Below are 42583 nucleotides of genomic sequence, written 5' to 3'. Positions count from 1 at the left end.
AAACCTCCTATGTTGACCCGACGTCGATGCGCATCGCGCCGGTGGCAAGTTCCGTCCCTCCGGACGGCTGGTTGAGGCCCCGCACGCCCAAGCCGCCGTCGCTGTTGATGACGACGCCGGTCACCGCTCGCGAGTTGTCTGCAGACGCGAGTAGCAGATACAGGCCGGCGTGATCGGCGGGCTGCTGCGCGTACTGCAATGGGTTTGTAGTACTCATAATGTCGGCGATGCCGGGCACCGATGACAACACGTCCTGACCCTGGCCGAGGTCCTCGATTCCACGCAGGCCCGTTACCGTGCCGCCTGGAGCGACGCCATTCACCCTGATCTTCGGCGCCAACTCGTAGGCCAGTTCACGCACTACGCCAACGACTGCGTGCTTGGAAGCGGTGTACAGCGGGCCGCCACCGGAGGCATAGAAGCCAGAGTTGGAGACGGTGAAGATCATGCTCGGGCCATCGCTTTTGAGGAGTTCAGGAACGGCGGCCCTGGCACCAAGGAGGTAGCCCTTTACATTGACCGCGAAGATCTCATCGAAGGCGCTGCTGAGGTCGGCTCCGTCGAAACCCACCAAAGGGGCAAAGTAATCGAAGATCCCAGCGTTGCCGACGAAGACGTCGAGCTTTCCGAACGCATCGACCGTTTCGCGCACCGCCATGACGTTGTCTGCATACGACGTCACGTCACCTGTTACCGCGATGAGCCTGCCGTCGGCGTTGCCGATGGTAGCCAGGTCGCCTTCCGAGCGATCCAGGACGCCCACGCATGCGCCCTCGGCCAAGAAACGCTCGACCACGGCCAAACCGATTCCGGCTGCCCCGCCGGTCACCAGGGCGACTTGCCCGGTCAACCAACTCAAACTATTGCCCTCCGGTGATGTCGCCGTTGCAGCAGCGCTTCATTTGCTGATTAGCTTCCTCGTCGCGGAATGGGGGGTCTATCCGCGCAGCGCTGTCGAAGCTCCGATTCACGCGGGTCTCGATGCTCGGGCGAGGAGAGTGCGGGGGATGTCTACGCCAGCGATTCGACGGGATTGGAAGCGGCGTCCCAGACCGCCCGCGGCGACGGCCGTGAGCTCGTGGCCGCATGGCCGCCAGTGGCCTATGAGGATCGTTTTTTGGAAGTGTGACGCGACGAACGATGGGTTTGGAGGCGTGCCAACTCGTGACGCCACGCGATGGTCTCGTTAAACGCATTCCCTAGGTCAGGCAGCTCTGCTGCATCATCGTCGGGCAAATCAGCCAGAGTGCCACCAGCAGAAGCGATCTGAAGCGACAAACGCGATATCGTGTCGACGCTGATGGCCTGTAGTACGGCCCGCTCAACGGATTCCGCAGCACTAGTGAGGCCGTGGGCCCGCAGAACGACCACCGGCCGGTCCGCCATAGCTGCAACCATTTCCTGGGCGAGTTGCCGATTGCGCACCAAGACCCCTCGCCGATAGACCGGCACGCCATCCGCGGCGAGCCTAAAACCGGGTATGTCAAACGCTCCGACGATCGGCCGGACGCCTAGACCGGCGAGATCGGCGGCAACTACCGCCTCGGGGTGCGCATGGACCACGGCATTGACATCGCGGCGGGTGCGGAGCACTTCGCTGTGCAGTGGCAACTCGTTCGGCGGCTGGTGACCGTCGTCGAGTTCTCCTGGGGCGCCCTCTTCACCGTCCAACGTGACCACCCGGATGTCTTTTGCACGGGTGAACGCGAGTCCTCGCTCGTGCGGACCACGACATCGGATCAGCAGTCGATCTTTGTCGACGCGCAGGCTGATGTGGCCGAGGATGCCTGGCGCCAAACCGCGCGCCGCCAGGACGCGACAGGCCAGCGCGATGGCGTGTCGTTCAGTGTCTAGCCCTTTTGCCGAAGGGGTGGAGCTCATCGCGAGCCTCGGCTGTCGGTGTCGGCGCCGCCCTTGGCGGCGATGCTCAAGTTCGCGGGCGCCTGGTACGAACTGCGATGGGCGCTGCTGGCAGTGCAAATGGCCATCCGTATCGCCTCCTTCCTATCGGTCTCTGTGTGATTGGCCTCTGGAGGCCCCAGGCTGAAGCTGCACCTCCGCCACGGGCCAGTTACTTCCGTTCCGTGACTAGATTCGATTCATCGACCGATAGATCCACTGGAGGATAGAAATCTTTTCTGTAAAACAGAGAGTATGGTGGCGACGCAGTCGGGTCAACCGGCAAAACCGTGCGCCCGCGTGCCTCACGCGATGCCCTAATTAGGGATCTCGGGGTTCGTCCAGGCGACGGCCATTCCCATCAGGGCGCGGGGAATGGGCTCATAGACGCTGGCCCATGGCGTGTTGCCGCCGACTGCGCCGACAGCACATATCCACGATCTCAGCTCGATGTTGCCAGAGTTGAGCAGGTCTTCGCTGGTCAGTTTGCTCAGCTCGTAGCCGTTTCCGGTAGCGAGGCACTTCAGGGTGCGGCGATCGAATTCGTCGTCGATTGAGCCGTGAACGCGCGGCCCATCGTAGGCAGCCCACGGATAGCCGGCAGTGAAGTGTGAAAGTCCACCGGACGCGTAGACACCTATCCTCTCGTCTGCAGGGCGGCGTGACCGCACGGCGTCGGCAATCGCGCGGCCGAGCGCGAAGCACCGTTTAGGCGACAACGACGGCACGTGAACGGCATTGAGGAATACCAACACCACTGGGATTTGGTGGTCTCGGAGGATGTTGGCCACAATCTCGCCGTGTGCGTGTGAGTGCAAGGTGCTGTCACGAAAATCGGTGACTGCGGTGACGTCGAATCCGGCCTCGACGGTGTGCTCACTCAAGTCCTTACTGAGCTCGGGCGAACTTTTCCAAAACCGCGCGTCTGGCAAGAAGCGGTCAGACACTGTGAACCCATCTCCTGTGTGGATGGCTATCTGGGGCAGTGCCGAACCGTCGAAGTTTTCGTTCTGGTCATCGCCGATGATGATCAGGCAATCCAGTCGGTCTTGTCTGATGCTGTCACGCAGCCTTTGAAGCCCGTTCTCGATGTGCGCGTAACGCGCCGCAGCGTCGTCGAATGGTTCTTCGTCTTTCCTCAGGCGAGGTGGGGTCTTACCGCGTCGCACTGTGTAGTTCTTCCTGTTCTTTATGCGGAAGCCTTCCCACCTGGGAGGCGGGATGAAAGTGAAGGCATGGGACGACGCGTAACCGGCTACAATCTCACCCACGATTTCTCCTCATCTGAAGTCACAGCGATACCTGGTGGGAGAGAACGACTTCGCGATCTTCGTAGGCCGACTGCAGGATGGCGAAACATACTTCTAGCGTCGCGCGCCCCCAGCGGCCGTCGTGCTGAACAGGGCGGTCCTCAGTGATCGCCCGATGTAGTTCAGCCAACTCTGCGGCCCTGCCCCGCATGGTGCGCGCGACCGGTATTTCCTGTAATCCGTTTTGCCCGTACACCACCAGCCCGTCGGGCGACTGCCTGATCGCGCCGTGTTGGCAGCTGACCACGGTCAGGCCGAAGTAGGGGTGGTGGATGATCTCTCCGGGGGCGGAGTACCCCCACAGCTCCTGTGACTCTTCGGTCGTCGTCGCAGCACCGTAGCGGCCCTGCTCCTTCTGGGCTTCCAGTGCGACTTCAAGGTGGTCAGGGTTCTGACTGAGCGCAGCGAAGTTGCTGGCTACTCGCTGGTTGGCTTGGGGACTGCGGCGGCCGCCGTCCTCTGCCACCCACGAGTGCAACTCCGCGACGTCGAAGAAAGCTCGCGCGTCATAGACGAGCGTGGCGGAAGCTCCTGATTCGAATCCGAGATGACAGGTGTATCCCCCGACGCATTCCCGGACGTCGTCCCATATTGTCGACGCACGCACTGTTCTGGCCAAACCGCCGGCTATTTGCCGCACGATATCGACCTGGTGGGGCCCCTGGTTGAGCACTGGCCCGCTGGTCGAGCGCAATTCCGAAGTCGGCCACGGTCGCCGGTTGAAGTCGTTGAAATTCCAGGTGTTGACCATGAGCAACTCGCCGAGTTCGCCACTGGCTACAAGTTCGGCCATCGCTCGCACCGGCGCATCAAAGCTGTGTGTGTGGCCGGCCATCAGCTGCACGCCCGCTGCCTGGGCCGCCTCGACCATTGCAGTGCAATCGTCGATCGACATGGCCAACGGCTTTTCGACGATCATGTGTTTTCCGTGACGTGCGGCCATTAGCGCATGCTCCCGATGCAGCTCGGGAGGGGTGGCGATGTAGACGACGTCCACGCTTGGATCGGCACACAGTTGCTCTGCGTTCGTGTAGGTCTGGCCGGAGAACTCGGTGGCGAAGCGGGCGAGCGAGTGTGATCGGGTATCGGCTGCCGCCACAACCCGATACGGCAGCGTCGACATGTCTGGGTACTGCTGGAAGATTCGGGCGACAGCCTGACCGATTCCGAGAAATCCTAGGCCGAGCTCGCGTGACGCGACATCTGTCATGTGCGACCTATCTGAGAGCTAGTGAACGACTGGGCATTAGAAGAAGATCGAAATCGCTCGTGGAAGAACGCTATGAGCCAGGGTGATGACCCGGGCGGCCAGCAGCAGGCCCGAGTCTTCGTCTCGGCGTAGAACGTCTTGTCGTTTGCCGATGAAGAAGCTCTCGTGGCGTTCATGGCGTACGAGAAACACCATGACGCTGGATCGGACGCTCAGCTCCTGATCGGATACATCGGTGACCAGGATGTCGCTGACTAAGCGCTGAGTGATCGTGCGTGGAGTTTCCCCGGGGGCGAGCCCAGTAGCCAGCCGGGCAATTCTCAGCTTCAGCGATTCGTAGTCGTCGTTGAACAACAGAAACGGCGGTAGGCCGTCATCATCGTCGACCGGATGCGTGCTGGACTCTGGGAATGGCATCGTGTATCTGACATCCGGCGCCAATAAGCCCAGCCACTCGTCCAGCCGCCCATCATCGAGAAGCATGGTCTCCCGCGCATAGAATTCGTTTATTCGCAGCCGCAGTTCCACGTCCAACTGGCTGGTCTCCATGGCTAGGCCGGCTCCGTCATAGTTCGGTGCCAGTGCCGATAGAACTCGCGCTGGTAGGCTTCGCTGATCTGCGGCCTGACATTGCCGGGTAACTCCGCAACCAGCGACTCCATTGGTTCGACGTCCTCGCCGAGTGAGTAGTTGAACGGCACATCCCGGGCGACTCCGGTGTCAAGGGCGTCAGACAATTGTTCGAAGTTTTCGTGATCATCGGGCGTCACGAGACCGGCCGCCGATTGCCGCTGACTCAAGACGAAGACCATGCGTTCCTTGACAGCACGGGGCGCGGAGCTTTCCACCAAACACCACTCCCAAACCTCGGTCAACCGCGGTCCCCGAGGCTGCCACATGATGAATCCCCGACCGTAAAAAGCCGTGCCCATGCCAATCATGCTGAAGTTTGGGAAGATATTGGCTACGTGAAAGCTGTAGGGCTGCACGGGGGATGTCGCCAACCGCTCGTCTTGCAGGCGCTGCCGCTCGGTTAGCCAGTCGACTGCTTCGGTACCCAGCGTTTCGGCTTGGGCGAGATCGTCCTGATAAAAATTCTTACCGACTGCCAGTTGCAGCAACCCATGGGGCGCGCAGCCGTCGAGAACCACGCTGTAGTGCTGCCCCTCGTCTATCGAAAAGTTGATGCGGGCAGTCTGCCCAGCTTTCGACAGTGCGGAAACCGATCCGTGAGTGGCAGCGAAGTGATACTGGTCGCCGCCGAAGTTCTCGGCCAACAACTTCCAGTTGACGGGCATGAGGTAGCGGTGCAGGCCGGGAACGACCTGCAGGCCGTTGGGGTCACAGTCGAGTAGAAAGTTGTCGAGGTACCACAGCAGGCCCTCCCCCAGATATTCTTCCAGCGGCGGCGCCGACTGATCCCAGCACGCAAAGATAAGTCCTTTGTAGGTAGCTACCCGGGGGGAGACGAGGCCCATGCTGGCCTTATCGAACTGCGGCCCGTAGGCGCTCCCGGCTAGCGGAACACTGCGCAGCCGTCCGGCAGTGTCGTAACTCCAGCCGTGATAGCTGCAGTGAAAGATGTTCGCGTTGCCCTTGTCGAACTGACAGACTTTATTGCCCCGGTGCCGACATTTGTTCAGCAGCACACGAACACGAGATTCCTTGTCCCGGCACACGATCACGGCGTCGTCGGCCATATAGGTTGTGCGGAAGTCACCGGGCTTGGGGATCATGGACTCGTGGCCGACGAAGAGCCACGACCGCTTGAAGATGGAGTCGAGTTCCCGCTGGTACACCGCCTCGTCGTAGAAGGCCGAGGAGTCTATCGGCAGCGCCGAGCCGGTTTTGGAACCGATTGTCTCCATCAACGTTGCCCTCGGGACTCGCGATCACCTTGAAGATAATTGGTGAGGATTTGGTTGAACTCTTCCGGCCGTTCCCACTGCGGCCAATGGCCACAATCCTCCATCAATGCGAATTCAGCGCCGGGAATTAGCTCGGCTGCCCGCCGTCCGAATTCCACCGTCGCCGAGGGATTGTGACTCGTCCACAGCACGAGCGTGGGCCTGGTCAAGCTGGTCAATCGCTCAGCCGTGAGATTGTCCTGCGCAGTGGCCGCTGAGGGCGGCGCCGTCGCGTTCGTCAGTGCCGACCGCGATTCTTCGCTCTGGTAAAGTGCCCACCGCAGCGCCACCAGTTCATCGGTCAGGTCGCGGTCAGGGTGGTGGAAAAGCCAGGCCATCCTCTCCCGCACATTCGCCGGACTCGGGTCAGCCAGGAATTGCCGGGTGACCCGGGCAAGCTCTGCGCGCCCGGCAGCGGTGCGAGCCTCGGCATCGGCGCCGACCTCTAGCGTCAACCGCGCGCCGCACACGTAGATCAATCGGTCGACACGGTCGGGATGTTCCAACGCAGTCCACGCCGCGATCCAACCTCCTAACGACTCGCCCACCAGGTGGGCTCGGTCGATGCCTTCCTGGTCCATGTATCCGAGAAGGTGACTGACATAGTCCTTACGCTTCGGGGCGACCTCACAACCACTGGTGAGACCGTGACCCAACAGGTCCAGCGCATGCACTCGGAAATGACGCGACAGCGCCGTCACGTTGCGGGCGAAGGCTTCGGCGTGACCGCCTCCCCCGTGCATGAGAATGAGGTCCGGACCTTCCCCTGCCTGAATTGTCCTGGTTCGGACGCCGTCGACATCTACGAAGCGTGTTTCCGTTCCAAGCAAGCTCACACAAATTGAAGCGTCTTTGAGCAACCTTCGACGTCCCCTCAGCCAGTACAGTACCCAGTTTTTATCATACTTCCCGAATATCTGCAAGGTAGAAATTTAGGCTTCTGTGTAAATGGGACTCTCGAAGGGGAGACGATGCCCACGTCAAGCGGGCGCAGCGGTGCGGCTGCCGACGCAAGCTGTCGACCATCACATCGACACAGTTCTTCATTGCGGTCGTGCAGCGTCGTATCAATAATTCTTCTGTGCCGCAATGTCATTCGCACCTCGCGACAAACCCTGAGCGCCACGCGGACTGCCGCGTTTCACCAAGGTCGGACGCAACCTAGCCGACGAGCGAACGTTCTTCTCGGGAGTACTCACTACCTGAGTGCACCCGATAGACCCCTCAGTTGGAGCCGTGGATGCCAAGCGAGGACCGGTGAGTGGACGTCAGCACCGTAGCGGCGTCGACCGTCCTATACCCGGGGACCGATCAGGAGGTGCGCTGGCCGCTCGGGTAGTTCTCCAAGCAATCTATTAGTTCGTTCAGTCGTGCAAGCAGCTGCTGCCTGTGTCGCGGGTTGATACCGGCAAAGAGTCTCTGCAGAAAGTCGTAATGACCGGGCAGAAACTCGGTCATGAACTGATCGCCCTTCTTCGATATCGCGACCACAACCGAGCGCCGATCGCGGGGATTCACCTTGCGTGTGACAAAACCTGCCTTGGTCAGCGTGTCCACCACGCTCGTCAGGCTGGCTTGGCGTACGGAAATAGAATCGGCCAGTGCGCCCATCGTCATCGGCCCGTCGGCGCGCTTCAGGACGGTCAGAACGTTGAACTGGCTCATCGAGAGGTCTACCGGCGTCAACTCATCGACGGCTACCCGACCGAAGGCGGTCACAGCACGGTAGAGCGCAAGCGGGAGCGCCAACGAAGAGGGGTCATGATCGGGTCCGGCTTCGCGGGTCTTGGCCGCGACCTGTTCGGCCATCGTCAACTTCTCGGTACTCATGAAGTCCCTTGCAACGTTGATCAGCGGTTCGGCAGACATCTCCACCGGGTGGTGATCATACCGGCAAATGGTCGGTGGTCTTTCTTTCCGCTCACCGATATTCGGCCCCGTTTACAATTCAGTTAGCTACACAGCGTGACGCGGGTCGCACTCAAGACGTAGGGGTTCACTTCGGAGGCATCGACCGGATTCGTTGAAGAAGTTCTGTGCTTTCGGGGTAGGCACGGTCGCGAAACTCCGAGGCCGCAACACTTTGGAAGAAGTCCACGACGGGCTCAAGCGTCCTGCTGCGGATACCGGCGTTCGTCGCCATTCGTTCCGCGAGCGCGGAGTCTTTCGTAATGGTGCTAGCGGGGGCGCGGTTTCTAACTGACTCGGTGTCGTGGCGGAAGTACGCCGCCGCCGTGGTGAGACCCGAGTCCCCCCCGCTGCACTCCGCGATCGCGTCGGCTACGTCGCCGGCATTCAATCCCATCGCCTCAGCGATTAAGAGGGCTTCCGCCGAAGCGAGGTACCAGCTGTACTTGATGTGCTGGTTGAGAAGCTTGGTGGCATATCCCGCACCTCGATGGCCGCAGTACACCAAGGTGCGTGAGACGGCGGCGAGGACATCGGCATCAGGGCCGAGCACCCCGCTTGGGCCTCCGACCAGAACGGTCATGTTCGGCGCCTTTCGGCTGACGGGGCAATCGACAAAACGCCTCCCAGCCGCGTCGTAGGCCTGACCGATGATTGCTGCGACCTCGGGATTACAGGTCGACATATCCAGCAGGGCGGCCCCGTCGGCAAGGCCGGCCAGGACACCTCGCTCCGACCCGAGCGCCACCTCCAGCACCTGACTCGGCCCCGGGAGAAACGTCAAAACGACATCACATGCGCCGGCCAACTCACGCGCGTCCGCAGCAGCCTCGGCGCCTAGCTCGACAATTGGGCGTAATACGTCGGGCCGAATGTCGAAACAGACTACGTAATGGTCCGTCGCAAGAAGTGACGCCGCCAGCGCGGAACCCATGCCGCCCAAGCCGATCACGCCGACCCGCCTCATGACACCGACCACCGAATGTCAGGCCGTAAACCGACTACCGACACAGTCGGCGAATGCCGGCATCTGCGGCATGGTGGCTCAACAGACGGCTATCCCAGCGCCGGATCGGCGAATCGGACACTGTTTCGCTTGGCCGCCTCAATGAGGGCCTTCACGTCACCCGGACCGTTCGACGTTTCGTCCACGTCTGAAAAGAAATCCAGCGCGCCGCCCGGGCAAGACGAAGTCGTGATCCACCGGGCGCCGTCAGAGAGAACGCGATAGGCGTGCACGACGCCAGCCGGCACTCGAATCGCCTCACCCACCTGCAGGGTCGCTTCTTCGCCGCCGCGGCTTACCCACAGTTCGCCCTCCAGCACGACATAGCTTTCATCCCAGGGATGTTGGTGCGGCGGTGGGCCCGATGATTGCGGAGCGCGCACATCGAACATCTGGTACCCGTCGCCGACGAGAAGCGGGCGCATTTCCTCTGTCATCACACGCAGGGCGGTCACGTCATCGGCACGCCGCTTCGGTTGGAGCGAAGTAGACAATCCAGCTGCCCCCTCATCGGTCGCGGCCCATCAAATGGGTTTAGAGAAGAATATATTTTGCCGTGCTGAAGGTCAAGGGTTCAAGGACATGGTCCGGCTTCATAGAATGATCGACAGGTTCTTAGCGAGTAAGACCGTTTGGTCGAGGAGTAGCCGGCGACGGCACAGTTGCCAGTCACCGGCGACGCGGCGCAACCGGTCCTTGCGCCGGCCGACCAGAAAATCAGTCTCATCGGCGACCCGGTTTCGATACACCAGGAACCGGCAACTCACCTCGACTTCCGCGCCGTCTACTCCTTCAATACGCACGTTGGTGACTAGGTGTGACACTCGCGAGACGGGTTCTTCGGCCCAGTGCAGGCCAGTCATCAGCTGCTCCACCCGCAAAGCGACGGTCTCCTTTTTCTCGTCGAACCAGCAGATGTCGTGACCTTCCTGAGTCTGCTCCAGCTGCGCGAGGTCGTCGTAGGCGACGTTCGCCCGCAGTGGAACGGAGTACTCGTAGTCGTCGGTGAGCAGACCGAGCCATTCGGAGTAACGTCGTTCGTCGAGCAGGTCGGCTTCCCGATAGAGGAAATCGGCGATTTCGGCCTGAAGCAGCAACTTCTCTACCGCATCCTGCCTCGTGGAAATTTCACCGCCCGTTGCACTCACGACCGTGCGGCTCTCTCGTCGGATTTGGCAAGTTCGATGAGTTGAGGCCACGAGAGGTTGTCGGTGAACTCGGCCCATCGCCGGTAAAAGGCGCGTGCATTCACCTCGCCTGCGATGGGGTGGTGAGAATGCACCGCCTGGTCGAGCGCACTGGGAGTTTCCATATCGAGACCCTGCTGATAGTTGTAGGGATAGCGCCGGGCTATCACGCCCTGGCTGGCCTGCGTCGCGTAATTCCAGTTCTCCATATCGTCTTGCTCCGTCATCCCTCCAGGACCCGAGTAGCGCATGTAATAGCGGCGCAGCCAGTCACGTACATCATCGGGAGCGTTCTTGTCGATGAGGTACCACCGCCACACTTCGGTTTCGGTGGGGCTGATCGGGTGTGACACCAGGATCGTCCGCGGAAAACCGGCGGAGAACGACATATTGGGGAACATCGTCGCTGGGCCACGACCACCGAGCTGTCTGCCCTGCGCCTCTAACCGCTCTTTACGGAGTGCCCAGGCCTGGGAGAAGTACTCACTCAAGGCCGGTTCTTCGGCGAACTCAGGATAGGCGATCTCATACGCCAGGTTGTCCGATGCACCGTGGCCCGTACGAAACGACGTCTTCACTCGGCCCTTCGAAAAACCACCCTGATCCTGTCGTTCACCGTGACGCCGGGAGTTTCTGCCGCCCGGGCCGATACCCACCTGTTCAACTGAGGCGTGAGTCGTCGCCCCGTGATAGGTATCGCCCAGAAAGTTTTCTGAAACGAACTTCCAATTCGATCTGATGCGCCACTTCTGCACTCCACGGAACACCTCGGTCGCGCCCTCGGTGCCATCGAAAGCATCAGCCAGGTTGTCCAGCCAATAGTGAAAGTCGCCGACATACTCGTCGAAATCCGGGGCGGCGGGGTCCCAGCACGCGAAGATCAGGCCTTTGAAGTTGTGCACCTTGGCAGCCCTGACAAGTCCCCAACTCGCTTTGTCAAGGCCATTGCCGTAGGCCATGCCCTGCTGCGGCACACCGTGCAAATCCCCTGGAGTGGACACCAGCGAACCGTCCATCGAGTACGACCAGCCATGGTAGGGGCAGGTGAACTGCAGCGTACGGCCCTCGTCATAGCGACACACCGCCATACCCCGATGTCGGCACGAATTGAGCAGGACATTCACATCGCCTTGAGCGTCACGGGTCAACAGCACCGGATCCGAACCCATCCTCGACGAGAAGAACTGGCCCGGCGCAGACACCTGCGTGGCATGGCCCACAAACAACCAGGCTCGCGGAAACAAATACTCCAACTCACGGTTGAAAATCGAAGCATCGGTGAAGATTTCGCGACTGATCTCCCCGCGATCGACATCGACGAGACTACGAGCGGTCGTGTCCGAACCGCCTGAAGTACTCATTTTTAACGTCATCGGTACCTTTCCTTTGCTGTAATGCCCGAACCACCCCCGAGACAGCCGTAACTCAGATCACCACAAACCGTCACCGCGTCTGCCAGGCGTCGATCTCACGTCGTACCTCGTCGAGTGGAGCCAGATCCTGATTGAGGATGCAATACACGAGAACTCATGCCGGTTGAAACGCAAGTACATTCGGGAACCAACTCGTCTCAACCATGGTCGACGCACTCACCCGCTGGTACTTGCACGTTCACGGCCGTCTCACTCAAATCGTTGCGAGACGTAGAGCCGAGACGGGACAACTGCGAATTGCCGTGACGATCCTTGCCTCATCGCTCTCGGTTACCGTGTCATCAAGAATGACAACGGTTCCCGTATCACCGATGTCGAAGACGTCGGCCGCTGCAACGACACAGTTCGCGTAGCCTTGGCAGACCTCCACGTCCGCCTTGATAACACTCATTTGACCCCTTCTTGTCCTACGAACTTCTGATCAGCTTTGCTCTTTGCCATCGAGGGCGATGGTGGCAATCCCTTGCACCGCTTGCCGATCCCCGGCGAAGACACCGAAATCGAGATCTACGGTTTCTGCGCCAGCCTCGGCATGCTTGCCAGTCACCGTCCATCGCGCCTGCACGACGTCGCCCGGGTGAACTGAGGCACTCATCTTGAACGGACCCAGATGCACCAACCTGCCGCGAAGGCCCATCCAGCGACGAAGCCCGGTCTCGAAAAGAGTTTCCAGGCCACGAGTATTGAAGATGATGTCGGCAAGCCCCGCGGCATGAGCGGCCGCGGCGCTATGGTGTATCCCGGAAAACATGCGATCCGCGGCAATGTTCATCACAATGCGCTGGTAGGTCAGGGCCAGAGCCGGTCCGCGCACTTGCGCACCGACCGTAACGTCGTCGAACTGAAGTGGCGTGTTCCAGTCGACACTGGTAGCGGCATCATCCACTGAGCGCGTGCGGGGACCTCGGTCGCCCTGCTGGGCGCGGGCCGAAGTGCCGGGCTCAGGCCTGGAGGCGTCGTCTGGGTCGTAGTTGAAGACGGTATTTCGGTTGAGCGCCACCAGTTCTCCCGAAAACTTCACGTACTCCGACTCGTATTGCAGGAAGACTCCGGTACCCACCCGGGTGCGCTTCTGCTCTACCGAGATGATCGTCGTAGTCCCCTGCAACCTGTCCCCCAAGTACAGCGGTGTGTGGTATTGCCACTCGCTGCTGACGTTGACCGATCGGCTGAATGGCAGAGCCAGCGTGTCGGTGATGTTGCCCGTCATCTCCTGCCCGTCGACCCGATAGGGACTGGGCTGTCCGGGTGCCCAATACGGCGGCAGCCCCCACAGCGGGGTCATCGTCACCGGGGCCACAACGCCGAGGTACCCGTGCGCCTTCGCTGCCGCCTCGTCGTCATGCAGCGGACAGGAAAAGGTGAAAACCTCCAGTTTGCGGCGGATGTCGTTCTGCGTCACCGAGTCGGCTCCTCGAAAGTGGATCTTCTCACCGACACGATCGCGCAACTCGTCAGCGGCGGCCATCGCCCCGCACTTCCGCAGCGGACAGCCGAAATGCCGGCAGCACAACATCATCGGCGACGTGCACGTAGACAACCTCGACGGCCGCATCAACCAGCACCGCCGTCCGGTCGGCAACTAGGTCCACTATCCGTGCCACCATCCGCACACCCTCATCCATTTCGACAACGGCGCACACGAACGGGACGGCCTCGTCGAACCCGGGATGCAGCGCGCGGTGAATAACCGTGTGGCTGAATACCACTCCCCTGCCCGACGACCTCTGCCAAGACCAGGAGTTACTGCCGCAGCCAGCACACGTCAGGCGAGGAACGTGACGCCAACGGCCGCACCTTGAACACCGCTGAAACGACAGCTCTTCACGTCGGCAATGCTCATAGAACTGGGCCGTGAGACCTTCCAGGGATGGCAACAGCGGTGCTGCGACATCCGTTTCCGTTCGCCTCACATCGGGCCCCTTGTGAAGCGGCCAGTCACAACGCCGTCACCGACGCAATATCGCGAGAGCACCTGAACCCCATCCGCCGCCCATACCGGTCACTACCGCCAACTCCGCGTCGTGGACCTGCCGCTCCGCTAAGCCCCCGCGCAGTTGCCGCACCGCCTCGACCAGATTGTTCATCCCTTGCACGTGCGCTTCGGAGAGCAAACCGCCATTGAGATTCGTCGGCAACGAACCGTCCGCGGCGATACATCCGTCGAGTACAAAATCCGCTGCTTCGCCTGGCTTACAGAACCCGGCCGCTTCGATCTGCCGCAACACGTTGACAGTGAAACTGTCGTAAACCTCGAGCAGATCGATATCAGACGGGGCGACACCGGCGTCGGCAAACGCGCGCGGCGCCGCCTCGGCGAGCCCGATCTCCAATGGATCGGCCCTGTTGGCGAACTCATCGACGGGAAATGGGCGACCTTCGGCCACACTCATCACAAACACCGGCCGGTGCGGGCCGTCAGCCGCACATTCGGCCGCTGATACCACCACCGCTGCTGCGCCGTCGGTCTCCAAACTGCAATCGAACAAACGAAACGGCGTACTGATCGGTGGAGCGTCGAGGTAGTCCTGCATCGTCAGCTCACGGCCGCACATCACCGCATTCGAGTTGAGCTGCGCGTTAGCACGAAACGCGACTGCCACCGCCCCCATCGCTTCAGGCGGCACGTCATACTTGCGGACGTAGCGGTCGGCCACGAGCGCATACTGGTGCACCGCCGACACCGCGCCCTGTGGCGCGTAATAATCCCGGACAACCTTGCCTATCGCCATGTCCGCGCTCGATGCCATCCCGCGGGCACGCGGACCTGAGTACCCACACCAGCCCGCGGGAATGAGGACATGGCGAGCGACGCCCGACCACACCGCCATCGCCGCAGTTGCCAGACCCGCCACACTTGCCGCGCCTCCGGTATGGGAAGTCACCGCGTAACGAACATGCGTCAGGCCGAGATTCGCGATGAAATCTTCGGCCGTGCCACCGTTGATCGGGCAGATGAGGCCATCGATCTCGCCAACCGACAGCCCGGCATCCACGATCGCGGCATGGGCCGCTTCAAGTTGCAGGCCAAGGTCCGTTGCCGACTCAGTGGCATCACGACGGTAGGCCGTATGACCAACGCCGACGATGCAGGCCTTGTCGCGCAGCGAATTCAATGCCCGGGAACCTCTCCGTCAACGTCGACCGCCCCGACGACGCCACTCGATACCAGCGCCTCGTACTCCGAGTCGGCCAAGCCGAGCCACTCAGTCAGCACCTCTTGGCCGTGGATCCCGAGACGGGGCCCGGTGCTGCGCACGGATCCGGGAAAGTTCGTCAACCTCGGCACCACCCCGGTGACGCGGACCGGACCCAATTCCGGGTCAGCGACCTCGACCAGGCTCTCGCGAGCCGCGAACGTGGGACTGGAGAACATCTCTGCCGGCGTGAAGATCCGCGCAGCCACGACACCCGCACTCGCGCAGGCCTTTTCGACAATATCGGAGTTGTTTTCGGCGAACCACTGGCGAACCATCTCGCCGAGCTCCTCGCGGTGCAACATCTGCAGTTCCTGTGTCGCGTACTTCGGATCGTTGCGCAGAGTCGTGCCGCCCAGCAGTTCGAGCAGGCTCTGTACTGACCGGACGGTGCCGGTCGCCACGGTGTACCACACCCCATCGCCACTGAGATAAGTATCTGACACCGGTGACGGGCTGACCTGAAACTGGTTGCCCTGACGCTCGGCAACAAAGTTCAACTGGTCGTAGAGGATGACCTGCCAGTCGATACCACGAAACAGTGACTCGTAGAGAGCCAGGTCGATACATTCCCCATCGAAGCGATTCCCGATCGCTTCACGTTTGAAGAGTGCTCCGGCAACAGCGAACGCACCCATGATTCCTGTCGTGACATCGCCCAGGGAGAAACCGAAATGCGTCGGTGGCCGGTCAGGGTGCCCGGTGATGTGTACCGCTCCGCTCATGGCTTCGCCGACCCGTCCATATCCCGGCTTTGCGCTCTCCGGGCCGATCTGGCCATACCCGGAAATCCGCAACATGATCAGCCGCGGGTTCGCTGCGTGCAGCTCCTCCCATCCCAGTCCCCAACGCTCGAGCGTTCCCGGGCGGAAGTTTTCGATCACCACGTCGGCGCGTTCGACCATTTTGCGCACGAGCGCTTGCCCCTCGGCGAGCCGCAGATCGATAGCGACGCTTGACTTGTTCCGGGCCGCGGACTTCCACCAAAGGGGCACTCCGTCTTTACGAGGACCGGACCTACGCAACATGTCGCCTGAGCCGGGGTCTTCGATCTTGATGACCTGTGCTCCGAAGTCGCCGATCAGCGAGGCAGCGAAAGGCGCCGCGATCACGTGCCCCAGCTCGAGGACGGTCAGACCGTCGAAGAGGCTCTCCATATTGGCAGACACTTAACTCCTTTGGTGCGGCGGTGTGACATCTACTGCGTGCGATACCGGTCGCAGCTATGCCGATGGGTCGATCAGTATCTTTAGGTGTGCATCGCGGTTGATGCGCAATTCCTCGAAGCCCTGACTGATCACGGCATCCAACGGGATCTCGTCGGTGATGAGTTCACCGAGGCTGATCGCCCCCGTAGCTAGTAAGTCAAGAATCGCCGGGACCTGCCTTTGCGCTTCGTAACAAAATGAGAAGCCAATATCTGCTTCGCGCATGATGCTTCGATTGATGTCGATACCAGCCGGAGCCTCCCAAATCGCCACGACCATCAATCGACCGCGGGGGCGCAGCACGCCCAACGCCGCATCAAGCGCGGGTTGTACGCCCGCAGCGTCGAAGGAGACATCGACGCCGTTTCCGTTCGTCAACATCCGAACCACCTCAACTGCATCCTCCGCCAGAGGATCGATTACGCGCGTAGCCCCGACCCGGTGAGCGGCAACGCGGCGCGTCGCCGAAACCTCACTGACGATGACCTGAGTCGCACCTTCGGCAAGTGAGAACTGCACCAGGGCAAGGCCGATCGGGCCAGCGCCGGCGATGAAGACGGTCCCACCCGCTGCCAACCCGCTACGGCGGACAGCGTGGTACGCCGACGCGATCGGTTCAACGACGGCAGCCTCGGCGAGACTGATCTCATCCGGGATGCGAAACAACGCCTTCGTCGGCAACGACGCGTAGCGGGCAAGTGCTCCGTTGACAGCGAAGCCGATGAAACCGACTGCTCCGCAGAGTGCTTCAGCCCCCTGTTTGCAGAAGCCGCATTCACCGCAGCCGAAAACGCCGACGCCGCAGACTCGGTCACCTTCGGTGAACTCGCGCACGCCGGACCCGACGCCGACCACCGTCCCGGAATATTCGTGTCCCATGACGACCCCTGGCGCAGCATGCATCGGACCGGCGATGTACTCATGCAGGTCTGTGCCGCAGATCCCCGCTCGGGCCACCTCGATGACCACTTCGCCCGCACGTGGACTCGGGTCGGGAAGCTCTTCAATCCGCACGTCTTCGCGGCCGTGATAAATAGCTGCGCGCACCTACCGGCCTACCTTAAGGACAGACCCAAATTCGCTCGGCCACAACGTTCGTGGGCCGGAGTTTCGGCGGAGGCGCCGCCGTAATGATGTCAAGCTCACCGGCACCTTAGATCCAGAATGACAGGTTGTGCGTGGGCAATGTGGTGTGATCCAGCAGGATCTCGCGCTGGACCAGTTTCAAACCCGTCTCGTCGCGACGAATAATGTCTCGGCGCTCGGCAGCGACTGTCTCCGCCTTAGGCTCGTCCGCGCGCGTGCGCACCAGCAACGCATTCGACGTCACACGGTACTCATCGCCGTCCTCACCAGACCTGACCCTGACATTGGTGATGTAGTGCCGGATCCGCGACGGAGGATCCTCAGCCCAATCCGACGACGTTCGGTGCCGCTGAATACGCATCTTCAGACTCGTGTAGTTATCACTCAGGTGCATAGAGCGCTCAGAGAACCCCGGGCCACCTGCTCTGCGAAGCGTCTGACGGACGCGCGCGAAATAGTGCACATTCGGTGCCAGCAATTCCAGCCACTCTTCGAACTCATCGCGATCCAACAGATCGGCCTCGTCGAAAAGGAAGTCTTCGATTTCCTCGCGCACGTCGCGCGAAACCCTCGCAGCCTTAGGTGGATCCTGCGGCACCGTTGTCGTCATACGTTCTCATCCCTTCTCGGTGTGGCCAGATAGTCGAAGTACTGCTTCCAGTACTCGCGCTGATTCTGTTCGGCGTAGCCACTGGCCAACGGTCGTCCCGGGCCCAGCCACGTTGGATCAGGAGCCAGATTGTCCAGTCCCATCTCCAGGTTCAGCTCCACACCACCAGCCAACTCGCCGCGTGTTCCCTTGGTAATAGCCTGGAATATCTCGGCGTCATCCTGCTCGAAGACACCCCCGACCCCGAACGTCCGAACATAAGTCTCAAACGACTGCTGCTTGAACTCTTCGGGCGCGTTGCGCTCCACGAAGAACCACGACCACACCTCCATACGCGCTGCGTCCAAGGGACGCCATTGCCGCAAGGTCAGAATGGGCACGGGCATAGACTCCCCGTCCTTGGCGATGAAGGCGTTCAAGAAGGACAAGTTCGGGAACACATTGCCATGAATGAACATCGTCCGTTTCAGCATCTCGCCATGGACGTCATCGCCGTAACCCTCGCTGAGACCGGAGACGACTTCCTCCGGATAGCCCATGTACGGCGGTGCGGGTATGCCGGGTGGTGCGCCTAGAACGCCCGCCCCGTGCCCGCCCGATAGGCTGACGTGGGCCGGCGAAACGGCCACATTATCGGGCGGTAACAACCCCAGCTCACACATCGAACGGTGCGTCATGACCGTGTGATAGCCGTCCCCAACAAAGTTGTCGGCGCCGGTCTTCCAGTTCGCGTCAATCACCCAACGCTGCGGGGCACCCCACGCCTCAAGGCCGGCCGGGCTCTTCTTCATCATCAAGTCGAGATACCAGCGCATGTCCCCGAGGTACTCATCCAGTCCCGGCGCCTCATCCGACACACACCCGAAGACAAGGCCCGCGTACGAGTCCAGCATCGGCAGAGCGCGCAACCCTAGCCGACTCTTGTCGAACGCAGCACCGTACACTGCCTGCTGCGCAGGTATCGCGATGAGATCACCGTTGTTTCGATAGGTCCAACCGTGGTACGGACACTGGAACGCCGACTCATTCCCAGACTCGGTTCGGCAAAGCAGCGTGCCGCGGTGCCGACACGAGTTCGACATCGCCCGAATCGTCATATCCTGCTGCCGCGCGACAATAATTGAGTTATCAGCGATGTAGCGCACTACATAGTCACCCGCATTGGGGATCTCGTCTTCGTGGCAGAGAAACTGCCAGGTCCTACCAAATACTCGCCTCAATTCAAGCTCGTAAAGCGCTGCATTAGCGATGAGAGACGCAGGGAGGCGACCCTTCAGGATGGAGCCGCGCGCATTCTCTAATGTTCGCATTGTCGTCGCATCAGGCACCATCGAATCCACCGGGCGCACCTTCCTATCGATTTGTGCCCGTAGAACGTGAGCACTCATGTGGGCTACACCACACGGAAGCTTACATAGGATGACAACTGTTTGCAAGCTATTATTTAGGCCACCGCGGTAACGGCGGTGTCAGCCGGCATCCCCTCGCAGACCGACGTCTGCCACCCAGGACTCCAACCGAACAGAGTTCTTCTCGACAGTCGCGGCCCTTGGTCCACCAATCCCGCCATCTGACCCGACTTCTGCAGTACCCCACAGCGACCCTGGCAAGTTGCAGGTTCGCTAGGCCGGACTGAGAGTCGTTCGTTGAGCGATCCGGCCGCGGCTTTCATTCAGTGTTTGGCGGCGGCGCTGACTCTTGCTATCGCATCGCGCAGCGCCCTCAGTTCACTACCCTCAAGTGCCGCAAGCGCTTCGGGAGCCGGGTCGTCGACCGCATTGATGGTGGCCACCATCGACCAGCCAGCGTCGGTCAGTGATACCACTTTACACCGCCGGTTGGTGGGAATAGTCTGACGCATGACTAGGCCGCGGTCCTCCAGATCGTTGACGGCCACCGTGGCCGCCGGGGCATCGATGGTCACGGCGTGCGCGACCTCTTTGACGGTCATCGACCCGCGGGCCAGCCGGAGCAGGATCCGGATGCGACTGAAAGGTAGGCCCGTCTGGTCGACGGTCGCTCGCCTCCAACTGTCGCGGTTGTCGGTGACCAGTGCGGTCATCGCGCGCCAGACCTCGTCCGCTTCCGGATTACGCGACATCGGCAACCTCCCGTCGCGAATCGGTTCCTGCGATCAGCGGCGCCAGATGCTCTGCTGAGCGCAGCGCGCGCTTCGACGTCGAGTAGACACCGAGCGTGAAGATCAGCACACCAACTCCAGCGAACACTAGCCATAGGGGCTGGGCGGAGACCGCGAAATCGACGTTGGTGTCGCCCAATGCCGCACCAGCGACCGGGCCACATATGGCCACACCGACGGCGACGCCCACCTGTCGGCTCGTGGATGTGATAGCCGCCGCCGCACCGGCGCGGTCGGTCGGCATACCGCTGACGGCCGCGGTTGTGACCGGTGCGTTCACCATCGAAGTACCGACGCCGAAAACCGCAAAGGCGACCAGCATTCGCCATTGCGGGGTAGCGTCGCTCATCTGCGCGAACATGAGAGTCGCGGCGACGATCAATGCGCCGGCGATCATCAGCGACGGTCTGGCACCAAATCGCCCCACCAGCCGGCCAGACAAGGGCGAGAAGATGAATGCGCCGACGGCCACGGGCAGAAACATCAGCCCGGTATTCACCGCTGAAAGCCCGCGCTCCCCTTGCAAATAGATTGACATCATGAACAGGAACGCGCCCCATGCAGCGAATGCGCACACCGCGATGGCCGTCGCCGAAGCAAACGGGATGCTGCGGAAGAATCGGAGCTCGACGAACGGGTCGAGGCGGCGTGACTCGTAGCGCAGGAATGTCGCGAAGGCCAGCGCTGCGAGGCAACAGCTAACGACGACGCGGGTGTCGGTCCAGCCCATCCCTGGCCCTTCGATGAGCACGAACACCAGTCCGAACAGGAAGGCCATGCCCAGGACCAAGCCGATCAGGTCGACGTGGCGCATGGTGACCGACTTGGATTCGGGAACGAAGATCGCGGTCAACAGCACCGCAAGCGCGCAGATCGGCACGTTGATCCAGAACACTGCTCGCCAGTCAACATACTCGAGAAGTATTCCGCCCATGATCGGACCCAAGGCCATCGAGATGCCTACGACGCCCCCCCATATGCCGATGACGCGCGCGCGCTCCACTCTGCCGGTGAACACCTGCGTGACGATCGACAACCCAGCAGGAGTGAGCATCGAACCGCCGATCGCCTGCAGGAAGCGGGCGCCGATCAGCGTTTCGACGTTGGGAGCCACGCTGCACAGTAGGGAGGCCGACGCAAAGATTGTCAACCCGATCTGCAACGTACGCCGCCGACCGAATCGGTCGGCCATGGCACCCGAGAGCAGCAATAGCGAGGCCACCATCAAGGTGTAGATGTCAATGACCCACTGCATTTGCGAAGGCGACGCCGAAAGGTCGGCGCGGATGCTCGGGATTGCAACGTTGGCGATGGTCACGTCGATCGACACAATGAGCACGCTCAGGCAGCAGGACGCCAGGACGAAGGCCTTGTGCCGGCGGCTCAGTCGTTCGACAACAGTTTCATTCACACAACTATTTTGAAACTACAACTGATGCTAGCGCAAGTCGGCGTGTACCAGTCGATTGCGTGCTGCCCGACCCGACGCCGGACATAGCCGCCGCCGCGGGCATCGGAGGGGTTCCGGGGGAAACAGCCGCGTGTCACATACCCGCAACGGCGCGATGCCGTGTCCCGAGTCGATTTTCTAATCGGTCGCTTATCGTCTGGGGCGCCGATGCACGGCCGACTGACGCCCTACGTCAAATAGCAGTTCTCCCACAGGATTTCGACTGCGAGAAAGGTCACCGTCCGCTGTCGACGCCTTCCGGCGCATCGACGCAGTTCAGTCCAAGGTGACGGTTACTGCCTTGACTTGGGTGTAGGACAGCAGTTCCTCCGTGGACTCTTCGGATCCAACACCTGACGATTTCCGACCGCCGAAGGGCAACCCCCAGTAGTGGCGTGCACTGCCGTTTATCCAGACGTAGCCGGCATCAAGTCCCGCAGCCATGCGGTGGGCTTGGCTTACGTCGTTGGTCCACACCGCGGCGGTCAACCCGAACTCGACGCTGTTGGCAACTTCGACAGCCTCGGCTTCGTCACGGACGGTCAGCACCGAAAGAACGGGCCCGAAGATCTCGTCGCGGGCGACATCGGCTTGTGGTGCCACTCCAGCCAATACGGTCGGGGCGACATACCAGCCTTTGCTACCAACACCCTGCGCGCGTCCTCCACCGGTAAGTACGCTGGCGCCGCCCGCCCGTCCTGACTCGATGGCCCGCAACGACTTTGAGTATTGCGCTTGGTCGATGACGGGTCCCATGTCCGTGCCGTCAACGAGCGGGTCGCCTACCTTGATGGCAGCGACCTGATCGACGACCAGATCAATCACCTCGTCAGCGATCGCTTCGTGCAGCAGCAGTCTGCTTGTTGATCCGCATGATTGGCCCGCGGTGGTGGTGAAGTTCATCCCTACCACGGCGCTTTTGGCAGCCGCCTCGAGGTCGGCGTCGGGCATGACGATCATCGGGTTCTTGCCGCCGAGTTCCAGCGTGACGTATTTGACGCCGTGCTCGGCCGCCAAGCGCTGGATATGTCGGCCCGTGCCCGGGGAGCCGATGAAGCCGATTCGCCGGACTAGTGGATGGGCAACCAACGCGGCGCCGGCAGTTGCCCCGTGCCCGGTTACCACCCCGAATAGGCCTTCGGGCAGGACCTCCCTGGCGAGCTCGGCGAGCCGGATGGCCGACAACGGTGTTTGATCGGGAGCTTTGAGCACCACAGCGTTCCCCGCCATCAGCGGAGCGGCGATCTTGGATCCCGCGAAGAAAACAGGATGATTGAAGGGCACGATTCGGGCGACCACGCCGTAGGGTTGCTGCAGCGTGTAGTGCAGGTTCGCCGAGAGCGGGATAGTGCGTCCGCTGAGGTTGAGCGCGGCGTCTGCCATCAGCTCGAGCACGTCGGCCGCCCACGTGACGTCGTCGCGCATCGCAGGCAGTGGAAAGCCGCCGTCAATTGCGTCGAGCAGCGCGAGTTCTTCAGAGTGATCGCGCATGAGTGTCGCCAAAGCCCGCAGCGCGGTGCCGCGCTGGCGAGGCGTCCGCAGCGCCCAATCGCGTTGAGCGGCATGTGCAGTCGCCACCACCCTGTCGACATCCTCACTGCTGCAGTCGGGCACCTGGGTCAGCACGTCTCCGGTACACGGATCCTCCACGTCGTAGACGCTGTGGCCCTGCAAAGTTGCGACACCTAGCGGGAGCGTCCACGTTCTCATGACTGCACTGCGTGCGTCGTCGACCACTCATCGCCTCCTTGATAGTTGACACGTGATTGTCAGCGGGCATCCTCTTGCTAGCAGATAATATCTCCGCAATACAGAAAGTTTAGCTCATCGAAAGCGTGCTCCCAAAGCTTCGTTGCCTGTCGGCTGGCCGTATCACCGCACGGATTCGAAGAATGCGCGGATGTCGTCGACGAAGAGTCCCGGTTGTTCCAAAGCGGCGAAGTGCCCGCCGCGCGGCATGGTCGTCCAATGGGTGATGTTGTAGATCGGTTCGCACCAACTTCGCGGTGCGCGCAGGACCTCCTTGGGAAAGGCAGCAATACCAGTGGGCAATTCCACACGAGTTGTCGCGTCCAGGGTCTTGAAGCTCTCCCAGTACAACCGGGCCGAGGAGGAGCCACTATTGGTAGCCCAGTACATCATGACGTTGTCGAGGAGCTCATCGCGGCTGAGCACGTTCTCGGGATGGCCGTCGCAGTCCATCCACGCTGCGAATTTCTCGACGATCCACGCCATCTGGCCGACCGGCGAATCGGCCAGTCCGTAGCCGACGGTCTGAGGCCGGGTGGACTGCTGCTCGGAATAGCCTGTCTCCCAACGCTGATAAGTCGTCAGGGCGGCCAGGGCCAGCTGTTCTTCCTCGGTCGGATCGGTGATGCCACCCGCGGGAGGGTAAGCGATCGGCATATTCAGATGGATGGCGGCGCAGTGGCCGCGGTTGCGGCCCATTTGTGTGGTGATCGCTGCGCCCCAGTCGCCGCCTTGGGCGCCGTAGCGCTGGTAGCCAAGGCGCAGCATGAGCGCCTCCCAGGCCTGCGCGATTCTTTCAACACCCCACCCGGAGTGGGTGGGCTTGCCGGAGAAGCCGTAGCCCGGAAGCGCCGGGCACACCACGTGGAAGGCGTCCTCGGCCCGTCCCCCGTGGGCAGTCGGATTGGTCAGCGGCTCGATCACGTTGCGAAACTCCACGATCGAGCCAGGCCAGCCGTGGGTGATCACCAGCGGAAAAGCCTCTTGGTGCGGAGATCGCTGGTGAATGAAATGGATGTCCACGCCGTCGATTTCGACGACGAACTGATCGAATCGGTTGAGGGCGGCTTCACGGGACCGCCAGTCGTATCCGTCGGCCCAATAGGCGGCCAGTTCGCGGGTGTACCCGAGTGGGATGCCCTGGGTCCAGTCCGGTACACATTCGGCTTCGGGCCAACGGGTCCGCGAAAGACGCGTTCGTAGATCGTCGAGAACGTCATCGGCGACGTGGATGCTAAATGGTCTCACTGCGCGCACGGCACTCAAGGTCACTCCTCACACGCTGCTATTGGCGGACTCGGGGGCCACCAGCCGACCTTGAAGTTTGGATGGTGCTCATTTCGGCTCGAAACCCGATATCAACCAGCGGGATCCGACTTTGTCGAGGCTGACCTGAACGACGGAGTCGGTGTCTGTCGGCGCGTCATTGCCCACGGTGGTGGTTTGGTCGACAAACACCATGACGATGGCACGGTTCTTGCTTACGGAGACGGAGGCGGCGGCTGACACCCTGGCGGTGGCCGAGATTCGCTGCTGCTGTGCCCCAGGAATGACGACATCCTCAGTCAACGATGTATATGAACCGCGAAATGGTCCTGTCAGTCGATCCCGCGCAGCCTTCAGTTTCTCGGCTGCCGTTTCAGGCGTGTAGGACAGCATCGCGACCGTCGCTTCGGTGGCGACCTGTACGGTTTCAACGCGGGCGCGATCCTCGTCACCGGCGGTCCCTTCTTGATACTTGAAGTAGGCCGCGCCCAGCGCGAGCAACAACGCGATAAAGGGCAAGAGCCAGAATGCGAGCATCCGCACGAAGGTGCCGCGACGATCGTCTGTCGGGTCGACCTCGACAGGGTCCTGGCATTCTGGCGCGACGCCGGACTCACATCCCGACGCGCTGTTCGATGCTTTCCCGGGTGTTGGTGGTTGGTCGTCGGCTCCGGCGGAGTGGGCGGCGTCGCCGTCATCGGGCTCGAGTTTCGCTGGTGAATTCCTCATACCACGAACTCCACGTCGGCGACCTTCGCATCGTTGCCGACTTTCTGCACCGTGACGCGCATTCGCCATGACCGGGGTTCCTGTTCTGGCCCATCGCCGACCGTGGTCTTCACGCTGACCGCGACCAGCACCTGGGCCGTGTCACGGGAATGCGATTCCAAGCCGGCCTCGGTAATGGTGCCCACCGATTTGGACTTCACCTTATTGACCACGTCGATGAATGGTTGTGACCGCTGGGAGAACTCGTCGTAGAACGTGCCGGTAGCCGAGTCGAGAACGCGCTTTACATCGACGTCGGCGTGCTGCCAGTCGATCGTGGTTAGATTCAGTGCGCCTTGCCGTCCGACCTGCACGAATAGCTGACGTTGTTCGGCGGCCTGATGCGCTTGGTGGGTCTGGAAGCCGAGCCAACTGGTCAGTGCGGCCATCGTCACGGCTGCTACCAATCCCATCACAAGCGCTAGTCGCTGCGGCGGCATCGGGGTTCGCGAGGGGGGCGCGGTGTCCCGCTGGTGTTTGCCGTCGACGACTTCGGTGTCCTCCTCGCTGTCGGCGCCCGCACCGCCAGCGCCCTTGTCGGTGCCGACATCGAGGGTGTCATCAGGGGCAGGCGAGCACGGTGTGGGATCGTCGCCCGCGGGGTCGTCGGCGGTGTGGATGGTCACGGATCACCGTCCTTTGGCGGAAGCAGCATGTCCTGCCAGGTGTGCTGCCCGGCAGCATTCTGGCCCAAATCCGCTTGCCGGTACTGTTTTCCATCAGGTCCGATGTAGCTGCCGGTGCTCGGGTCATACTCGGCGACCGCAATCGGGGCGGTCGCCGGCACAGGGGTGGGCGGTGGCGTTCCTGGCGGCGGCTGCGGAACCGCCTGACCGGACAGCGTCGCGTTCGGATCGCCTTTCCAGTTGGTGCCCTCATTGAGCGGTACGTAGTTCTCGTCGCTCTCGCACATCTTCACCGTCGGCGCACGCTTCCCCGGCCGAGTCACACAGGGCAGGTTGCGGGCCCCGCGGACGTTCGTGAGGCCGGACTCCTGCGGTATCCGGCAGTAGAAGTCACCGGCGGGCTTCGGTGGATAATCCACTTCAGACGGTGCGCGTTGTTGTTGGGCAGGTAGGTATCCCGTTCTGCACGGCGGGGGCACATTGAGGTTCAGGTTGAAGGACAAGAACACACCTTTGACGTCCTGTTTGGTGTTTCGGTTGGCGAGTGCGGCACCCTGGAGACCGGCGATCTCAATCGGATACAGGGCGAGGATCTGCTCGAGATTGGGTTGATAGGTCAGTGCCACTTGCCCGAGGCTGACCAGATTGGCCAGCAGGATGGGCAGGGTGGGCCGTACGCGGTCAAACAGCTGACGTACCTGGTCAGCGGCGGGGGGTCCGTTGACCAGTAGGCCCTGCACCGATTCATCCTGTAGCTGCAACTGATTGGTGATTTGAGCGAGATTGGCCGCCCAGGTCTGGATGGAGTCGGAGGTTTCGGTCTGGGTATCCAGAAGGGGCTTGGACTCGTCGATGAGGGTGGTCAGTGCAGGCAGGTTGTTGCGCGCATCGATCGCGAGCGTGGTGGCACCCCGGGTCAGCCGGGAAAGCTCGGGCCCCAGGCCACCGAAAGCCGTGTAGGACTCGTCGATCACCGTTTTGAGGTTGTCACGCGGGATCGCCTGAACACCGGCGTTGACACCCCGCAGCAGTGCATTGATGTCGGGAGGGACCGAGGTGCGGTCGGCCGATATCACGTCGCCGTTTTCCAGCGGCGCACCGTCACCGCTTCGCGGGACGAGGTCGACGAACAACTCGCCGACCGCGGTCTGGCTGCCCACGTGAGCGTCGAGGTCGGCCGGAATCTTGATGTCTGACTGCAGCGACAGCACCGCGTCGACTCCGGTGTCACTGAGGCGGACGTCTGTGACCCGGCCCACCGTCGTGCCCCGGTAGGTCACATTGGCGTTGTCGTACAGGCTTGCTGCGTCCTGAAGCTTCATGGTGACCTGATAGCGGCCGACACCGAAAAGCAGGCTCGGCAGCCGAAGGTAATAGAAGGCCATGCTTCCACCGGCCAACAGTGTCACCGCTCCAAACACGGCCAGCTGCAACCGGACTCGTCTACTCAGGTACATTACGGTCCTTGATCCAACCGGTAGGGGACGATCAGCGGATTTCGCGCGGTGTAAGGGCTGGGCAGTTGCCCGATCGTGCGGCCCCACTGCAATTCCAGTTCGGTGAGCTTGCCTTCGAACCGGGTACCGGTGAATAGCGCCGCGTCGATGCGACTCAATGTCAAGTCCACGATGGTGGTGATGTTGGCGTAATCACCCCGCCACCACTTGGTCAGGTTGTCTTTCACGAACGGAATCGTGGTGAACAGGTTCAGTGACCGGGTCAACGCGGGACCGGCGTTCGCCAGTGATTCCAGCACGGGTCCCAGGTCGTTCAAGATCTGGATCAAAGACTCTTGCGACTGGTTGACTGTGTCGGCGGCCAGTGCGCCGAATTTGCCGAGCTGGTCGACCGCCTCCACGAGCTGGTCTCGTTCGGCGTTAATCACCGCCAGCGCGTCGGGAATCGTTTCCAGCGCCTTGTCGATGACTGGTTTTTGTGCGGCGAACTGGGCGACCAAATTGTTGAGGCTGTCAGTGGCCGCGATGATGTCGCCGATTTGACCGTTGACGTTGGCGGTGAAGGTGTCCAGCTGTGTGAGCAGGCTGCGGAATTCGTTTTCACGGCCTCCCAACGCGGACGTGAGTGCTGTGGTGATGTCCTGTACCTGCCCCACTCCGCCACCGTTGAGCAGGAGGGATACCGACGCCAAGGTCTGTTCGGTGGACGGGTAGGCCCCAGCCGAGGACAACGGAATCAGCGAACCGGCCCGAAGTTTTCCCGCCGGGCGAACATCGGTGGGGGGCGCCAACTCGATGTGCAGTGAGCCCAGCAGGCTGGTTTGACCCAGCGACACGGTCGAGTTGGCGGGAAGGTCGACGTCGCCGTTGAGTGCGAGTGTGAGCAGCGCATGCCAGCCTCGACGCTCGATCTTCGTGACCGTACCCACATTGACGTCACCCACTCGGACACGCGAGTTCGGCTGAAGGTTTTCCACGTCGGGCATTTCGGCCTGAATCGTGTAGGAGCCCTGCCCGTGGCCTTGCGTCCCGGGCAGCCGAAAGGAGTTCAGACCGCGAAAGCCGCATCCCGGCAGCGCGGCGACGGTCAGCGCGATCACGATCACCGCGGCGGCACGAACGCAGCGCTTCCCCGTCATGAGCCGCCCCCGGGTGGAATCATCATGCCGGGCAGCCCGGCGGCCGGATCGGTGGGCTGACCCGACGGGCCAGAAACCGGCACCGGGGCTTCAGCTGGCAGCGCTGGCCCGGCAAGCGGCGGCGGCACCGTCGGGTCGGAGGCCGGCGGCGATATCGGCTGCGGCGGAACGTAGTCCGGCCGCATCCAGTCCTCACTGTACGTCACTTCATTCGGCCGGGCGCTGGCCTGGACAAAGGGGTTCACCCCGATCGGGGGGAAGTTATATTGGCGGTTCTTGATGATCGGCGCCAAGTACTGCACACATAACTTCGCCGACTGTTCGCTGTTCAGTCGCGAGGCGGCCTGCACTGCGCCGCACAAAAAAGTGATTGGATCCGAGAAGTTGGCCAGGTTGAGAGCTCCGGTGAGCGTCCCCTGGGCGGGCTTGTAGAGGTTGGCGGCGTTGGACAACGTCGTCGGCGCGATATGCAGCAGCTGTTTGATGTCGTCGATGCTGGCCGTCAGTGCCGTTGAGACCGACGTCAACTTGTCCGACGTGGCGCCGATCGTCTCGCGGTTTGCGGAGACGAAGGCTGTCAGCTCGCCCACCACGTCATTGAGGTTCTTCACCGCGTCCCCGACTTCGGTCGGGTTGTTGGTCAGGAGCCCGGTGACCGACGCGAGGTTCTGATTCAGCTGACGTATCAGGACGGTGCTGTCCTGCAGCGCAGACACGAGTGTCGAAAGATTCTTGACGCTGGTGAAGATGTCCGGGCTGTGATCGGCTAGCGCGGACACCGACTGCGACAACTTGATGATGGCGTCGCGGATTGCCGGGCCCTGGCCGCGCAAGTTGTCGGCGGCGGTGTTGACCAGGGCGCCCAGCGTGCTGACTCCGCCGGGCTCGGTGGGCTGCAGCAGTGTCGTCAGCCGTTCGAGCTGTTGGCGGACTTCGTCGAACTCCACCGGAACGGCGGTGCGCTCCCTGGGGATGACGGCGTTGTCCTGCAGCGTCGGGCCACCGGTGTAACCGGGAGTCAATTGGATGGCGCGGGAGGTCACCAGTGTCGGCGACAGGATGACGGCCTTGGCATCTGCGGGCACCGTGTATTTGGCGTCGAACCAGAAGGCGATCTTGACCTGTGTGGGCTGCGGTTCGATGGCGTCGATCCCGCCTACGCGAACGCCCCTGATGCGGACATCATCGCCGACGAAGACCCCATTGCTGTTGTCGAAGTAGGCGACGACGTGAACACGATCTAGCTCCTGTGACCCGCGCGTCACCGCGATCGCGCCGCCCACGATGAGGCTGACCAAAACGATTGCCAATCCGAGCTTGGTCCGAGAGTTCGTCATCGTCTGCCTTGGGGAATCGAGGAATCTGGTGGTTCGGGCGCGACTTCGTCGGGCGCCGGCACGAAGACGGGGCTTGGAGTCGGCGGCGGTGGGGCTTGCTGATCGGGTGGTGGGAGTGCTGGCGGACCCGGTGGGGGCCCACCTGGTGGCGGGGCCGGTATGGGTTCGCGGTACGGGTAGCGGGGATCGCCCGGATTTCCGGTGATCGCGTCGGGCAGCGTCAGTTTGGGGTCGCCACCCTGGCCGGTCCTCGGATACGGAATCGGCAGCGCCGGGGTGCCGGGCTGGCCCACCTGCGGATCGGTGCGCTCGGAAGGTAGCAGCACGTTGGGATCCAGACCGAGATCGGAGAACGCCGCATCGACGAACGGTTGAATGAACTGTCCGGGCAGCAGGTTGGCGAGGTAAGCGTTGAAGAAGGGACCGGCTGCGACGGTCTCGCCGAACTGCATTGCATAGGCCGCCAGCCCTTTGATCGACTCTTGGATCTGAACCTTCCGGTTGTCGAGGATCGCGAGAACCCCGTTGAGCTTGTCGAGTGCGGGTTGAAGCGTCGTCTTGTTCTCTCCGATGAACCCGGCGAGTTGTCGACTCAGCTCGGAGATGTTCGTCGAGATCTCGTCCAGCGCAGCGCTTTGGGAGCGCAGCTGCGCCAACAACGCATTGGTGTCGGAGATCAGGCGCACGATGTCGTTGGTGCGTTCGCCCAGGACGGTGGTCGCCTTGGCGGCGTTCGCGAGCAGGTCGCGCAGCCGCGCATCGCGCTGGTTGAGAGTTTCCGAGAAGCGGGCGACGCCCGCGACCGCGAGGCGCAAGTCGTCGGGGGTGTCTTGGAGGGTCTGGGACAGCACTGTCAGCGACGTGGACAGCTGCTCGGTGTCGAGCCCGCTGATGGTAGTCGTAAGGTCTCCGAGAGCGTCCGGCAGCTGATACGGCGAGGTGGTCCGCTCGACGGGGATCGTGCCGGAAAGCGTCCCGGCCCCGCGGGTGGTGAGATCGAGGACCTTATTGCCCAGCACACTGGTCGTCTTGATCGACGCCTCGCTGCGGTCCCCCAGCCGGATGCCGTCGGCCACCGTGAACTTGACCAGCACCCCCTGCGCGTCAAGGGTGATGCTCTGTACTTGGCCGGCGGGAGCCCCCGACACTCGCACCGGCGCGCCGGTTGTCAGGCCGCCCGCCTCGTCGAAATACGCCGAATAGGTCTTGCCGGAGGAAACGAACGGCAGCTTGGTGTAGTTAAGCGCGCCCAGCACGAGAGCGGCGGTGGCCACGACACCGATGGCCCCGATGACGACGAAGTTGCGCTCGGCGAAAGTCTTCATTTGGGTGTGCACCTGCCGCTACTTTGTCCGGCCAACTTGATGTACACGGGTTGTCCGCCTTTTCCATTCACTTTCAACAGCAGATCGCACAGGTAGAAGGCGAAGTAGTTGCCGTAGAGCCCTTGCCGCAGCAGCACACGGTAGGCATCAGGCAAAGTCTTGAGGAGGTTGTCGAAATAGTCACGATCTGCAAGCACAGCAGCCGCGGTGCGATCGGTCTCGTTGACAACTTTTTGAAGCGGTGGTCGTGCTTGTGCGAGAAGGTCGGCGATCGATCGGGCAGCCTCGTTGGCGTAGGCCACTCCGTTGCTGATGTCCTGCTTGCGGGTTTGCAGCCCGTGCACTAGCTGCGACAGCGAGTCGACAGCCTTGCCGAATTGATCGCTGTGCTCGCCCAGCGATCCCAGCACCGCGTTCAAGTTGACGATGGTTTGCCCGATCAGCTCGTCTCGGTCGGCCAGCGTGTTCGTCAGCGCTGCGGTCTGCGCCAGTATGGAACCGATCGTGGCGCCTTGACCCTGAAAGGCTGCGATGAGTTGGCTGGTGAGAGTGTTGACCTGGGCGGGGTCCAGCGCGCGGAACAGCGGCCGGAACCCACCGATCACGGCGTCCAGATCCAGTGCCGGCGCGGTGCGATTCAACGGGATTGTGTCGCCGGGCCGCAGTTTCTTGGTCCCGCCCGTGCCTTCCTCGATCGCCAGGTAGCGGTCTCCGATCAGATTGTCGTATTTGATGACAGCCCGGCTGCCGTCGGTAAGCACCACCGAATCGTCGGCCCCGAACTCGACCTGCACCGTCGAGTCATCGCGGACGGTGATGGTTTGGACCTTGCCGACCTCCACACCGGCGATGCGGACGAAGTCTTCGCTCTTCAGTCCGCTGACGTTGGTGAAGACGGCGGCATAAGTCTGTTCGCGCTCGAAGCGCAGCTGCGCGAACACTGTGATGAGGGAGAATGCACCCAGAGCGCACACGAGCACGAAGATGCCGAGGCGCCACAAGACGGCCGACATCTTATTGGTCACGGCGATGCTCCTCTCCAACGTTGGCAGGTATGTTTCGAACCATTTGCGTGGCGGGCGGTCACGGTGGTGTGGGTCCCCGTGACGGCGGTGGCGGGACCCCGGGATAGAGGGGCGTTCCGTCGGGGCCGTACTGCGGTGCGCCGTAGGGCGGCGCGCCGGGGTAGGGCATGGGACCGGGCGCCGGGCCGCCCGGGTAGCGGATACTCGGCGGTTCGGGGACCGCCCGAGTCACCGGGAAGTAGTTGGCGTACCCGGGGAATCCGATGCCGGGATTCGGCCGCCAATCCAATCCGGTGCCGAAGCCGGTGTTGGCGATCAGCTGTCTTACCGGGAAGTTTTTGGCGACGTCGGGCAGCGAGCCGCACCCGGGCTTGCCCCCTTCCCCGCCCTTAGCAGCGTTGATGGGCAAGTTTTTCGGATACCGGTACGGGTCGTATCCCGGCAGAAGCGCAGCGTCCATGATGAGAGACTTGCCGTTTCCGCCGAGCATGTCGGCATAGCCGGTGTCGAGGGTGGTCTTGGCGCCGACGATCAAGCAGGTGAGCTCGGGGTTGTACTTCATCAGCAAGTTCGTCGTGGGTTCCAGTAGGTTGACCGCTTTCACCAGGTTGTCTTTGCTGGGGCCAAGGAGGTCAATCCCGCTGCGGGATAGCCCCACGACGTTGAGCAGTAGCGCGTCGAGTTGCTGGGCATGGCTGGTGACTGTCGCGCTCGTTGTGGTCGCAGCGGCCAGGGTGTCGATGATGTTCTTTGCCGCGGCGCTGTAGGTGTCGCTGACACCTTTGAGCGCGCGGAAGTCCTCGCGCAGAGTGTCTGTGCGTGGATTCAGCTGCAGCAGGACCTCGTTGCTCGCGGTGATCGCTTCACCGATCCGGTCGCCCTGTCCTCTCACGCCCTCGGCGAGCGCGCTGAGTACGGCGTTCAGCTTGAAGGGGTCGATCGCCTTGATCAGCTGCACCGCGTTTTGAAACACGGTGTTGACCTCGGTGGCGACATTCTGTGATCTCAGCACCGCTCCCGCCGACAGCCGCTGTGGGCTGGGGTTAGGTGGGTAGAGGAGGTCGACGTACTTCGCCCCGAACAGCGATATGGATTGGATGCGCGCCTCGACGTTGGCCGGGATGTATTGAATCTGGGCAGGGTCAATGTCCAGCTGGATGCGGGTCGAGTCTCCGCCGCCGACAGAACTGACGCGGCCGACCTGCACCCCGCGCATCTTCACGCGGGAGTTGGGCTCCAGCATCAGACCGGAGCGGTCCGCTGTCAGAGTCACCGGCACGCTTGGGGCGAACGTCCTGTTGAACATGGTCAGACTTAGCACCACCGCCGCGACGATGCCCACGACGAGCAACATCGCCCACCATTCAGGGGAGATCCGACGAGCGCCCATACCGTCTGCCATATGCGTCACCCCGCGTAGTTGAAGTTGCCGGTCTGGCCGTAGAGAGCCAGGGTGACCATCAGAATCACCATTTGAGACGCGATCAGTGAGGTCCGGGTCGCGCGCCCGACCGCCTCGCCCACGCCCGCGGGCCCCCCGGTGGCGTTAAGTCCGTAGTACGTGTGGATCAACATGATCACCAGCACTTCGGCGACCGTGACGGCGAAGGAGAAGAACACAGCCTGCGGACTGAGAAAGGTGTCGAAGTAGTGGTCGAATACTCCGGGTCCCTGCCCGTAAAAAGCGGTGGTGATGACCCGTACCGAGAAGAACGACATCAACAAGGCCACGCAATACAGTGGAATGACCACGATCATGCCGGCGAGCAAACGGGTGGAGGCCAGATAGGCGATGGGCCGGATGCCCATCACCGCTAGCGCGTCGACCTCCTCGTTGATTTTCATTGCGCCCAGCTGCGCGGTGGTACCAGCACCGATCGTCGCGGCGAACGCGAAGGCGGAGCTGGCCGGGGTTACCAGCCGAACGTTGACGAAGGCAGAGGTGAAGCCCGCCAACGCTTCCACGCCGACTTGAGACATCTGGTTGTAGGCCTGACTTGCGAGGGCGCCGCTGGTCGATAAGTTCAAGAAGGCAACGACCGCCACGGTGCCACCAACCACCGCTAAGGATCCCGCTCCGAGACCGATCGCGGCGATCTGGCGCAGCAATTCAGCCCGATAAATACCCACCGCCTGCACGATCGAGGCGACCGACTGCCCGTAGAAGTGAGCCTGATCGCCGAGACCTCTCCACTTGGCCCTCCACTGGCTCAAAGAGCGGGCGGTGCCTGGAAACCGCTGCCGAAAGACAACGCCGGCGCTCATTTCGTGACCTGGAACCCGACCGCAGTGACGATGGCATTCACGACGAACAGCAACAAGAACGCAATGACAACGGTTTCGTTGACCGCGTTACCCACACCGGCCGCGCCTTTTTGCACCCGCAAGCCTTGGTAGCAGGCAATCAGACCCGCCACGAAACCGAACAGCGTGGCCTTGACCAGAGACACGAGGACATCGCTGAGACCCGTGATCAGCGTCATACTGGCAACGAATGACCCGGGAGTCACGTGCTGGAAGTACACCGAGAACAAGAAAGCGCCCAGGAGGCCAGTCACGGTCACGACAGATGACAGGAGCACCGCGACCGTCGTCGTCGCCAGCACCCTGGGGACGACAAGGGAATGGATCGGGTCAAGGCCGAGGACCCGCATTGCATCGACTTCCTCGCGGATGGTGCGCGACCCGAGATCGGCGCACATCGCCGAAGCGCCCGCACCCGCGACGACGAGAACGGTGACGAAGGGGCCGATCTGGTTGACCGCGCCCAAGGCTGCGCCGGTTCCTGAGAAGTCGGCGGCGCCGAATTCGATGAGCAACGTGTTGAAGGTGAATGACGTGAGGACAACGAGGGGAATCGACAACGTCAGCGCGGGAACCACAGAAACCCGCGCCACGAACCATGTTTGGAAGAGGAACTCGCGCCATTGGAACGGTGGCTTGACCATCGCGACGAGCATGTCCAGCGTCATCGCGTAGAGCCCGCCAATAATGCTGAGTGGTTTCAGCGCTTTGACGTCGGCCGCTGCCGGGACGGCTTCGACGGTGTTACGGAGGGAAAAGCGTTTCACTCGAATACCCCATTACCGTGCTGAGGTGCGCCTGCGGGGCCGGAGTCGGCGTCGCCGCGGCCACGCCGACGCCAACAGCTTCGCCAGAATGCGTCCATGACAGCCGGTACGGCGATGCCGTATCGCCCCAAAACGTTCACGTCACTGCTCCCTGGCGCGACTCATCAGAGGTTTCAGCCGTCACGCAAATTGCTGGCCGCAGCGTGATGTCGAAACGAAGTCCGATGTCGTCGCGGGTGGCGATAAGGGCTTGCCGCCGCTCGGCGGGCAGACGGCGCAGCAGGGAATCTTTGGCGAGATGGCACCCTGGAAGGTAGGCGCGGGTGATCAGCCGATCGAGATGCCCCCGGGCTTCTACTGAGACCGCTATGAACGGTGCTGATCCGTGCTCAGGTGCTAGAGGCGGCACCATTTTCACGCTGTATCGACCCTGTTGGTCGGTGATGACGCTCTTTGGGCGGGTGTAGTTCCGGCCGTCGCACCGCGGCCGTCCGATCTTCGTCGCCGCGTTGTCGTCGTCCCCCGCGGCGTGCCAGGTCTCGATCAGGACGTTAGGAACTGGTCGACCATCTTCATCCGTAATCACCCCGTGAAACTGAATGGCCCCGGACGCGCCCGCCGCCCGGTCGCACTGCCACCGTGGAGAAGCTGCCATGTTCAGTCTCCCCAGACGAGTCCGTCGACCTGACCTAGGAGGCGGAGTCCGGCGCCGAGCACCGCCATGTTCGCCATCGCCACCTTGACCGGGCCCACGAATTTGATCTTGCGCGTCGCGATGGCGTTCGCTACGCCGAGCTCGCCGTCCGCGACCCGGTGCCAGACGCTCGCGGTTGCAGTCAGAACGAAGTCAGGCTTTCGCCCTTCGATCTGCACCCCGCCGTAGACGGCCTCACCATCGGTGATCTCCAACTGTGAGACCTGGTCGTTGGCGTCCTGTACTCGCCATTCGATCAGCATGCTCAATTCTTTGGCGCCCTGCCGGATCTCGGCCGAGTCGTTCCACAGGTCGCGGTACGCGCGTGCCCACTCGGGCGACATCAACGCAACGGCAGTCATTATCGAATCCACTCCTTCGGTCGACGAGTCAAACGGGGTACACCAGATAGCGCGGCGGAGTGTTGTCCACCACCACGAATTTCTGCTGAAACAGCGCGGTTTCATCGTCAAGGACGACGACGTCTTCGCTGTAGCCGCTGACCAGAATCCCCGGCTCGCCGGAGGCACCGGTGTAGGTGACGAGGACGTTGGACCGTACCTCCCAGCGGTCTTCGCCGAGCTCACGCATCGCCGTACGCTGCTGAACGTGGCGGGTGTCGTAGGGTTCGACCGTGCCCGCCCAGACCTCCTGGATCATCTTCACGCGGTCGGCCAGCCGTTCTCGGCAATCGTCCATCATGTACGCCAGCGGCAGCCCCTCACGGACGTTCTCCATCGCGCGCACCTCGTAGGCACATTCCGGCGCGAACAGGGCCAGCCACGCGGTGAAGTCTTGATCGTCGACTGCGCGGGCGTAGGCTCCCAGCAGTTCGTCCACCAGGTACGCGGCACGTGCCCGCCGATCTTCGACGCTCGATGTCAACAAAACTCCATCACCTCCTGGTAGTGCGCCCACCAGCCGGTATTGGCGACCTCGTCGTTCTGCGACGACTCCGACAATGGTCGGCCGACGCCGGCGACAAAGCGCTGATAGCCGCCATCACGCGCGGTCGCCTGCACGCGGTTGTAGATGGCGGCGTCCTCGATACTGATGAAGCCGCTCGGCCCCAGCAGATTCGACGACTGGCGGACTCGGTGGCGTGCGAAGTCCTCGCTGTCACTGGCATGGCCGAAGAACGTGTATCGCACCTCGGTACGATCAACCCCGAGCGGGCGGGCGTACCGGATGTTGATCGTGTCGACGTGACGCACGATCCCAGTGACCGGCCGTAACGCGATGACGCGGGCTCGGCTGTCGTCCCCCTTCCGCATGACCACACTCGGGTCAGCCAGGAAGCCGTTGTCCACGTAGGGTTGCGCATCGTAGAGAATCGACATGTGCCCGTAGGGCTCGCTGACCAGCACGTTGCCGCTGCCGCCCTGCCAGTTGAGTAGTTTGAACGCGCTGTGCAGCAGCGGCGCGTGATAGGGATCGTTGTCTATGTAGGTCTTCCAATTACTCTGGAACACCACCGTCTGGTAGCCCAGCAGCGTCAAGTCCCCGTCATCGACCATGCAGTCGCGCAACGGAGCCGCGCTATCGCCGAGGTAATCGTCGAACGGCGGCGGCTCATCGGCCATGCTGACGAAGATCAACCCCCACGACTCGACTACGTGCAGTTCTCGTAGGCCGTAGTCCTCCTCGCGGAAGTCGGGGCGAAACTGCATGCGGCGTGGCGCGCCGGCGAACCGGCCGTCATTGTTGAAGAGCCAGCGGTGATACGGACACTCGAATCGCTCCGCCACCCCGCACCGGCGCTGCTCCAGTAGCGTTCCCCGATGGGCGCAGGAGTTGACGAACACGCGGATGCGGTCATCGCCGTCCCGCACCATCAGCAGCGGCACGTCGGCCAGCCATCTCGTCCGGAAGGCGTTGCGCTCGGCCAGCTCGGCCCGGTGCGCGATCGGATGCCAGTAGGGGCCATAGAAGATGCGGGTGAGCTCTTCCCGGTAGACGTCGGGGTCGCTGAACACCTCCTTGGGAATGTCCGCTGCAGAGGTGAACCGTTTCCGGATCGCCGGCTGCACATGGTCGAACTCCAGCGTCGGTCCAAGCTTCACTGCGCTGCTCCTTTCTTCGGCGTCGCGATGTGGGTGATCGCGCCCAGGCCGTCGGCCAGGCACTTCCAGGTGTGGCCCTCGTCTTCCGACACGTAAAGCCCACCCGCCGTGGTGCCGTGGTACAGCAGCAGCTCGCCGCCATCAGTGAGCTCACCCTCCAGCGCCCAGACCATGTCGAACAAGCCGCGGTCGTCCTCGCTATCCAGCCGTACCCAGGAGGCGCCACCGTCGTTGCTGCGGAAGAATCCCACGTCGGCGCCGCGGCGTCGGCGCAGTTTGGACGGCGACAGGAAATAGACATTGCCGTTGAGCACGCCCATCACCAGCCGGCGCACTGCGGCCCACTTCGGTGGGATGCCGTCGGCCGCGGCGAGGAACACCACGTCGGGGTCGGCGGGATGCACCACGATCGCGTCTTCGGTGTAGTTGCGCTCGCCGAGTCCGTCGTTGGACTGCACCCAGCTCGATCCTCGGTCGGTGCTGCGGTAAATGCCCTTGCCGCCGCGGTAAGGCTTGGTGTCCTGGCCGGTGGTGACGATGAGCCGGTCGGGGGCATCCGGGTGCAGAACCACGCGGTGGATGTCGTGACCGAGGCCATCGATCTCCTCCCACGTCTGTCCCCGGTCCCGGGTGACCAGGAGGGAGCCGACTTCAATGCCGACGTAGACGACGTCAGCTTCTAGTGGGTGCACGGCGATGGTACGGACATGCGCGATTCCCGGGCGGATGGGGAAGCTCCACCTTTTCGCTTCGGGTACGCCGAGGACGTTTCCACACTCGGCCCAGATCCCGTCGTGCCACCGCAGCAAGTGCGCTGGTTCTGTTCCGGCGTAGAGCGCGTTGGGCGTGTGCGGATCGAACGCCAGCGCGCGCACGTCGCGGTGCGCGAGGCCATCGCCGAGGTCAGTCCAGTGGTCTGCGCCCACGGTGGCCAGAAACACGCCGTGCTTGTGGACGGCGACGGCGACGCGCTCGTCCTGAACAGCCATGGCCATGACCTGCCCCGGCAACTCGGGCCAAGCCCGGGCCTTGCCGTCGCCGCACACGGTGAACACACCGCGGCTTGTCGCGGCGACGACCATCAAGCCTCCCTCACTCACGGCTTCACCAGCACCTTGACCAAACCCTCCCGGCCCTCCAATAGCCCGCCCAATCCCTCCTTGACAGCGCGGTCCAGCGGGACTCGAGCGGTGATCTGCGGCGCGAGCGCGAGTTTTCCGTCGGCGATCAGGGCGAGAACAGCCGGGAAATCGTCGAACATGTCGTAACCGAAAACCATCCGGAGCTGAATCTCCTTGAGCAGATGGCGGTTGACATCCAGCGAGGCCGCACCAGCCCACGACGACATCTCCATGAAACGGCCCTGTTTACGGAGGCAGTCCAGGCCCTGTGTGAACGCCTCCGCGCTGCCCGCCACATGGAAGACCACGTCCACCCCTACACCGCGGGTCTCCTCCAAAATGCGCGCGGTGGTCCCGGGATCATTCGGATCGAGCACCAACGTCGCACCGAGGTCGCGCGCCAGGCTGGCCCGCACGCCGCTTGGTTCCGTGACGAAGATTCGCGCAGCTCCGGCCGCGCGTGCGCACTGGATCACGGTGAGCCCGAGTGCCCCGGCACCGAGGACCATCACCGTTTCGCCAAGGAGCAGTTCCGCTCGCCGCACCGCGTGGAACGCCACCGCCGTCGGCTCGGTCAGCGCCGCCACCTCGAGGTCCACCACGTCCGGCACTCGGACCGCGAGCCGAGAGGGCACTGCGACGTAGTTCGCCAAGCCCCCGTTTCGGGTGAAGCCGATCCACCCTGGGCGCTGGCACAAGTGAAAGAGCGACCGGTGGCAATAGTGGCAGCTCCCGCAGAAATCCATCGGAATCACCGCGGCGCCCTCCCCGATGCGGGATTGGTCGACGCCCGCTCCGACCTCCACGATCCGGCCCGAGACCTCGTGACCGAGCACCACCGGCGGCTGCGAGAAGGTGGGCCCCTCAACAAACTCGTGAAGGTCAGTTCCACACAGCCCTGTCGCCGCCACCTCGATGATGACCTCACCGGCCTGCGGCGCCGGGTCTGGCACCGACGTCAGACCGACGTCGTTGTTGCCGTTAAGAACGATCGCTTCCATCTCAGCCCGCGGCGCTTTCGTGGGTCCGGCGACGATTCCAGCGGTTGGGGATCATGCTCATACCGCCTCGAACGCCCGGAAAGTGACGCCGGCGGTCATGCCTCCGTCGACCGGCAGCACGGCACCAGTGATGTAGGACGCCTCGGGCGAGGCAAGAAACACAGCCGGCGCCGCGATCTCCTCTGGTCCTGCGAAACGCTGCATCGCGCAGAGGTCCACCATCATCGAGGCGTGTTCGGGGTGCTCGGCCAGGAACCGTTCAATCCTCGGCGTGCGGGTGCCCCCAGGGGCGATCGCGTTCACGCGGATGTTGTCGCGGGCGAAGTCGAGGGCCATGTTCTTCGTGAGCAGCACGACCCCGCCTTTGCTCGCGCTGTAGGCGGAGCACCTGTTCTCGGCCAGAATCCCGGCCGTCGACGCGACGTTGACGATCGACCCGCCGCCACCCTGGCGCAGGAGTGGGATGACGGGTTTGGACATCTGAAAGACACTGCCGAGGTTCATGTCGATCTGGCTGCGCCACTGCTCCTCGCTGATCTCCTCCACGTTGCGAGCCAGGCTCCCGCCGACGACGTTGAACAGTGTGTCGAGCCGCCCGAACTCGGTCAGCGCCCGTTCGACGACACTGTTGGCAACATCGCTGAGGCAAACGTCGCCGGCGACGCCGCAAACCGCCGCGCCGGACTCGGCCAATTCGGCCACGGCCGCATCGAGGCCCTCGCCGTCGGTGTCGGCCATGACACAGCACCCACCTTCGCGGCACCACCGCAGGGCGATCGCCTTACCGATTCCCGCGGCGGCGGCAGTGACAATTGCGACCCGGCGGTCCCCCGCCGTCACGGCACTCACGCGGCGCCGATTGGTGAACGGGCGCACTTCGCGCACAGCCTGGGCAGAAGCTTCATCAAGCACGCCCGCCGAATGCGGGAGGCTGACCCATGTATTCCAGCCATCTCCCCCAAAACCGCCGCTGATTCTGCTCGGCGTACCCGCTCGGGAGGGCCTCTCCCGGCCCTGGCCAGTCGGTGAGCGGAGTCAAGTCCATGCCCATTTCGTAGTTCAGCAGGCCTTCACCGGCGAACGGGCCCTGGACAGATTCGGTGATGGCCTTCCATGCCTCGGCGTCGTCCTGTTCGAAAACCCCACCTGGGCCGAAGTTGTTGACGTAGGACGCCTGGGACGCATCGCGCAACCATTCCGGAGCATCGCGTTCGACCAGGAACCAGGAGAGGATCTCCATCCGATCATGGGAGAGCGGATGCCATACCCGGAACGTGATGAAGGGGGTAGGGGGCGACATGTGGTCCTGCGCGAGGGTCACGTTGATGAACGACAAATTCGGGAACACGGTGCCGTGAATAAAGGATGAGCGTCGCATCAGGTCCTTGTGTACCGGCGACGGGTAGGACGTCGCCATCTGGTCGACGACTTCGTCGGGGTATCCCTCGTACTCGGGAAAATCGGCGAGCGTGGGCGGAAAGCCGAGTACGCCGACGCCGTGGCCGTTCTGCAGCGAGATTTCCGCTGGTGCGCTCGCGAAGTTTGGGTCACCGGGCGCCATGCCTAGCTCGACCATCGAGCGGTGAGCAAAGAGGGTGTGGTAGGAGTCGCCGACAAAATTGTCGGCGGCTGTCTTCCAGTTCGCTGACATCACCCATCGATGCGGTGCCCCTATCACCTCCAGACCGCCCGCTGTCTTCTTCGCAATGAGGTCGAGGTAGAACGTCGTGTCGCCGAGGTAGTCGGTCAGGCTCGGCGCCTTCGGATCGACGCTGCCGAAGATGAATCCGGCGTACGAGTCGACATGGGGGATGTGACGTAATCCCCACTGCGACTTGTCGAAGCCGCCGGGATAGGCCTCCGTCATCGCCGGCACGCCGACGAGCTCTCCGGTGTTGCTGTACACCCAGCCGTGGTACGGGCATTGGAAGTGCGCGGTGTTTCCCATCTCCGCCCGGCACACGAGCGCACCACGGTGGCGACAAGAATTGGACAGCGCCTGGATGCGGCCGGAGTTGTCCCGGCAAACGATCACCGAATCGGCCCCGATGTGCCGCACGACGAAGTCGCCGGACTTGGCCAACTCCGACTCGTGTCCGAGAAACACCCAGGCGCGCCCGAAGATCCGCTCCATCTCGATCGTGTGTAGCGCGGGATCGCTGACGACGCGGGCCGGTAAGCGCCCGACCTTGAGCCCGTCCGCTACCTCCCGCAACGCGCGCCGCAGGTAGGGATCGGTCGCGTCAGCTGTTCCGGTTGTTTCGGTGGTCATATGGTTGGGCCCTTTCTGGAATCGGCGATATCCACGCGGAGGTGGTGAGCGGAGCTGGCCCTACAGGACTACCGACAGGTTGTCGATGGGCAACGTCGAGTGATCGAGTAACACCTCG

At 62.5% G+C, this 42583-nt stretch carries 42 protein-coding genes and 1 pseudogene; all 43 read right to left on the bottom strand.

Going from position 1 to position 42583, the window contains the following annotated elements; genetic code table 11:
• Positions 1 to 7: 7 nt before the first annotated feature.
• Positions 8 to 859 carry a 3-(cis-5,6-dihydroxycyclohexa-1,3-dien-1-yl)propanoate dehydrogenase gene (gene hcaB / locus J3476_RS13630; protein WP_125477509.1) on the bottom strand — a complete coding sequence of 284 codons (852 nt, stop codon included), beginning with the start codon at positions 857 to 859 and terminating at the stop codon, positions 8 to 10.
• Positions 860 to 1101: 242 nt separating this feature from the next.
• Complete coding sequence (locus J3476_RS13625) at positions 1102 to 1881, bottom strand: class II aldolase/adducin family protein (protein ID WP_207066976.1); 780 nt, start codon at positions 1879 to 1881, stop codon at positions 1102 to 1104.
• Positions 1882 to 2216: 335 nt separating this feature from the next.
• Positions 2217 to 3170 carry an extradiol ring-cleavage dioxygenase gene (locus J3476_RS13620; RefSeq protein WP_207066975.1) on the bottom strand — a complete coding sequence of 318 codons (954 nt, stop codon included), beginning with the start codon at positions 3168 to 3170 and terminating at the stop codon, positions 2217 to 2219.
• Positions 3171 to 3189: 19 nt separating this feature from the next.
• Complete coding sequence (locus J3476_RS13615) at positions 3190 to 4419, bottom strand: Gfo/Idh/MocA family protein (protein WP_083406801.1); 1230 nt, start codon at positions 4417 to 4419, stop codon at positions 3190 to 3192.
• A 36-nt stretch (positions 4420 to 4455) separates the two neighbouring features.
• The gene (locus tag J3476_RS13610) at positions 4456 to 4968 is read right to left on the bottom strand and encodes an aromatic-ring-hydroxylating dioxygenase subunit beta (protein ID WP_011767817.1); all 513 of its coding nucleotides are present in this window, start codon (positions 4966 to 4968) and stop codon (positions 4456 to 4458) included.
• A gap of 2 nt (positions 4969 to 4970) precedes the next feature.
• Positions 4971 to 6287 carry an aromatic ring-hydroxylating dioxygenase subunit alpha gene (locus tag J3476_RS13605; RefSeq protein ID WP_207066974.1) on the bottom strand — a complete coding sequence of 439 codons (1317 nt, stop codon included), beginning with the start codon at positions 6285 to 6287 and terminating at the stop codon, positions 4971 to 4973.
• A complete protein-coding gene (locus tag J3476_RS13600; protein WP_207066981.1) occupies positions 6287 to 7186 on the bottom strand; it encodes an alpha/beta fold hydrolase in 900 nt (299 codons plus the stop codon). Before J3476_RS13600 ends, J3476_RS13605 begins: the two co-directional genes overlap by 1 nt.
• Before the next feature lie 451 nt (positions 7187 to 7637).
• Positions 7638 to 8156, bottom strand: coding sequence for a MarR family winged helix-turn-helix transcriptional regulator (locus tag J3476_RS13595; RefSeq protein ID WP_036348802.1), 519 nt, complete (start codon positions 8154 to 8156; stop codon positions 7638 to 7640).
• A gap of 166 nt (positions 8157 to 8322) precedes the next feature.
• Complete coding sequence (locus tag J3476_RS13590; protein ID WP_168141319.1) at positions 8323 to 9201, bottom strand: NAD(P)-dependent oxidoreductase; 879 nt, start codon at positions 9199 to 9201, stop codon at positions 8323 to 8325.
• An 89-nt stretch (positions 9202 to 9290) separates the two neighbouring features.
• On the bottom strand, positions 9291 to 9734 hold the full coding sequence (locus J3476_RS13585; protein ID WP_011559081.1) for a cupin domain-containing protein: 444 nt from the start codon (positions 9732 to 9734) through the stop codon (positions 9291 to 9293).
• 99 nt (positions 9735 to 9833) lie between these two features.
• A complete protein-coding gene (locus tag J3476_RS13580) occupies positions 9834 to 10388 on the bottom strand; it encodes a 3-phenylpropionate/cinnamic acid dioxygenase subunit beta (protein ID WP_083406800.1) in 555 nt (184 codons plus the stop codon).
• Positions 10385 to 11800: an aromatic ring-hydroxylating dioxygenase subunit alpha gene (locus tag J3476_RS13575; RefSeq protein WP_083406799.1), complete on the bottom strand. Its 1416-nt coding sequence runs from the start codon at positions 11798 to 11800 to the stop codon at positions 10385 to 10387. The genes J3476_RS13580 and J3476_RS13575 overlap by 4 nt, the downstream gene beginning before the upstream one ends.
• Positions 11801 to 12053: 253 nt before the next feature.
• Complete coding sequence (locus J3476_RS13570; RefSeq protein WP_083406798.1) at positions 12054 to 12251, bottom strand: ferredoxin; 198 nt, start codon at positions 12249 to 12251, stop codon at positions 12054 to 12056.
• A 30-nt stretch (positions 12252 to 12281) separates the two neighbouring features.
• Positions 12282 to 13328, bottom strand: coding sequence for a MaoC family dehydratase N-terminal domain-containing protein (locus J3476_RS13565; RefSeq protein ID WP_083406797.1), 1047 nt, complete (start codon positions 13326 to 13328; stop codon positions 12282 to 12284).
• Positions 13315 to 13773: a Zn-ribbon domain-containing OB-fold protein gene (locus tag J3476_RS13560; RefSeq protein ID WP_083406796.1), complete on the bottom strand. Its 459-nt coding sequence runs from the start codon at positions 13771 to 13773 to the stop codon at positions 13315 to 13317. Before J3476_RS13560 ends, J3476_RS13565 begins: the two co-directional genes overlap by 14 nt.
• A gap of 36 nt (positions 13774 to 13809) precedes the next feature.
• Entirely contained in the window at positions 13810 to 14976 is a 1167-nt protein-coding gene (locus J3476_RS13555; protein WP_207066973.1) for a transporter, read from the bottom strand.
• Entirely contained in the window at positions 14973 to 16226 is a 1254-nt protein-coding gene (locus J3476_RS13550) for a CaiB/BaiF CoA-transferase family protein (protein ID WP_083406794.1), read from the bottom strand. Before J3476_RS13550 ends, J3476_RS13555 begins: the two co-directional genes overlap by 4 nt.
• Before the next feature lie 54 nt (positions 16227 to 16280).
• Positions 16281 to 17312, bottom strand: coding sequence for a 2,3-butanediol dehydrogenase (locus tag J3476_RS13545; RefSeq protein ID WP_207066972.1), 1032 nt, complete (start codon positions 17310 to 17312; stop codon positions 16281 to 16283).
• 106 nt (positions 17313 to 17418) lie between these two features.
• Positions 17419 to 17961: an aromatic-ring-hydroxylating dioxygenase subunit beta gene (locus J3476_RS13540; protein ID WP_207066971.1), complete on the bottom strand. Its 543-nt coding sequence runs from the start codon at positions 17959 to 17961 to the stop codon at positions 17419 to 17421.
• Positions 17958 to 19349 (bottom strand): Rieske 2Fe-2S domain-containing protein, encoded by a 1392-nt coding sequence (locus J3476_RS13535; RefSeq protein ID WP_207066970.1) that lies wholly within the window; start codon positions 19347 to 19349, stop codon positions 17958 to 17960. The genes J3476_RS13540 and J3476_RS13535 overlap by 4 nt, the downstream gene beginning before the upstream one ends.
• A gap of 284 nt (positions 19350 to 19633) precedes the next feature.
• Positions 19634 to 20062: a MarR family winged helix-turn-helix transcriptional regulator gene (locus J3476_RS13530; RefSeq protein ID WP_207066969.1), complete on the bottom strand. Its 429-nt coding sequence runs from the start codon at positions 20060 to 20062 to the stop codon at positions 19634 to 19636.
• The gene (locus J3476_RS13525; protein ID WP_207066968.1) at positions 20052 to 21512 is read right to left on the bottom strand and encodes an MFS transporter; all 1461 of its coding nucleotides are present in this window, start codon (positions 21510 to 21512) and stop codon (positions 20052 to 20054) included. Before J3476_RS13525 ends, J3476_RS13530 begins: the two co-directional genes overlap by 11 nt.
• 315 nt (positions 21513 to 21827) lie before the next feature.
• Positions 21828 to 23288, bottom strand: coding sequence for an aldehyde dehydrogenase family protein (locus J3476_RS13520; RefSeq protein ID WP_286182997.1), 1461 nt, complete (start codon positions 23286 to 23288; stop codon positions 21828 to 21830).
• Between the two features lie 135 nt (positions 23289 to 23423).
• Positions 23424 to 24548: an epoxide hydrolase gene (locus J3476_RS13515; protein ID WP_207066979.1), complete on the bottom strand. Its 1125-nt coding sequence runs from the start codon at positions 24546 to 24548 to the stop codon at positions 23424 to 23426.
• Positions 24549 to 24635: 87 nt separating this feature from the next.
• On the bottom strand, positions 24636 to 25103 hold the full coding sequence (locus J3476_RS13510; protein ID WP_286182996.1) for a hypothetical protein: 468 nt from the start codon (positions 25101 to 25103) through the stop codon (positions 24636 to 24638).
• A gap of 188 nt (positions 25104 to 25291) precedes the next feature.
• Positions 25292 to 25960: an Mce protein gene (locus tag J3476_RS13505; protein ID WP_207066966.1), complete on the bottom strand. Its 669-nt coding sequence runs from the start codon at positions 25958 to 25960 to the stop codon at positions 25292 to 25294.
• Positions 25957 to 27417 carry an MCE family protein gene (locus tag J3476_RS13500; protein ID WP_207066965.1) on the bottom strand — a complete coding sequence of 487 codons (1461 nt, stop codon included), beginning with the start codon at positions 27415 to 27417 and terminating at the stop codon, positions 25957 to 25959. The genes J3476_RS13505 and J3476_RS13500 overlap by 4 nt, the downstream gene beginning before the upstream one ends.
• Complete coding sequence (locus J3476_RS13495) at positions 27417 to 28556, bottom strand: MCE family protein (protein ID WP_286182995.1); 1140 nt, start codon at positions 28554 to 28556, stop codon at positions 27417 to 27419. The genes J3476_RS13500 and J3476_RS13495 overlap by 1 nt, the downstream gene beginning before the upstream one ends.
• Positions 28553 to 29893 carry an MCE family protein gene (locus J3476_RS13490; protein WP_207066963.1) on the bottom strand — a complete coding sequence of 447 codons (1341 nt, stop codon included), beginning with the start codon at positions 29891 to 29893 and terminating at the stop codon, positions 28553 to 28555. Before J3476_RS13490 ends, J3476_RS13495 begins: the two co-directional genes overlap by 4 nt.
• Positions 29890 to 31218 (bottom strand): MCE family protein, encoded by a 1329-nt coding sequence (locus J3476_RS13485; RefSeq protein WP_207066962.1) that lies wholly within the window; start codon positions 31216 to 31218, stop codon positions 29890 to 29892. The genes J3476_RS13490 and J3476_RS13485 overlap by 4 nt, the downstream gene beginning before the upstream one ends.
• Entirely contained in the window at positions 31215 to 32243 is a 1029-nt protein-coding gene (locus tag J3476_RS13480; protein ID WP_207066961.1) for a virulence factor Mce family protein, read from the bottom strand. Before J3476_RS13480 ends, J3476_RS13485 begins: the two co-directional genes overlap by 4 nt.
• A 58-nt stretch (positions 32244 to 32301) precedes the next feature.
• Positions 32302 to 33645, bottom strand: coding sequence for an MCE family protein (locus tag J3476_RS13475; RefSeq protein WP_207066960.1), 1344 nt, complete (start codon positions 33643 to 33645; stop codon positions 32302 to 32304).
• Positions 33646 to 33650: 5 nt separating this feature from the next.
• Entirely contained in the window at positions 33651 to 34508 is an 858-nt protein-coding gene (locus J3476_RS13470; RefSeq protein ID WP_014211460.1) for an ABC transporter permease, read from the bottom strand.
• Positions 34505 to 35314, bottom strand: a complete 810-nt coding sequence (locus tag J3476_RS13465; protein ID WP_207066959.1) for an ABC transporter permease — start codon at positions 35312 to 35314, stop codon at positions 34505 to 34507. Before J3476_RS13465 ends, J3476_RS13470 begins: the two co-directional genes overlap by 4 nt.
• Positions 35315 to 35450: 136 nt before the next feature.
• The gene (locus tag J3476_RS13460; RefSeq protein ID WP_207066958.1) at positions 35451 to 35969 is read right to left on the bottom strand and encodes an intradiol ring-cleavage dioxygenase; all 519 of its coding nucleotides are present in this window, start codon (positions 35967 to 35969) and stop codon (positions 35451 to 35453) included.
• A gap of 2 nt (positions 35970 to 35971) precedes the next feature.
• On the bottom strand, positions 35972 to 36370 hold the full coding sequence (locus tag J3476_RS13455; RefSeq protein WP_067395667.1) for an SCP2 sterol-binding domain-containing protein: 399 nt from the start codon (positions 36368 to 36370) through the stop codon (positions 35972 to 35974).
• 28 nt (positions 36371 to 36398) lie between these two features.
• Positions 36399 to 36896: an aromatic-ring-hydroxylating dioxygenase subunit beta gene (locus tag J3476_RS13450; protein WP_207066957.1), complete on the bottom strand. Its 498-nt coding sequence runs from the start codon at positions 36894 to 36896 to the stop codon at positions 36399 to 36401.
• Complete coding sequence (locus J3476_RS13445) at positions 36890 to 38071, bottom strand: aromatic ring-hydroxylating dioxygenase subunit alpha (protein WP_207066956.1); 1182 nt, start codon at positions 38069 to 38071, stop codon at positions 36890 to 36892. The genes J3476_RS13450 and J3476_RS13445 overlap by 7 nt, the downstream gene beginning before the upstream one ends.
• Positions 38068 to 39171, bottom strand: a complete 1104-nt coding sequence (locus tag J3476_RS13440; protein ID WP_286182991.1) for a hypothetical protein — start codon at positions 39169 to 39171, stop codon at positions 38068 to 38070. Before J3476_RS13440 ends, J3476_RS13445 begins: the two co-directional genes overlap by 4 nt.
• Complete coding sequence (locus J3476_RS27955; RefSeq protein ID WP_286183006.1) at positions 39168 to 39794, bottom strand: zinc-binding dehydrogenase; 627 nt, start codon at positions 39792 to 39794, stop codon at positions 39168 to 39170. The genes J3476_RS13440 and J3476_RS27955 overlap by 4 nt, the downstream gene beginning before the upstream one ends.
• A gap of 12 nt (positions 39795 to 39806) precedes the next feature.
• A pseudogene (locus tag J3476_RS27950) lies at positions 39807 to 40193 on the bottom strand (alcohol dehydrogenase catalytic domain-containing protein); the annotation flags it as partial.
• Between the two features lie 57 nt (positions 40194 to 40250).
• A complete protein-coding gene (locus J3476_RS13430; protein ID WP_207066977.1) occupies positions 40251 to 41033 on the bottom strand; it encodes a glucose 1-dehydrogenase in 783 nt (260 codons plus the stop codon).
• Positions 41034 to 41097: 64 nt separating this feature from the next.
• A complete protein-coding gene (locus tag J3476_RS13425) occupies positions 41098 to 42465 on the bottom strand; it encodes a Rieske 2Fe-2S domain-containing protein (protein ID WP_207066954.1) in 1368 nt (455 codons plus the stop codon).
• Positions 42466 to 42583: the final 118 nt, after the last annotated feature.

The organism is Mycobacterium sp. PO1 (genome assembly GCF_017312405.1).
In the GTDB taxonomy this organism is placed as follows: Bacteria; Actinomycetota; Actinomycetes; order Mycobacteriales; family Mycobacteriaceae; genus Mycobacterium.
This window is presented reverse-complemented; position numbering and strand designations above follow the sequence as displayed.

Bases quoted from the DNA above. Each gene is read 5' to 3' on its own strand.
- J3476_RS13455 (WP_067395667.1), bottom strand. From the start codon at position 36,370: ATGACTGCCGTTGCGTTGATGTCGCCCGAGTGGGCACGCGCGTACCGC.
- J3476_RS13470 (WP_014211460.1), bottom strand. From the start codon at position 34,508: ATGAGCGCCGGCGTTGTCTTTCGGCAGCGGTTTCCAGGCACCGCCCGC.
- J3476_RS13510 (WP_286182996.1), bottom strand. From the start codon at position 25,103: ATGCTCGCATTCTGGCTCTTGCCCTTTATCGCGTTGTTGCTCGCGCTG.
- J3476_RS13485 (WP_207066962.1), bottom strand. From the start codon at position 31,218: ATGAAGACTTTCGCCGAGCGCAACTTCGTCGTCATCGGGGCCATCGGT.
- J3476_RS13605 (WP_207066974.1), bottom strand. From the start codon at position 6,287: ATGGAGACAATCGGTTCCAAAACCGGCTCGGCGCTGCCGATAGACTCC.
- J3476_RS13610 (WP_011767817.1), bottom strand. From the start codon at position 4,968: ATGGAGACCAGCCAGTTGGACGTGGAACTGCGGCTGCGAATAAACGAA.
- J3476_RS13575 (WP_083406799.1), bottom strand. From the start codon at position 11,800: ATGACGTTAAAAATGAGTACTTCAGGCGGTTCGGACACGACCGCTCGT.
- J3476_RS13530 (WP_207066969.1), bottom strand. From the start codon at position 20,062: ATGTCGCGTAATCCGGAAGCGGACGAGGTCTGGCGCGCGATGACCGCA.
- J3476_RS13565 (WP_083406797.1), bottom strand. From the start codon at position 13,328: ATGGCCGCCGCTGACGAGTTGCGCGATCGTGTCGGTGAGAAGATCCAC.
- J3476_RS13495 (WP_286182995.1), bottom strand. From the start codon at position 28,556: ATGACGGGGAAGCGCTGCGTTCGTGCCGCCGCGGTGATCGTGATCGCG.
- J3476_RS13540 (WP_207066971.1), bottom strand. From the start codon at position 17,961: ATGACGACAACGGTGCCGCAGGATCCACCTAAGGCTGCGAGGGTTTCG.
- J3476_RS13460 (WP_207066958.1), bottom strand. From the start codon at position 35,969: ATGGCAGCTTCTCCACGGTGGCAGTGCGACCGGGCGGCGGGCGCGTCC.
- J3476_RS13475 (WP_207066960.1), bottom strand. From the start codon at position 33,645: ATGGCAGACGGTATGGGCGCTCGTCGGATCTCCCCTGAATGGTGGGCG.
- J3476_RS13425 (WP_207066954.1), bottom strand. From the start codon at position 42,465: ATGACCACCGAAACAACCGGAACAGCTGACGCGACCGATCCCTACCTG.
- J3476_RS13625 (WP_207066976.1), bottom strand. From the start codon at position 1,881: ATGAGCTCCACCCCTTCGGCAAAAGGGCTAGACACTGAACGACACGCC.
- J3476_RS13490 (WP_207066963.1), bottom strand. From the start codon at position 29,893: ATGACGAACTCTCGGACCAAGCTCGGATTGGCAATCGTTTTGGTCAGC.
- J3476_RS13570 (WP_083406798.1), bottom strand. From the start codon at position 12,251: ATGAGTGTTATCAAGGCGGACGTGGAGGTCTGCCAAGGCTACGCGAAC.
- J3476_RS13590 (WP_168141319.1), bottom strand. From the start codon at position 9,201: ATGAGGCGGGTCGGCGTGATCGGCTTGGGCGGCATGGGTTCCGCGCTG.
- J3476_RS13595 (WP_036348802.1), bottom strand. From the start codon at position 8,156: ATGAGTACCGAGAAGTTGACGATGGCCGAACAGGTCGCGGCCAAGACC.
- J3476_RS13500 (WP_207066965.1), bottom strand. From the start codon at position 27,417: ATGTACCTGAGTAGACGAGTCCGGTTGCAGCTGGCCGTGTTTGGAGCG.
- J3476_RS13615 (WP_083406801.1), bottom strand. From the start codon at position 4,419: ATGACAGATGTCGCGTCACGCGAGCTCGGCCTAGGATTTCTCGGAATC.
- J3476_RS13535 (WP_207066970.1), bottom strand. From the start codon at position 19,349: ATGAGTGCTCACGTTCTACGGGCACAAATCGATAGGAAGGTGCGCCCG.